At 43.8% G+C, this 42,202-nt stretch carries 41 protein-coding genes and 1 pseudogene; 14 read left to right on the top strand and 28 right to left on the bottom strand.

Going from position 1 to position 42,202, the window contains the following annotated elements:
• A pseudogene (locus H6F63_RS13655) lies at window positions 1–197 on the bottom strand (photosystem II q(b) protein); the annotation flags it as partial.
• A 126-nt stretch (window positions 198–323) separates the two neighbouring features.
• A complete protein-coding gene (locus tag H6F63_RS13650; protein WP_190440056.1) occupies window positions 324–674 on the bottom strand; it encodes a histidine triad nucleotide-binding protein in 351 nt (116 codons plus the stop codon).
• Window positions 675–778: 104 nt separating this feature from the next.
• On the opposite strand from H6F63_RS13650, the gene H6F63_RS13645 reads away from it, so the two are divergent.
• The gene (locus H6F63_RS13645; RefSeq protein ID WP_190419383.1) at window positions 779–2,311 is read left to right on the top strand and encodes a YifB family Mg chelatase-like AAA ATPase; all 1,533 of its coding nucleotides are present in this window, start codon (window positions 779–781) and stop codon (window positions 2,309–2,311) included.
• Window positions 2,312–2,691: 380 nt separating this feature from the next.
• Here the strand turns inward: H6F63_RS13645 and H6F63_RS13640 are convergent, their stop codons facing one another.
• Both H6F63_RS13640 and H6F63_RS13635 read right to left on the bottom strand, forming a co-directional pair.
• Window positions 2,692–3,033: a hypothetical protein gene (locus H6F63_RS13640; RefSeq protein WP_190638133.1), complete on the bottom strand. Its 342-nt coding sequence runs from the start codon at window positions 3,031–3,033 to the stop codon at window positions 2,692–2,694.
• 109 nt (window positions 3,034–3,142) lie between these two features.
• Window positions 3,143–3,433: a colicin E5-related ribonuclease gene (locus H6F63_RS13635; protein ID WP_190638128.1), complete on the bottom strand. Its 291-nt coding sequence runs from the start codon at window positions 3,431–3,433 to the stop codon at window positions 3,143–3,145.
• A 409-nt stretch (window positions 3,434–3,842) separates the two neighbouring features.
• On the opposite strand from H6F63_RS13635, the gene purB reads away from it, so the two are divergent.
• Complete coding sequence (purB, locus tag H6F63_RS13630; protein WP_190638126.1) at window positions 3,843–5,138, top strand: adenylosuccinate lyase; 1,296 nt, start codon at window positions 3,843–3,845, stop codon at window positions 5,136–5,138.
• Between the two features lie 142 nt (window positions 5,139–5,280).
• Here the strand turns inward: purB and era are convergent, their stop codons facing one another.
• The 5 genes from era to H6F63_RS13605 all read right to left on the bottom strand — a co-directional run bounded on the left by era (window position 5,281) and on the right by H6F63_RS13605 (window position 8,875).
• Window positions 5,281–6,270: a GTPase Era gene (gene era, locus H6F63_RS13625; protein ID WP_190638131.1), complete on the bottom strand. Its 990-nt coding sequence runs from the start codon at window positions 6,268–6,270 to the stop codon at window positions 5,281–5,283.
• Between the two features lie 24 nt (window positions 6,271–6,294).
• Window positions 6,295–7,422, bottom strand: a complete 1,128-nt coding sequence (locus H6F63_RS13620) for a succinylglutamate desuccinylase/aspartoacylase family protein (RefSeq protein ID WP_190638125.1) — start codon at window positions 7,420–7,422, stop codon at window positions 6,295–6,297.
• A gap of 180 nt (window positions 7,423–7,602) precedes the next feature.
• A complete protein-coding gene (locus H6F63_RS13615; RefSeq protein ID WP_190638123.1) occupies window positions 7,603–8,241 on the bottom strand; it encodes a histidine phosphatase family protein in 639 nt (212 codons plus the stop codon).
• Between the two features lie 96 nt (window positions 8,242–8,337).
• Window positions 8,338–8,730, bottom strand: a complete 393-nt coding sequence (locus H6F63_RS13610; RefSeq protein ID WP_190638121.1) for a hypothetical protein — start codon at window positions 8,728–8,730, stop codon at window positions 8,338–8,340.
• Window positions 8,708–8,875, bottom strand: a complete 168-nt coding sequence (locus H6F63_RS13605; protein ID WP_190638120.1) for a hypothetical protein — start codon at window positions 8,873–8,875, stop codon at window positions 8,708–8,710. The genes H6F63_RS13610 and H6F63_RS13605 overlap by 23 nt, the downstream gene beginning before the upstream one ends.
• Here H6F63_RS13605 and H6F63_RS13600 point away from each other — a divergent pair.
• Window positions 8,867–9,025, top strand: coding sequence for a hypothetical protein (locus H6F63_RS13600; RefSeq protein WP_190638118.1), 159 nt, complete (start codon window positions 8,867–8,869; stop codon window positions 9,023–9,025). The genes H6F63_RS13605 and H6F63_RS13600 overlap by 9 nt on opposite strands.
• A gap of 78 nt (window positions 9,026–9,103) precedes the next feature.
• The gene (locus tag H6F63_RS13595) at window positions 9,104–10,285 is read left to right on the top strand and encodes a hypothetical protein (RefSeq protein WP_190638117.1); all 1,182 of its coding nucleotides are present in this window, start codon (window positions 9,104–9,106) and stop codon (window positions 10,283–10,285) included.
• Window positions 10,286–10,352: 67 nt separating this feature from the next.
• Here H6F63_RS13595 and H6F63_RS13590 read toward each other — a convergent pair whose 3' ends face one another.
• From H6F63_RS13590 to sufR, 3 genes are read right to left on the bottom strand one after another with little or no spacing between them, the layout of a single operon-like run.
• Window positions 10,353–10,574: a type II toxin-antitoxin system HicB family antitoxin gene (locus tag H6F63_RS13590; protein WP_190638115.1), complete on the bottom strand. Its 222-nt coding sequence runs from the start codon at window positions 10,572–10,574 to the stop codon at window positions 10,353–10,355.
• A 10-nt stretch (window positions 10,575–10,584) separates the two neighbouring features.
• Window positions 10,585–10,842 (bottom strand): hypothetical protein, encoded by a 258-nt coding sequence (locus tag H6F63_RS13585; RefSeq protein ID WP_190638113.1) that lies wholly within the window; start codon window positions 10,840–10,842, stop codon window positions 10,585–10,587.
• 12 nt (window positions 10,843–10,854) lie between these two features.
• Window positions 10,855–11,493, bottom strand: a complete 639-nt coding sequence (gene sufR, locus H6F63_RS13580) for an iron-sulfur cluster biosynthesis transcriptional regulator SufR (RefSeq protein ID WP_190638129.1) — start codon at window positions 11,491–11,493, stop codon at window positions 10,855–10,857.
• A gap of 195 nt (window positions 11,494–11,688) precedes the next feature.
• On the opposite strand from sufR, the gene sufB reads away from it, so the two are divergent.
• The 5 genes from sufB to H6F63_RS13555 all read left to right on the top strand — a co-directional run bounded on the left by sufB (window position 11,689) and on the right by H6F63_RS13555 (window position 17,797).
• Window positions 11,689–13,128: a Fe-S cluster assembly protein SufB gene (gene sufB, locus H6F63_RS13575; protein ID WP_190419368.1), complete on the top strand. Its 1,440-nt coding sequence runs from the start codon at window positions 11,689–11,691 to the stop codon at window positions 13,126–13,128.
• A gap of 174 nt (window positions 13,129–13,302) precedes the next feature.
• Window positions 13,303–14,094: a Fe-S cluster assembly ATPase SufC gene (sufC, locus tag H6F63_RS13570; RefSeq protein ID WP_190638112.1), complete on the top strand. Its 792-nt coding sequence runs from the start codon at window positions 13,303–13,305 to the stop codon at window positions 14,092–14,094.
• Window positions 14,091–15,479, top strand: coding sequence for a Fe-S cluster assembly protein SufD (sufD, locus tag H6F63_RS13565; protein ID WP_190638110.1), 1,389 nt, complete (start codon window positions 14,091–14,093; stop codon window positions 15,477–15,479). Before sufC ends, sufD begins: the two co-directional genes overlap by 4 nt.
• A gap of 126 nt (window positions 15,480–15,605) precedes the next feature.
• On the top strand, window positions 15,606–16,868 hold the full coding sequence (locus H6F63_RS13560; RefSeq protein WP_190638098.1) for a SufS family cysteine desulfurase: 1,263 nt from the start codon (window positions 15,606–15,608) through the stop codon (window positions 16,866–16,868).
• A gap of 263 nt (window positions 16,869–17,131) precedes the next feature.
• Window positions 17,132–17,797, top strand: a complete 666-nt coding sequence (locus H6F63_RS13555; RefSeq protein WP_190638096.1) for a Uma2 family endonuclease — start codon at window positions 17,132–17,134, stop codon at window positions 17,795–17,797.
• A 364-nt stretch (window positions 17,798–18,161) separates the two neighbouring features.
• Here the strand turns inward: H6F63_RS13555 and H6F63_RS13550 are convergent, their stop codons facing one another.
• On the bottom strand, window positions 18,162–18,467 hold the full coding sequence (locus tag H6F63_RS13550) for a hypothetical protein (protein WP_190638094.1): 306 nt from the start codon (window positions 18,465–18,467) through the stop codon (window positions 18,162–18,164).
• Window positions 18,468–18,739: 272 nt separating this feature from the next.
• Between H6F63_RS13550 and H6F63_RS13545 the strand changes: the two genes are divergently transcribed.
• Complete coding sequence (locus tag H6F63_RS13545) at window positions 18,740–19,201, top strand: TspO/MBR family protein (RefSeq protein ID WP_190638092.1); 462 nt, start codon at window positions 18,740–18,742, stop codon at window positions 19,199–19,201.
• Here the strand turns inward: H6F63_RS13545 and H6F63_RS13540 are convergent.
• Window positions 19,182–20,612, bottom strand: coding sequence for a glycosyltransferase family 4 protein (locus tag H6F63_RS13540; RefSeq protein ID WP_190638090.1), 1,431 nt, complete (start codon window positions 20,610–20,612; stop codon window positions 19,182–19,184). The two genes, H6F63_RS13545 and H6F63_RS13540, sit on opposite strands and share 20 nt — an antisense overlap.
• A 445-nt stretch (window positions 20,613–21,057) precedes the next feature.
• Here H6F63_RS13540 and H6F63_RS13535 point away from each other — a divergent pair, with 445 nt between their 5' ends.
• From H6F63_RS13535 to H6F63_RS13525, 3 genes are all read left to right on the top strand, one after another.
• Window positions 21,058–23,349, top strand: a complete 2,292-nt coding sequence (locus H6F63_RS13535) for a polysaccharide biosynthesis tyrosine autokinase (protein WP_190638088.1) — start codon at window positions 21,058–21,060, stop codon at window positions 23,347–23,349.
• Window positions 23,350–23,702: 353 nt separating this feature from the next.
• Window positions 23,703–24,749, top strand: a complete 1,047-nt coding sequence (locus tag H6F63_RS13530) for a hypothetical protein (RefSeq protein ID WP_190638086.1) — start codon at window positions 23,703–23,705, stop codon at window positions 24,747–24,749.
• On the top strand, window positions 24,727–25,293 hold the full coding sequence (locus tag H6F63_RS13525; RefSeq protein WP_190638085.1) for a hypothetical protein: 567 nt from the start codon (window positions 24,727–24,729) through the stop codon (window positions 25,291–25,293). The genes H6F63_RS13530 and H6F63_RS13525 overlap by 23 nt, the downstream gene beginning before the upstream one ends.
• On the opposite strand, the gene H6F63_RS13520 is transcribed toward H6F63_RS13525, so the two are convergent.
• From H6F63_RS13520 to H6F63_RS13455, 14 genes are all read right to left on the bottom strand, one after another.
• Window positions 25,260–25,868, bottom strand: coding sequence for a YdcF family protein (locus H6F63_RS13520; RefSeq protein ID WP_190638083.1), 609 nt, complete (start codon window positions 25,866–25,868; stop codon window positions 25,260–25,262). The two genes, H6F63_RS13525 and H6F63_RS13520, sit on opposite strands and share 34 nt — an antisense overlap.
• A 15-nt stretch (window positions 25,869–25,883) precedes the next feature.
• Window positions 25,884–26,732: a glycosyltransferase family 2 protein gene (locus tag H6F63_RS13515; RefSeq protein ID WP_190638082.1), complete on the bottom strand. Its 849-nt coding sequence runs from the start codon at window positions 26,730–26,732 to the stop codon at window positions 25,884–25,886.
• A gap of 111 nt (window positions 26,733–26,843) precedes the next feature.
• On the bottom strand, window positions 26,844–27,647 hold the full coding sequence (locus tag H6F63_RS13510) for an FkbM family methyltransferase (RefSeq protein WP_190638080.1): 804 nt from the start codon (window positions 27,645–27,647) through the stop codon (window positions 26,844–26,846).
• 49 nt (window positions 27,648–27,696) lie between these two features.
• Window positions 27,697–28,800, bottom strand: coding sequence for a radical SAM protein (locus tag H6F63_RS13505; protein WP_190638078.1), 1,104 nt, complete (start codon window positions 28,798–28,800; stop codon window positions 27,697–27,699).
• Between the two features lie 11 nt (window positions 28,801–28,811).
• Window positions 28,812–29,987 (bottom strand): glycosyltransferase, encoded by a 1,176-nt coding sequence (locus H6F63_RS31015; protein WP_190638076.1) that lies wholly within the window; start codon window positions 29,985–29,987, stop codon window positions 28,812–28,814.
• Window positions 29,984–31,522 (bottom strand): hypothetical protein, encoded by a 1,539-nt coding sequence (locus H6F63_RS13495; RefSeq protein ID WP_190638074.1) that lies wholly within the window; start codon window positions 31,520–31,522, stop codon window positions 29,984–29,986. Before H6F63_RS13495 ends, H6F63_RS31015 begins: the two co-directional genes overlap by 4 nt.
• 119 nt (window positions 31,523–31,641) lie before the next feature.
• Entirely contained in the window at window positions 31,642–33,108 is a 1,467-nt protein-coding gene (locus tag H6F63_RS13490; protein WP_190638073.1) for an oligosaccharide flippase family protein, read from the bottom strand.
• Window positions 33,109–33,117: 9 nt separating this feature from the next.
• Window positions 33,118–34,272 carry a glycosyltransferase family 4 protein gene (locus tag H6F63_RS13485; RefSeq protein WP_190638071.1) on the bottom strand — a complete coding sequence of 385 codons (1,155 nt, stop codon included), beginning with the start codon at window positions 34,270–34,272 and terminating at the stop codon, window positions 33,118–33,120.
• Window positions 34,269–34,985: a class I SAM-dependent methyltransferase gene (locus H6F63_RS13480; protein WP_190638069.1), complete on the bottom strand. Its 717-nt coding sequence runs from the start codon at window positions 34,983–34,985 to the stop codon at window positions 34,269–34,271. Before H6F63_RS13480 ends, H6F63_RS13485 begins: the two co-directional genes overlap by 4 nt.
• 49 nt (window positions 34,986–35,034) lie before the next feature.
• Complete coding sequence (locus H6F63_RS13475) at window positions 35,035–35,742, bottom strand: class I SAM-dependent methyltransferase (protein WP_190638067.1); 708 nt, start codon at window positions 35,740–35,742, stop codon at window positions 35,035–35,037.
• Window positions 35,743–35,759: 17 nt separating this feature from the next.
• Window positions 35,760–36,698 carry a class I SAM-dependent methyltransferase gene (locus tag H6F63_RS13470; RefSeq protein WP_190638066.1) on the bottom strand — a complete coding sequence of 313 codons (939 nt, stop codon included), beginning with the start codon at window positions 36,696–36,698 and terminating at the stop codon, window positions 35,760–35,762.
• 11 nt (window positions 36,699–36,709) lie between these two features.
• Window positions 36,710–37,684, bottom strand: coding sequence for a glycosyltransferase family 2 protein (locus H6F63_RS13465; protein WP_190638064.1), 975 nt, complete (start codon window positions 37,682–37,684; stop codon window positions 36,710–36,712).
• Between the two features lie 83 nt (window positions 37,685–37,767).
• Window positions 37,768–38,319, bottom strand: a complete 552-nt coding sequence (locus H6F63_RS13460) for a hypothetical protein (protein WP_190638063.1) — start codon at window positions 38,317–38,319, stop codon at window positions 37,768–37,770.
• Window positions 38,320–38,401: 82 nt separating this feature from the next.
• Window positions 38,402–40,126: an S-layer homology domain-containing protein gene (locus H6F63_RS13455; protein WP_190638061.1), complete on the bottom strand. Its 1,725-nt coding sequence runs from the start codon at window positions 40,124–40,126 to the stop codon at window positions 38,402–38,404.
• A gap of 216 nt (window positions 40,127–40,342) precedes the next feature.
• Between H6F63_RS13455 and H6F63_RS13450 the strand changes: the two genes are divergently transcribed.
• Window positions 40,343–41,833 (top strand): SLBB domain-containing protein, encoded by a 1,491-nt coding sequence (locus tag H6F63_RS13450; RefSeq protein WP_190638059.1) that lies wholly within the window; start codon window positions 40,343–40,345, stop codon window positions 41,831–41,833.
• Window positions 41,834–42,202: the final 369 nt, after the last annotated feature.

Raw genomic sequence — 42,202 nt, 5'->3', positions numbered from 1 at the left:
GGTTCGCGGATACCGTCGATGTCCACTGGGGGAGCGGCGATGAAGGCGATGATGAAGCAGATGGTTGCGGATAGCAGGGTGGGGATCATCAGAACGCCGAACCAGCCTACATAAAGGCGGTTGTCGGTCGATGTAACCCACTCACAAAACCGCTGCCATACGTTGGCGCTTTCGCGACGTTGAATGGTTGTGGTCATTGGTTTATGATTGCGTGATTTAGTTTTGAAGGTTCAGAGGTAGTGTTTCCTCTACCTGTATTTAGATTAAACCTTCTATTTAGTTTTGTAAAGCTTTTCAACAAAAATTTTTTTTCCCTTCCTGATTCAACCTGGGGGCCATTTCATCTGGCGTTTGCCCAGGATGTGTAAATGCAGGTGGGGTACGGTTTGCCCACCATCGTCGCCATTGTTAATTACGACGCGATAGCCGTTGCTGAGTCCAGCTTGTTCGGCAACGCGCTTTACAGTCAATAACAAATGACCCATGAGGGCGTGGTCTTGTGATTCGGCATCGGCAAGCTGGGGTATGGGTTTTTTGGGAATGACGAGGATGTGAACGGGTGCTTGGGGCTGAATGTCTTTGAAGGCGAGGGCTAAGTCGTCCTCATAAACGATGTCGGCGGGAATTTCCCGACGGATAATCTTGCTAAAGATTGTGTCTGTGGATGGGGTCATGTTGGTGTAGTTAGCTATGCTTGCAGACATTTTACGCCCCGACGATAAACTTGAAGCGATCGCGGGAACTCTAATAAAAGATTCGGAGTTTCGCGGAGATTGCAATGCTTGCCAGAGTTTGGAGTGCATCTATCGTTGGTATCGATGCTGTAAAAGTGGGCGTGGAAGTCGATGTATCAACAGGAATGCCGGGGACTGTGCTGGTAGGATTGCCAGATACCGCAGTTCAAGAGTCAAAAGAGCGGGTGAAGGCGGCGCTGAAAAATGCTGGTTATGCCTTCCCGATGAAGAAAATTGTCATTAACCTGACACCAGCAGATTTGCGAAAGGAAGGCCCCAGTTTTGATTTACCAATCAGTGTAGGGATTATGGCTGCATCTGAGCAGGTGAGCGCTCAGATGTTGGGAGATTATTTGTTTCTGGGGGAAGTTTCCCTGGATGGCTCTTTGCGTCCCGTGGCTGGCGTGCTGCCAATTGCGGCGGCGGCTCAAAGGTTGGGAATTGCTGGTTTAGTGGTTCCAGACGGCAATGCGCGGGAAGCAGCAGTTGTGCAAGGGTTGGCGGTATATGGTTTCAAAAATTTATCGCAAGTAGCTGACTTTTTGAATTCTCCACAGCGTTACACGCCAATGCAGTTGGATGGTAGAAAGGAGTTGGCAAAAACGGTTTTGGGCGGTGCAGACTTGAAGGATGTGAAAGGACAAGTTCATGCCCGTCGTGCCTTAGAAATTGCGGCTGCTGGGGGACATAACTTAATATTTGTGGGGCCGCCTGGTAGTGGTAAGACGATGTTAGCGCGACGTTTGCCAGGAATTCTACCGCCGTTAAGTTTTGACGAGGCTCTAGAAGTTACTCAAATTCATTCTGTTGCGGGTTTACTTAAGAATAGAGGATCTTTGGTAAGCGATCGCCCTTACCGCAGTCCGCACCATTCTGCTTCTGGCCCTTCCCTTGTCGGCGGCGGCAGTTTTCCACGTCCAGGGGAAATTTCTCTGTCACACCGGGGCGTACTTTTTCTGGATGAATTAACGGAATTTAAGCGAGATGTGCTGGAATTCCTGCGTCAGCCTTTAGAAGATGGTTTTGTCACCATTTCCCGTACAAAACAATCTGTAACGTTTCCTGCTCAGTTTACCTTAGTTGCCAGTACAAATCCTTGTCCGTGCGGCTACTATGGCGATACGATTCAAGCTTGCACTTGTTCGCCTCGACAGCGAGAACAATACTGGGCGAAGCTTTCTGGCCCTTTAATGGATCGAATTGATTTACAAGTTGCAGTTAATCGCTTGAAGCCGGAAGAAATTACGCGACAACCGACTGGGGAGGATTCTGCACCAGTGCGTTCGAGAGTGCAAGTAGCACGTGATCGCGCTCATACTCGATTTAAAGAGGATACATCTAAAGTGGGTTGCAATGCTCAAATGCAAAGTCATCACCTTAGAGAATTTTGCAAATTAGATGATGCTTCTCGCAACTTATTAGAAGCAGCAATTCGGAAATTAGGTTTATCGGCAAGAGCAAGCGATCGCATTCTCAAAGTATCGCGGACAATTGCCGATTTAGCTGGTGATGATGACCTCAAAACCCATCACGTTGCGGAAGCAATTCAATACCGTACAATAGATAGAATGCAGTAAAGATAAGTTGTTAAAATTAGACCAGATTACATTTTATCCGCCCATTATGGCTGAAAAAGCCTGCATTCGAGAGATGGGAATTACTATCTCATAGATTTTGAATTTATTAGCACACGGCAAGACGGTGAAAAAAATTATGGAGGAGTGTAACAATCCTCGGCAGAGTTGTGTCAGATACCCGACTTCTTAAAAAAGTCGGGTATCTCGCATTCACGAATCATTTAGGACTGCTATATCCTTATTTTGAACCAGAAGCAGTGCCTAGAATATCCCGCTTAGTTAGCCAGGGAACAGGTGTATTTGATAAGCAGCGAGAAAGTTGAATGAAGCTTGTGGCAGATATGGGTATATCTCTACTTAAAGTTGCATAGTTCTAAGCTTTAGAGGAAGGTTTTATCTTCTTCCAAGACAAACGATACAAAGGCTATTCTTGAAGGCAAACGATTGGTAATAAATTCTCTTGCCAATCTTGCACTGATTTTTACATCTGTTATTTCGCTGAGATCCAATGCGCCTGGGTCTTCAGCAATCTTGTCACCGATGTAGTACCACAGATCAACACCAAGAATTAAAATTCCCCTCTGTTCTAATTCGTAAGCTAAAAGAACCGCGTGTTCAGGACGCAACAGAAGCTCTTCAGCTTTAATAATACCAAGGGGTTGATACTTATCTATTAGTTTCTCAAGTGTTGCTATCATCTCAGGGCTTTTTCCTGTTTCCAAATGTATCTGCGTTGCTCGGAGGTAATGATTTTAGGGAGGGGCAGTTACATCTCGCGTGCCCCGTTAAATTATCAGGGAAACTAAACAGGCATTGCCTCTACCTGATGATTTACTCCTTCTGGGATGTAAATGGATCTATCCATTCCGGGTCATTGGTATCGCTGACCTGCACGATATCGCCGCTCATATCATTACAAATGACATAATGATCATCGCTTCGATAATAGATAGTTGCAGCCTCGTTGTTTTTTGTCCCATCGGGATTGAATCGCTTATCTCGCGTCGCATAAGTATAGCATGGATTTTGAATCGTTGCTATAACCGCTTCTTTTGTCCAGCCACGTTTGCTCAGTTGTTGGAGAATTTTTGATCCGAATTGATAATCCGTGTAATTGGTCATGCAAATTATTCATAGTTGTAATAAATATATGTAGTCTCACCAGTTTTTAGATAACATTCAAAGGCATCACCCCTCTTGACAACAGCACTTCATCTTATTAAAATTATAGCGTTTTTGGTCGCGTGAAGTACGCCAAAACTCCCATTCAGCAAGCATTTCAGCCTGTCACTTTGTACCTCGTTAGATTGAGAACCGCTATATAAGGCTGAATCTTGTCTAATGTGATTATTTATACTGATGCTGACCACCAGCTTCCAATATCCAATTGTTATGAAGCTGAATGAAACCAGAAGCAATGAGTATAAGAACAGATGGGGATTGCAACTGTTGATTTTGGTACAATTCGTTTACCTGATCGCTATGTCAGTGACCCAATGTAAAATAAGACGGTTGTACTCTGTGGCGGACTGTGATTGAGCGTTATACGTTGCCTGAAATGGGCAATCTGTGGACTGATACCTATAAACTGAAGACGTGGCTCCAGGTTGAAATTGCAGTCTGTGAAGCCCAAGCTGAACTGGGTTATATTCCAACCCAGGCCGTGGAGGAAATTAAGGCTAAGGCTGATTTTGACCCGAAGCGGGTACTGGAAATTGAGGCTGAAGTCCGCCACGATATGATCGCCTTCTTGACAAATGTCAATGAATATGTCGGGGATGCGGGACGCTACATTCACCTGGGATTAACCAGTTCCGATGTGCTGGATACGGCATTGGCGCTGCAAATGGTAGCGAGTTTGGATGTGCTGCTGCAACGAACCGAGGATTTGATTGCAGCAATTCGCCAGCAGGCGCAGCAGCATAAAAATACGGTGATGATTGGACGTTCTCACGGCATTCATGCGGAACCGATTACGTTTGGCTTTAAGCTGGCGGGATGGTTAGCGGAAGTCATGCGATCGCGCGATCGCATCCTCCGGCTTCGCAAAGAAGTTGCAGTTGGGAAGATTTCCGGTGCGGTGGGAACCTACGCCAATATTGAGCCGAGAGTAGAAGCGATCGCTTGTCAGAAACTCGGACTCGAACCCGATACCGCATCAACTCAGGTAATTTCACGCGATCGCCATGCCGACTTTGTGCAAACCTTAGCGTTAGTGGCTGCAACAATTGAACGCTTCGCTGTCGAAATTCGCAACCTGCAACGCACAGACGTTCTGGAAGTTGAAGAATTCTTTTCCAAAGGACAGAAAGGCTCCTCAGCAATGCCTCACAAACGCAACCCAATTCGCTCAGAACGCCTAACCGGAATGGCGCGAGTTGTCCGGGGTCATGCTGTCGCCGCTTTGGAAAATGTTGCACTCTGGCACGAACGGGATATTTCTCACAGTTCCGTGGAACGGATGATTTTGCCAGATTCCTGCACCATAACTCACTTCATGTTAGTGGAAATCACCGACTTGGTGAAAAACCTGTTGGTTTATCCCGAAAACATGGAGCGAAATATGAATGTTTACGGCGGCGTTGTCTTCAGCCAACGGGTGATGCTAACTCTGGTAGAAAAAGGAGTCAGTCGCGAGGACGCTTATGCAATTGTGCAGTCTTGCGCTCATCAAGCTTGGAACAAACCAGAAGGTAATTTTCACGATTTGATTGCTAACGATAGTCGCGTTACACAGCATCTTTCGACTGAAGAAGTTGAGGCGTGTTTCGCTCCGCAGCACCATTTGCAGCATTTAGAGGAGATTTATCAACGTTTGGAGATTTAATAAACCGTGTTGGCGGAGCCTGCGCGTTAGCGCTTAGGCGCGTTGGCGTAGCCGGCGCGTTAGCGCTTAGGACAGGAAGGAAGAAACAAGAAGAAGAAAACCCTTCTGTTTCTTCCTTCGCACTATGCAGCGTCTTCGCGGTTCATTCCTGTTCTACTCTGTACCCCAACTCCAATAGATGTAGTCGAGATTGCCTCCATTTCGGCTGCACTTTGACAAACAACTCCAAATAAACTTTACCAGCAATTAACTTTTGGATTTGTTGACGAGCGTCGCTGCCAATGGCTTTGAGCATAGTACCCCCTTTGCCAATCAAAATCCCCTTTTGGGAGGGACGTTCAACGTAGATAGTGGCGAGAAGGCGGGTAATGGTAGGTTCTTCTTCTACTCTGTCAATTGTGACTGCTACTGAGTGGGGAACTTCTTCGCGAGTTAAGAGCAAAATTTGTTCGCGGATTAGTTCCCCCATGATGAAGCGTTCTGGCTGATCGGTGACTAAATCTGGAGGATAGTAATAAGGGCCAGTTTCTAAGCGATCGCATAATACTTGCTGCAACCCCTCCATTCCGTCGCCAGTCAGCGCCGAAAATTTCACAATCTCCCAGTTGTGAGGTTCTGCCAGTTTAGTGTAACTATCATCCAACCATTCAGAATCGCTCTGTTGCTGGTCAATTTTGTTCAATCCCAGAATAACCGGCGTTTCGGTTCGCTCTAGAAGATCGACAATGTAGCGATCGCCTCCTCCAGCTTCCTGCGAACCATCCACCACAAACAGCACCACATCAACTGAATTTATCGCAATTTGGGCATTTTTCACCAACACTTCCCCTAATTGGTGATGTGGTTTGTGAATCCCTGGCGTATCTACAAAGATTATCTGCGCTTCCGGTGTTGTCAGAATTCCCCGCAGTCGATTTCGCGTCGTCTGCGCCACTGGCGAGGTTATAGCAATTTTTTGTCCCACCAACTGATTCATCAGTGTCGATTTACCAACGTTGGGACGTCCGATAATGCCAATAAATCCTGACTTAAACCCGTCTGGTGCTTGGGGAATGCTAAATCCGGCAACCTCGCCTAGAATTTCACCCTGATTGGTATCGAATGTCGTTTCTGTCGTCGTGCCATCTTCCATGATGCGTGCGTTTCTTGAGAACACCTACATCACTGATAATACATATTCTCCTTCGTTAACCGCATGATTTGTCGAGACATCAAACACTAAACCAGCTTTTTCAGCACAGATATCAATCACTATCGGGAACTCGTTTTGTTTGTTAAAATTTATAACCTGGTAAAGTTTGTCTCCAGCCTTTACTGAAGTACCCAGCGCAACTCGTGCTTGAATCATGCCCCCTACTGGAGCATAGTATTTGATAATCCTACTTTTGGACACAAAAGTTATTTTCTCAGATGCAGTTTCAGACAACGGAAAGTCGGAAATTGCTAACATACCTTTTTGTGCCAAGTAATTTTTGATTCCTCGAACTCCTTTCGTTACCGACTCTGGATTCATTTGCATTCCCGAACCCAGTTCCAGTGTCCAAGAGTCTATATCAAATCTGATTTTGTTTCCCAGCTTTTCCAGCTGATCTTCCAGCGCTAACCACGGCTTGATAAATGCTTCATCAAAAGCATCTCCATCATATTCGTCTAGTAAAATCCCATAATCTAGAATAAAATATTTAGCACTTTCTTCTCTACGCCAGAAGCCATACAAATAATCTATAGCTTGATTAGAGGAACTGTGGATATCAATTACATAATCTGCATCGATACATAAAGATTGTAGTTGATAGCGGTATCGTTCATTAAATGGTACTCCACTGGGAGAGTTTATTTTTTCTAAAAGCTTGTCAAAACTTGTTTTAATACGTTTAAAATATTCCTTCCGTATAGCATCAATCTCAAGATGGATGTGAGATTTCGCAAATTCTTCTAAATCATCACATTCTTTTTCAAAGTCCCAAAAGATGCGATTCCAATCTTTGCCATCACTGGGATTGTACCGACCAGTGGAAAAATAATGAGTCCGCTGATTGGTGCTGACTGGGTTGCAGACGGGAACCAACCAAATTTCACCGTGCAACTGCGTGTCATCTATTGTTAGTAAAAATTCAATAATTTGCTGAATAACGGCATTTCCAACAATTTCTGCACCGTGCAGATTAGCTTGTAAATATGCCTTTTTACCAGGGTTAGCACCGATGAACTTATAAACTTGAATCGATAAGCGATCGCCTGAAGCAAGTTGCTGAATTGGAATTGTAAGAATTGTCGGATTCATGGAGAAAATATCTTACACTAATATGCCTTGGCGAAGGGAAATCGCGGCTACACAGACGAAACCTGCCTCCGCAGGTTTTAATGCTAAAATCTGCGGAGGCGTAGGGTGCGCGTAAGCACATAGGCAAACTTTGTTTGTATAGCCGCGATTACGAACATTGCTAGGTAATTTACAAACAAATCATGTACCTGGTAAGGTACGCAAACGCTCATCCAAATGAATGCGATCGCTTAAAGCATGAAGTAACGGCCCATGAGCGCCAAACTCTACTATACTGACCGAACCCACCGGACATCCCAAGCGAAAGCGAAAGCGTCCAACATCAATTCCCAGCAAACTACACAGCATAATCCGGATAGTAGCTTTGTGTGCAACAATCAAAACATTGCCGTTGTTAAACTGCTGCTTGATTTCTTCAATCACTTGTAAAGAACGGTGAGCGATCGCTACCGCTAATTCTCCCTCAGTCGGCGGATACCAAGCCGGATCGGCAGTCCAGCGAATATAATCATCGTGATACTCGCGGTTAACTGTTTCTACAGTTTTTCCTTCCCACTTGCCATAGTTAATCTCTTTCAAACCGTCCCGCAATTCCATCTGCATCCCCACAGCTTCACACAGCGGTTTTGCAGTTGCTACGGTACGCCGCATCGGACTACAAAAAATAGCACTCCAGGGTAGGGAACGATAAGCAGCAGCAAAAGCTTTTGCCATTTCTACACCATCTGCTGTCAAATCTGGATCTATGGAACCGCAGAAAACATTGTCTCGGCTGCGGTCTGTCTGTCCGTGGCGGAGGAAATAAAGCTTTAGACTCAAGGTAGTTTTCTCCGATTATCTGAGTTAAGGATACAACCACCTTTGGGATAATGATGTTTTTACGCGCACCCTTATCTAGCCTCAAAGAGTTTAGCGTCAACTATCAGAATCATAGGGAAACGGCTTACTTGTATCAAAAATATCAGCTAATTCGTCCTCAGTCATGCCAGTTTGAGCCAGTACCCGATCTACCGTCTCACGCAATTGCTTAACAGCGCGTTCGACTTCTTCCTGCTTTATGCGGTTCTTAAACTTACTTAGGTCAAAAAAGTCAGCAAATTCGTCTTCAGTCATGCCAGTTTCAGCCAAGGCTTTATTAACCAACTCACCCAAGCGATCTAGTTTGCAGTTGAGTTCTTCCTGCTTTGTCCGCTTCTTGGGGTAATAGTATCCTACGACTTCGCCATCATGTTCTATTGCCAAAGCTTCGCTACCCGTCAGGTAATTGGCTGCTTTCTCCTGTAATTCACTCACTGCTATTTGCTTCATATTCCACCCCTTGTGTTGCGATCGCGCAGTAGTCACATTCTAGGCTGGTTTTGATCTGGGTAAATTTGGGGAGAATGCGATCGCGCTGGGTTTGTAGAGGTACAATCACTTGCTTCTGGAATTCCCGCACTTGTGAGTGTTTCATACTATAGCCCACCTGCTGTGGTTAAATCTAACCCTAGTTTTGGAGTTTCAGGAGTATTTCAGAAGCGATCGCGTTGTTGAAAAAGTAGTGATCGCCTCCCCAGCCGCCATAAATACTGCTCACATCAACCCAGTGAATAGTAGAGCTTAAGACTTTCTGGGGTATTAAACAAAGAACTGTCAAGATTGAGTAAACGTTATACCCTACAGTAAATAGATCAAACAGCCTATGAAAATCAAATTAAGAAATCTAATTAGCCCACCAGTAGCGATTGTAATAGCAATAACTATAGTATCTTCTTTGGTACCTTTGCCTCTGGTGCGAGACCATCGCCTAAACGACCAAGCCGCAGCGATGGCTAAGGTTGCAGCCAAGTATGCGGAAGCGGGACAAAAGGATAAAGCTTCAGAGATATTAGCCCAAGCTTTTGATAGAGCCAAAAGCACAGACAATGAGGTTTCAAAACAAAATGCGTTGTCTGAGATTGTTAAACAATCTGTGCAAGCCCAACAATACGATCAAGCACTTCAAGCTGCCAAACTGATACCAAATAATAACAGTGTCAAAATTAGGTATTTAAGAGAGCTTGCAGTCATCTACCTATTACTAGGGCAAAAGAATAAAGCTTCAGAGATATTAGCCCAAGCCCGTGAAGTCACTCAAAAAGCTACAGATAGGTCATTCCAATACGGTATAGGCACCGAAGTAGCTCTGGATGAATCTGCTAAAGCCGTTTTCCTGTCTAAAATTAATCAAGATTATGCAGAAGCCCAACAATACGAGCAAGCACTTCAGGCTGCTAAAGTTATGCCCGATGGTGCAGGAAAAGCTAGGGCTTTGAGCGAGGTTGCAGTTAAATACATGAAATTAGATCTGAGATTAATAGTCCCAGAGGATAAAACCTTAGAGGTATTAGCTCAAGCCCGTGCAGCCGCTCAAGCAGAAAAGAATCAATCTGCTAAAGTTGCTGTGCTGTCCGATATCGATAGGCGATATACAGAAATCGATAGCTCCTTCCCCCCTGGATTTTCCTATTCAAACGCAGAAAAATACTATCTTGGTGACGATAAGTTTGCTCAGAACGCTGTCAAATATGCGGAAGCAAAGCAATACGACCAAGCCCTTAAGTCTGCCAAAAAGATAGACAGTGCATATTTAAAAGGAAATGCTTTGGATAAAATCATTGACCTGTCTACAGAACAAGCGGACAAGGAAAAAGTCTCAAAAATATTAGATGAAGCTGTTCGGGTCGCCAAAACAATCTATAGCGATACTGAAAAAGCCGAGGGTCTAGCTTCTGTTGCCGTCAAGTATGCCGCAATAGGACAGAAAGAGAAAGCCTCTGAGGTATTAGCCCAAGCCCGTTGGTACGCCGAAAATGCAGGTACCTGGATCGCTATACTGACTTAGCACGCTAGGCTCAGCGGTAGCGGCGATCGCGCTGGTTTTGTGGAGAGCGATCGCTCTCCACAACGTCCTAAACTCCTTCCTCAACCAAAACTCTTTGAACGCCAACGAATTCCAGCGGCTCTGCTGTGTCTTCTTCGACTTCTAAACAAATCTCGATGGCTTCTCGAATGCGCTCCATGAGTTCATCTAAAGATTTTGCTTGCGTATGGCAACCAGGAAGACTTGGCACGGAAGCAACAAAGTAACCCTCAAAATCACGCTCAATACTTACGTTAAATTGTCTGCTCATTTTTAGGATTTTACCACTTCAAAAATGCTGCTTCGCTTCCTTGTTCTTGCCTAATTTTTGCATCATTTTCAAACCAGGAAATTATTTGTTCAGGTGTTAATTCTTCAATAGCAACGCCGTACTCCTCGGCGATGTGCTTCAACACTCTTAAGGATGAAATTGTTAATCTCGTCAAAAACTTTTCATGGGTTTGAAGCAGTGCTGCGTCTACCTTAACCGCTTCTTCGTATGTCAAAAATTGTTCTGATGGTTGCTGTGATTGAGTCATAAGTATTATTAGTTACTGTTCCTTAATTAAATAACCGCACCGATGTTCTCCATTAACAATCCAGTGCGTTCGTTCTACTTTACAATTTTGCAGGGCAGCGGCAAACATTTCTAACTCGTGACCGCAAACGCTGGGGAAAGATGAGGCGACATGGGAAATCGCGCAGTTATGTTCTGTCAGGATAAACTGACAATCGCTTTCCTGTACGGGATACCACTCTGCCATGTAACCTTCAGCTTTGCGGAGTTCGACCAATTTGGCAACGCGATCGCGTAAATTTCCCTCACTCAGTCGTTCTCGGTATTCCTTCGCCTTGCGTTCCCAGTGCTTTCGCAAGACAGAGCTAGCTTGCTCATAACCCAGCGTTTCTGTCAAGGTGTCAAGAAAATCAACCGCAAACTCTCCGTAACGGCTGGGGAAGCGATCGCGTCCCTCTTGACTCAGCTGATAAACGTGCTGTGGTCGTCCCATCCCCGCTTGCACCTGTTGATGTATAATCAACCCTTCCGTCTCCAAATCCTTGAGATGGCGGCGGATCGCCTGTGGGCTGATCTCCAAAGCATCCGCTAACTCCTGCGCCGAGGCTTGACCTATTTTGAGTAAATGTTGCAAGATGTCCTGCTTAGTGGAAGGCTGCTTAGCGATCGCCATCGTCATTGTCAGAAAATCTCCTTAGGACTTTGACAACATCCTAGTTGCTAAAGTACCCTAAAATAGAAATAAAGCAACACAGATGTTGTTTTACTATTGTAAATGCAGTTTGACTGGGCGATCTACTCTGGACGCCCATGCCCCCCGCCTGCCAGCCACCAGAGTTTGTCCACAACACGAGAGAACACTTAATCAATGACTGCTAGCGTTAAAACCTTAGTCAATCAGCCCTATAAATACGGCTTTGTCACAGACATTGAAACAGATAGCATTCCTCGCGGACTTAGTGAGGACGTTGTTCGCCTGATCTCCGCCAAGAAAGAAGAACCGGAGTTCATGCTAGAGTTTCGCCTCAAAGCCTATCGGCAATGGCTGAAGATGACAGAACCAACTTGGCCTCATGTCAAGTATCCGGCTATTGACTACCAAGACATCATCTACTACTCCGCGCCGAAGCAAAAGCCCAAAAAGCTGGGTAGCCTCGATGAAGTCGATCCAACTTTGTTAGAAGCCTACGAGAAGCTAGGGATTTCGCTTTCAGAGCAGAAGAGGTTGTCTAACGTTGCCGTAGATGCCATCTTCGATAGTGTTTCAGTTGCCACAACATTTAAAGAGAAGCTAGCCAAAGACGGCGTGATCTTCTGTTCCATCTCCGAAGCTTTGCGGGAACACCCCGAACTGGTGCAGAAGTACCTCGGCAGCGTTGTGCCAGTAGCAGATAATTACTTCGCCGCCCTCAACTCAGCCGTATTCAGCGATGGTTCCTTCGTCTACATCCCCAAAGGCACCAAATGCCCGATGGAACTCTCCACCTACTTCCGCATCAACAGCGGAGATACGGGGCAGTTTGAGCGCACGCTGATTATTGCCGAAGAAGGCAGCTCTGTGTCATATCTGGAAGGCTGCACAGCACCCATGTTTGACACCAACCAGCTGCACGCGGCTGTAGTGGAACTGGTTGCCCTCGACAATGCTGAAATTAAATACTCCACGGTACAAAACTGGTACCCCGGCGACGAAAACGGCAAAGGTGGTATTTACAACTTTGTCACCAAGCGCGGGCTGTGTCAGGGAGTCAATTCTAAGATTTCTTGGACACAGGTAGAAACGGGTTCCGCGATTACTTGGAAGTATCCAAGTTGCGTGCTAGTTGGCGATAATTCCGTGGGTGAATTTTACTCCGTTGCGCTGACGAATCATATGCAGCAAGCCGACACCGGAACCAAGATGGTGCATATCGGCAAAAACACTCGCAGCACGATTATTTCCAAGGGGATTTCGGCAGGTAAGTCGTCAAATAGCTATCGCGGTTTGGTGAAAATTGGCCCCAAGGCAAAGGGCGCGAGAAACTATTCTCAGTGCGACTCGATGCTGATTGGCGATAATGCCCAAGCGAATACTTTCCCCTATATCCAGGTGCAGAATAACACCGGAAAAGTGGAGCATGAAGCTTCTACCTCGAAAATTGGGGAAGAACAGCTGTTCTTTTTCTCGCAGCGGGGCATTTCCGCAGAAGATGCTATTTCAATGATGATTAGCGGCTTCTGTAAGGATGTGTTTAATCAGCTGCCGATGGAATTTGCTGTTGAAGCTGATAGGTTGTTGAGCATGAAGTTAGAAGGCAGTGTGGGATAAAGGAAACTACAGATAAACACAGACAAACGCTGATAAATCATTCGGGTTTATCTGTGTTTATCTACGGTTGAATTTCTTTACTCAAAAAGGTAAAGCGGGCATTGCCTACTTTTAGGCTGAAATAGAATAAGAACCGCGAAGACGCTAAGGGCACAAAGGAAGAAGAGAGGAAAGATGATTATTGAAAATAGTGAGGTGATCCTATCAGTTCGGGATCTCACGGCAAATGTTGATGAAACTCCGATTCTTAAGGGTTTGAATCTGGAAGTGAAGGCGGGAGAAATCCATGCCATTATGGGACCAAACGGTTCTGGAAAAAGCACCTTTTCTAAGGTTTTGGCTGGACATCCGGCGTATGAGGTGACGGGTGGTGAGGTGATTTTCCGGGGGCAAAATCTTCTGGAAATGGAAGCTGAAGAACGTGCTAGGGCTGGCATATTTTTGGCTTTTCAATATCCTTTGGAAATTCCTGGGGTTAGTAATGTAGATTTCCTCAGAGTTGCCTATAATTCCCGTCGCAAGGCTGAGGGATTAGAGGAATTGGATGCTTTTGACTTTGATGAATTGGTGCATGAAAAGCTGGATGTCGTAAAGATGAATCCTGCTTTCCTTAGCCGCAGCGTGAATGAAGGGTTTTCTGGTGGTGAGAAGAAGCGGAACGAGATTCTGCAAATGGCACTGCTAGAACCAAAGTTAGCAATTTTGGATGAAACGGATTCAGGGTTAGATATTGACGCGCTGAAGATTGTGGCGGATGGTGTGAATCAGTTGGCAAATGCAGAGAATGCGATGCTGGTGATTACTCACTATCAGCGACTACTGAATTACATCGTGCCAGATTTCGTTCACGTCATGGAAGCCGGACGAATTATTACCAGTGGTGGTAAAGAATTGGCGTTGGAATTGGAATCTCGCGGTTATGAGTGGGTAAGGGAAGAAGAAGCAGCTGAGGTGAGTGCAAAATGACAATTCAAGTAACTTCTATCCCCAATCCAGAAGAAGTTGGGTTAAAATCTGCTGCAACTAATCGAGATGCCAAGCTGATTGAGTTGTTAAACGTGTCTCGCAGTCAAGAATTACAGGTACTCGATCCAGAGATGGTTGGCTGGTTGCAAGAATTACGCGATCGCGCTGCTTCCTGGCTACCTCATCTCAAGTTTCCCACTACCCGCGATGAAGAGTGGCGTGTCACTGATATCTCGCCTTTGTTAAAGTTGTCTTTCCAAGCTGCGAAATCTGCGGATGTACCCCAGTCAGCAATTGAAGGATTAACTTTAGCAGAAGCAGCCGAAAGTCGTCTAGTTTTCGTTAACGGTGTTTATGCACCCGGACTGTCATCTGTTGCCAATTTGCCAGAAGGGGTATTTGCCGGAAATTTAGCCCAACTTCCAATAACTTATCGCACTCGCATCGACAATTATTTCGCCCAACAAAAGGGTTTTGATGAGGTATTCACCGCCCTGAATACGGCAGGCTTAACTGATGCTGCTGTAGTGTGGGTGGCGAAGAATCTGGTACTTGAAACACCGATTCATTTGCTGTTTCTGTCTACTTTTAGCGATCGCCCTACTCTCTCTCAGCCACGGTGTTTGGTCGTCGCCGAACCTAACTCTCAAGTAACTCTGATAGAAGATTATCTGCCAGTCGGCGACTGGTGTGCAGATAAAACTCATCCGTACTTAATCAATACGGTTACAGAGATTTGGGTAGAAGAAAATGCTGAAGTTCGCCACAACCGGATTCAACGAGATAGTGGCGCAGCGTTTCATATTGGCAAGAGTGCGATCGCGCAATCCCGCAACAGCCGCTACACTTGCAATGCAGTGAGTTTGGGTGGCAAAATATCCCGCCACAACTTAGAAATTTATCAGTTGGGCGAACAAACTGAAACCACCCTTAATGGTTTAACCATGATTTCTGGGGAACAGATTGGCGATACTCATAGCGCAATCATTCTCAACCATCCCCACAGCACAACTCGTCAATTACAAAAGTGTATTGTGGCTGATAAGGCGCATTCCGTATTTAACGGGAAAGTCTTTGTTGCCAAAGCAGCACAATTGACGGATGCTGGACAATTAAATCGGAACTTGCTGTTGTCGCCTAAAGCGAGAGTCGATACTAAACCCCAACTGGAAATCATTGCCGATAACGTGAAATGTACTCACGGTGCAACAGTAAGTCAGTTAGATGATGATGAAGTCTTTTACCTGCAAAGTCGCGGTTTAGACAAAGCGAGTGCTAACAACTTGTTAGTTGACGCTTTTGCTATTGAAATAATCAACCAGATTCCCATCGCTTCTTTGCAAACAAGTCTCTCTCGATGTGTTGCTTGTAGAACAATCGAATAGTGTGGAATCGGTAATAGGTAATGGGTAATGGGATGTTGAAGAAATAACTTCTAACTTTTACCAATTACCAATTATCAATTACCAATTATCAATTACCAATTATCAATTACCCATTACTAATTACCAATGACTCTTACCAAAGACAGAACACTAGCCGATAAAGTCCGTGCAGATTTCCCAATTCTGCACCAAGAAGTCAACGGCAAACCCCTAGTTTATCTAGACAACGCCGCCACATCCCAAAAACCTCTGGCGGTGCTAAACGCCATTCGGGATTACTATGAGCAGTATAATTCAAACGTACACCGGGGCGTTCACACCCTTAGCGCCAAAGCCACAGATGCCTACGAAGGTGCTAGAGACAAAGTTGCCGCTTTCGTAAATGCTGCTTCGCGTCAGGAAATTATCTACACCCGCAACGCTAGCGAAGCGATTAACTTAATCGCTTACAGTTGGGGAATGAACAATTTGCAGAGAGGGGATGAAATTATCCTCTCCGTAATGGAACACCATAGCAATTTAATTCCTTGGCAGTTCGTGGCGCAAAAAACAGGTGCGGTGCTGAAGTTTGTAGAACTAACTTCAGACGGAATTTTTGATTTAGAACACTTCAAATCATTAATTTCCGACAAAACCAAACTGGTTAGCACTGTTTATGTCTCTAACACATTGGGATGTATTAATCCAGTTAAATCGATAACCGAAATCGCTCACAAATACGGTGCCAAAGTCTTAATTGATGCTTGCCAAGCTGCACCTCACATGGTGTTAGACGTGCAAGCCGTAGACTGCGATTGGCTAGTCGCCTCCGGTCACAAAATGTGCGCCCCGACTGGGATTGGCTTCCTCTACGGTAAGTTAGACTTACTGCGTTCCATGCCTCCCTTCTTAGGCGGTGGGGAGATGATTGCGGATGTATTTCTCGACCATGCTACTTATGCAGATTTACCGCATAAGTTTGAAGCGGGAACGCCATCAATTGGGGAAGCGATCGCGCTCGGTGCAGCAGTAGATTATCTTAGTGGCATTGGTATGCACAACATCCATACCTACGAAGCTGAATTAACAGCTTATCTCTTCCAACACTTGCAGCAAATCCCAGAAATCAAAACTTATGGGCCACAACCCACCAGCACCGGAGAAGGTAGAGCCGCACTCGCTGCATTCACGGCTGGAGATGTCCACCCTCACGACTTGTCCACTATTTTAGATCAAGCTGGCATCGCCATCCGCGCCGGACACCACTGCACCCAACCCTTACACCGTTACCTGAAAGTGCAATCTACTGCACGGGCGAGTTTGTATTTCTACAACACCCGCGAAGAGATTGATCTTTTCATCGCATCTTTGAAAGAAGCTGTCGAATTTTTTGGCAGTATCTTCGGCTAAGTCAACATAACCCCTGGCGAATGTAATTCGCGGCTATACAAACTAAGTCCGTGCAGGCGGACTTACAAAAACTCAAAGTAGCTGCGGTTTCAACCACCCTTAAGCCCTGGCGAATGTAATTCGCGGCTACACAAACTAAGTCCGCCTGCGCGGACTTACAAAACCTTAAACTTTTGAAACCTGCGTAGGCAGGTTTTGTCTGTGTAGCTGCGGTTTCAACCGCCCCTTCAAGTGTAATGCTAGAAAATTGAGTAATTCAAAGTATGATTACCACCTCTATTCCAGCAGAACAAAGAACCGTGCTACCCAACATCAGCTGGGAAACTTTAGAAGCCTTGCTGATAGAAACAGGTGAAGATAGAGGCTGGCGGTTTGCTTATGACGGAAGCACTCTAGAACTTATGACCCCGCTTTTTGAACATGAAAACCCCAAAAGTAATTTTGGTAATTTAATCATCTTCTTAGCTTTAGAACTAGACATTGAAATAAAGAGTGCTGGTTCTACTACTTTGAAGCGACAAATAGCCAATCGAGGCATAGAACCTGATAATTGTTACTATATCCAAAACGAACTAGCGGTAAGAGGTAAGCAAAAACTCAATTTAGAAACAGATCCGCCGCCTGACTTAGCTATTGAAATCGATATTACCAGCAGTTCTGTTAACAAGTTTGAGATTTACTCAGCGCTGGGAGTGACTGAACTCTGGAGATATGACGGACGAAATTTAAAATTCTATCAGCTAGCAGAAGGAAAATATATTGAGTGTGAATTTAGTATTGCCTTTCCCATCGTATCGGTAACTGAAATAAGCCGATTTATTGAGCAAAGTAAAAGTATCGGTGAAATTGCACTGTTAAAATCATTTCGAGCTTGGGTGAGAGATAAAATAGGAATTAGGGAAACAAATCAGTCAAATGGCATACAGTGACTTTACTTTAGATAGGGTGAAGAAAACCTTTGACTTAAGCATTTCTGACAAAATTGATATATTCTCCTCTGTACCTAAGTTAGAATGTCGCTCATTTTTAGCAGGAACACTCCGAGAAAATGTACCTTTAGCCCTTGCAAGTAATACGGAAAAAGCTCGTTCGGAAATGATTATTGCACCGATTTTAATTTCGGTGAGGAAACATTTGAATGCTCAAATAAGTTTATTCTCAGGCATTGATTTTACGGTTGATGGACAAAAGGGATTAAACGGAAGTTGCGATTTTATTATTAGTCGTTCGCCAGAGCTGCTAAATCACAGAAGAGATCGCACTCTCCACCACAACATCACAGAAGCGATCGCACTAATCGCGTCCTCGTCCGAGTTCTTCAATCAAATCACGAATAGCATTTTGATTATTTTCAGCCACAATCGCCGCCGCCTCAGCAGCTTGAGCCGCACGCTGTGAAGCCAAGACAGCTTCCCTAGCAGTTTGGCTAAGTTCTGTAATTGCTCTGGCTTGTTCAGCCAAAACATTGACAAACTGCTGAATGGTCTGCTGTTGACGTTCAGCTGTCTGAGCTTGACGTTCAGCTGTCTGAGCTTGTTGCTCAATGACTGTTACCAGTCGCTCTAAGCGAATTTCAATTCGGTCTAGTTGGACGGTCATAGTGTTTTTTGTAGCTACTTTGACTGTAGCACCCAAAGGCTTGTGTCAAAAGTAGTTCTAGCGCTTTAGCATAGCGGCGCGGATGCACTAGAGCCGTAGCGTTGGAACTATGCTCCCTAAAGGAAGCAAAAACAGCAGATTGGCCTTGCGTAGCTGCGACAACAGTCATCAGCAAGCTTAGATTCTGACTAGCGGGTGATTACAATTAGCTTCTCAACTTGACAAAATCGCTACAGATGGCTAGCAGGTTTGGTGTTGCGAAGGGTAGGGGCATGATTAAATCTTGGATGGTGATTGGAGGCGTAACTTTTTTAGTTGCTGGCTTGAGCAACTTAATTACGCCCAATGATGTTAAGTGGTTCAAACGGCTGCAAAGACCGAGATGGTTAACTTTTGAGGCGGCTATTCCTTTGATTTGGATAGTAGTTTTTATTTGTGGTGCTTGGTCAGCTTATGTTGTCTGGGAACGCACCAAAAATTGGTGGCTAATGGGCTTCTACGTGTTACTAGAATTAGTTACAGTTGCCTACAACCCCCTGATGTTAAGGCTCCGCAGTCTCAAAGTCGGCACCATCGTAGGCGGAATTGGTTTCATATTAAGTTTGATTTTGGCACTGACTGTATTACAAATCTCGGCTGTTGCATCTGTGTTGTTAATTCCCTATTTACTCTGGAGTCCGATAGGAACTTACACTACTTGGGTATTGGCTAAACTCAATCCTGATGATGCTTAGAAACTTTTACAACCCCTCCTGACTGGTTCTTGACAAAGTGAGATGAATTGTATCGGCGCAGCCATTTAAAACTAGGTGAACTGAGTGGTTCCATTGGTTCCTTGACTGCCTCTTGCAAGATTTTTGAGTATTGCTGGGCAATAATCTCAGGCGTAAAGTTTGACTCCAGATATTGACGCCCAGCCTGTCCCATCCGAGTCTGCAATTGCGGGGAAGTTGCTAAACAACGAATAAACTTAGCTAGACCACTAGCATCCCCATTGTTGAAGGCAGCACCACAATTAGCTTCAGTCATCAACTGGCGGAGATAGGAGTGTTGTTCGCTAATTACAGCAATGGGACGCCCAGCTGCTAAAGCAGCGTAGAACTTACTGGGTACTACTAATCCTTCCATGCCTGGGCTAATGCTAACTAAGGATAAGTCGCAAGCGGTGAGGGAGTAGGGTAAATTCTGCTTGCTTTGGTATGGCAAGAAGCGACAATTGCTTAAGCCGAGAGTGCTAATTTTATTGATGCAAGTTTGGCGCTTGGCACCGTTGCCAATGAAAACAAACTGAATGGGTTCATTTTCCAGCAGGCTAGCTGCTTCTAAAATTGTCTCCATGTCGTGACAGCGCCCCATGTTACCGGAGTAGAGGACGGTGAAAGTGTCAACTAGATTAAATTCTTGGGCGAACCAATTATCTTGCTTGGCAATAGGTACAATCCAGCCTGGATCTGCCCAGTTATGAATTACGGAAATCTTATTAGTAACTTCTGGGCATTTGGCGACTACTCGCTCTTTCATTGAAGGGCTGAGGACGATAATTCTTTTAGCATTTTTCCAAACACAACAGTTGAGAAAATTCCAAAATCGAACTAATAGGTTTTGGGCAGGAACGACATTGAGTTCGACAGCAACATCGGGATATAAGTCGTAGAGGAGACAAACGTAGGGTAAACCAAAGCATAAGTTAGCTAAATAGCCGAGAATTGGCAAGAAGGGGGGGGCTGTGGTGAGGAGCAAAATATCGCCGCGACTGCCAGTTTTTATCAGGTGGAGTCCGGATCGCAAGCAGAATAAGAGTCCATTGACGGCTTTGCCGCGAATTCGCTGGGGCCATATCTGAGCAGTGCGCGATCGCTTAACTAAAAGTCGCTCCGATCGCTCAATTGGTGGTGCCGTTTGCTTTCGGAAGGCATACCCCGGCTGTCCGGTAAAGATTTGCACTGGCAAACCTAAGGAACCCAAGTTAACTGCTAGTTCTTCAATCAGCTGCCCTGTCGCTGCGTAGTCTGGCGGATAATATTGGGTAATGATAGACAGTCTTACGGGCAGGTTAGAAGGAATTAGCGCTTCTGGCTTCAAAGACTGGGTTTCTGGGAACCCGCCCCTACTAATATGCTGTTTTGGAATCTTCCCGTTGCTCATGCAGCCTCGCTGACTTGATAGGGATAATGTGTAATTGATGTTACTACCGTGTAGAGTTTACCGATAAATTCGGTAGCTGGATAAACAGGTGAAACCCACTGATAACAAAGAATTTTCTGATTTTTTAAATTTACCAACCGTGTAGGGACTAAAAAAACTACAGATTTGCCTATAATTATCCGGATCGCATCCAGAAGAATCTGGTAAAGACTGATTAGAGACTTCCTGGGTGAGCAGTGTCGCCCATCTAAGGGAGTAACTTCGTCACTTTTTTACAGCTGATCCCAAAAATATAATCCCAGCAATCTAGTCATGGATTTTATCCTGATAGGCTAGCACAGTGCTGTATCTAGAATTCAGGAGTCACAAGGGAGCCACAATTGGGGAATTGGGCTGGCATTAGGCACTCCTGACTCCTGAATTCTTTACTCGGCATTGTTAAGCTATGGGTTCCGATGGAGATTTTCAGCCGTTGCTGCCACAAAGTACAGGGAACCACAGGAGCGCCATAAAACCGCCCTACGGCGGCGGCCTTCCCCGTTCTACTGGGTTTAACGAGGCTGACGAAGATAAACTGGATCTTCGTCAGCTATTGGCTGTTGTCAGGCGTCGGGCGATCGTGATTACGGGGGTAGCGATCGCTGTAACTTCTGGAGCTGTATCTTGGGTTTTGAGCCGCGCTCCCAAGTACGAAGGCAGGTTTCAGCTGTTAGTAGGCTCTGTAACTGGTGAAGATAAGTTTGATGAATTCAACCAAAGCTTAGGTAAAAATGCCAGCATTCAAACTCCCAGCATAGATTACGCTACTCAAATTCAGGTTTTATGGAGTCCCCAAGTAATTTCTCCAATCGTTGAGAAAATTAAAGAGCGATATCCAGAGATTGATTACAGTACGCTGGTGCAAAAACTGGCGATTAATCGGCTGTCTGAAACAAAAATTTTAGAAGTTAGCTACCAGGATTCAGACCCTCAAAAAATTCAATTTATTCTAGAAAAAGTTGCTGATGGATATGTTGACTACAGTCTCTCTCAGCAGCAAAATAGCCTGCAACAAGGTATTAAATTTGTTGAAAAGCAGTTAGAAAAACAATATGAGCGAGTAGACAAACTTCAGGAAAGACTCCAGGAGTTTCGCCAAAAATACAACCTCATCGATCCGGAAACTCAGGGACAACTCCTAACTAATCGCGTTAGCGGCATTGTGCAGCAGCGACAGGAAACCCAAAGCAGACTCGGCGAAACGCGATCGCTTTACTCAACTTTGCAAAAACAATTAGGGTTAGAACCGAATCAGGCGTTGGCGATGGCGGCGCTTTCGGAAGCACCCCGCTATCAGCAGTTACTCAATCAACTTTCTGAGGTAGAAAGTAAAATTGCTGCTGAGTCAGCGCGGTTCACGCAAGAAAGCCCTAACATTCAGAAACTGCTAGAACAACGGGAAAATTTGCTGCCTTTGTTACGACAAGAAGCGGTAGGGGTATTGGGAAGCAATTCTTCTGGTGTGGTTTTAGATGCCGAGAGTGCATCCCCAAATTCGATTCGCCTGTCTCTAACTAAGGAGATGGTGGAGGCGGCTAATCAGATTCGAGTGTTGGAAAGGCGTCAGCAAGCGATCGCTCTTGCCGAAAATCAGATGAGTCAACAGCTAAAACAACTAGCTGTCACTGCTCGTTATTACACAGATTTACAGCGAGAGCTACAGGTCGCAACAGAAAGCTTGAACCGCTTTCTCGGTGTCCGGGAAACCCTACAGATTGAGGCGGCGCGAAAAAATCTCCCTTGGCAAAAGCTTTCTGAACCTAAACAGCCTCAAGAGCCGATTTCACCTAATGCGCCACGCAGTATTTTGCTAGGTGCGGTTGCGGGGTTACTAGCAGGAATGGGAGCGGCGTTGTTAATCGAAAAGTTGGACAACGTGTTTCACTCTCCCGATGAGTTGAAAGATAGCACTGGATTACCGATTTTGGGGCTGATTCCTTTCAATAAACAACTCGCTAATAGTCAGGAGTCAGTTGTTAGTGGTCAGTCGTCAGTCGTGAAGGGACAAGCACACTACAATGCTTCTGCGTTTTTGGAAGCGTTTCGCTCTCTTCATGCGAATATTTATTTTCTCAGTCCGGATAAGCCACTGCGATCGCTAGTTATTAGTTCCTCGGTTCCGTCAGAAGGAAAATCAACTCTTTCAACGCACCTGGCGCAAGCCGCAGCTGCTATGGGTCAGCGGGTTTTACTGGTGGATGCGGATCTCAGGCTACCGCAAGTTCATAAATTGACGGATTTGCCTAATGTCTGGGGACTCAGCCATGTCATTTCTACAGACATGAATGTGGATGATATTATCCAGCGATCGCCCTTAGAAGACAATCTCTTTGTGTTAACTGCTGGTCAAATTCCCCCAGACCCCACCAGGCTGCTTTCATCCAAAAAAATGCAGAATTTAATCCAGCGTTTTGAAGAAGCTTTTGACCTGGTTATTTACGACACACCACCACTTTTAGGACTTGCAGACACCAAACTTTTATCTCCTCATACAGATGGTATTGTCCTGGTTGTGGGATTGGGCCGCACAGACCGAGCGGTGCTAAGGCAAGTTTTAGATGGATTAAAAACTTCTCATGCTCCTGTTTTGGGTTTGGTAGCGAATGGAGTTAAAGGCTATACGACTAGCTCCTATGATTACTATCACCGTTACTACACTAAAGTTCCTGGGAAACAGCAGCCTGTGAACAATAGCTGATACTAATTCATTGTGTTTATTTCTGGTTCCCAGTCAGAGACTGGGAATATTTTTTTGTTACCGAAGCGGCGCTTAGCTAACATATACCCTTTGGAATTCCTACCCTATGGGGGAGGCAGAGGCTCCCAAGCAGCGTTTCTAGTTTTAGGTTAAAAACGAGGATATACTAATTTTCCCGTTCCATCTGTAGGTTGGGTGAGGTTCCAAGGGCCCAACCTACACAAGTTTTGGACTTTTAACTCTAACTAATTCCATTTTTTACAATTTATTGCTGAAACGGTATGATATAGGCGCACTCTACCTGCATTGGGGCGGTACTTCGCCCACTATCAAGACCTGTAGGCTTTTAAAATATGAACTTAGTAATTTTCATACTTACTAGCTTTATTGTCATTTCCATACCTTTTGGATTATGGATTTTCAAACGATTATCCAATTGGAAATTGTTAGATAGATGTGTTGCGGCTTTTACTCCAATATTATTCACCATACTTGGGGGCTTAATTCTCAACTCCATACTGTCACAGCCTTTTTGGGATTGGAATGCTAGCCGTCTCACCCCAAGCTTTGCAATAATTCACGGATACAAATTATATTATGAAGCCGACAATGGCCCTGTACTAAGTACGGTATATAATCCTTTAACAGCCTTTGCCTACTTACCTGCTACCCTGGCAAATTCTCCAACTTGGGCAGTTATTTCAGCAGTATTTATTAGTAGTTGTTTTTTCTTCTTGCCTATACTTTGGCTACATCTGGGCGAAAATATTAAAACTCCTAAAAGTTTAGTTTACTCACTTTGCTGTTTTATTATTTTTTGTTTCTTTACCTTCGCATTGCCATCCTTGAGTTACTCAGCTTTCACAGTCCATGCAGATGCGCCTGCACTAGGTCTTAGCGCTGCGGCTTGTGCCGTTCTCTACTATCGCCAGCCCAAAAATAGTAATCTAAGTTTGCTGCTATCTTCTCTATTGGCAGTTTTAGCAGTTGGCACAAAACAGACTGTTGTCCCGCTTCCATTTGCCTTGGCAACTTATATTTTGCTTGTTGATGGTCGTCATAGTTTCAAACTTTATGTTATTTATCTAGGTGTTTTTGGGGCATTGTTAGCAACAATATTCTTGGTTATTTTTCAACCAAAGCCTTTATTGTTCAATATAATTACAATCCCTAAAAAATATTCTTGGAAAGAAAATATTATAGTTGCTATATCAAGATTGCGGTTTGGACTAATAAAGGAGTGGATATTACCTGGAGCTGTAATATTAGTTTTAACCTACAATCAAAAAATATTGCAAATAAACAATTTTAGTGATATTAAACGTTACTTAAGTGATAATCGCTGGTCAATGTTACTGATTGTCTGCTTATACATGAATGCCACTTTCGGTGCTACATAGAGCTAAGTTGGGGGGAGATGTTAATGCTTATAGCCTTACAACTTACTTTCTCTGTGCTGCTAGTAGCTTGATGTTACTGAAGTCAGTTGTAGGTGCAGATACTAAAAAGTTGCAACAATTTTCAAAATTATTAGTTGCAGCACTATGCCTAGCATTTATTTTCACTAAATCTTTTAATATTAAAAATCTTGATTATCAATTTAGTAATTTATTAAATAATCCGCAAGAAGTAGCATATAATTTTTCAAAAAAACACCCAGGAGAAGGTTATTTTCCCTGGAACCCATTATCAACTCTGATGGCAGAGGGGAAGCTTTATCATTTCGCGTTTGGATTGTTGGATAGAGAACGAGCTGGATTTAAAGTAAACGAGGAACATTTTCGGCGTTATATTCCTGATCAAATTAAGTTAATAGCTTTTCCAAAAAGTGCACAGGATAAAGATACGTTGAAGTATTTACCTGAATTTTCGCAGCAAATTATTGTTGACGAATTGCCTGGATGGAATGTTTATACTAGAGAGCGATCGCTTGCCAATAAATGAATTAAAGTTCTCGCGCTAGCACCAGTGCGACCTGTAAACAGCCAAAGAATAGCACGACCAAAATCCCGGAGGATGTGCAACCAAGTTTCGGGGGGATTTTTGGTGGGAATAGAGACAGGTGTGAACGCAATACCTTGACTACCAAAAACGATGGTAGCGATCGCAATGGCGCGACGCATATGAAAATCGGAAGTAACCAGATAAACGTGTTGAATATTTCGACTTTTGAAATCAGCAACTAAAGAGGTAAAGTTAGTCACAGTATCAACTGCACGGCGGTCGAGATTTACGCGCTCATCGGAAATTCCGGCTTCTCGAAAAATTTTGCTAGCTATATCTGGACGAGTGCCGGAACTCACCCAGATTTCCAGTGTAGGATGGTTTTGGGCAAATTGAGCGGTGAATTTTTCTCGATTTGGCCCGCCGCCGAGGGTAAAGATAGCTTGAGGTATGGGTGTTTGAGAGAAAGCGATCGCTATTCGCACCGGAATAATCCCAATTAGCAGTACGATAAAAGCAGAAATTGCTAAATACAAAAACCGATATTTTTTGCGCTTGTGATGAAAAACATTCATCAATATACTCAAGAGTTAGGCGCTGGACACTTCTTTTTTTTGTAACTCATAAATTTTGGCATCGACTAGGAAGCGATACCAAAAACCTTGTAAAAAATGAAAGATCAAACCTTCCAAACCGTCTAGAAAACCTAAGCCAATAATGTAGCGCATTAGAAAGTAGAGGAAGGCACGCAAGAAAAGTGGCGATCGCGTGTAGAGGTTTTTCTTGATCCAGCGCCGCCCAATAGCTTGAGAATATTGACTGCTTTTTAACAAATCGTCTTCTGTTTCTGTTACCAAGCTCACCATATCTTTCACTTCTCGATCTGCATAGCGGTTGTGCTTGTCTATCCAGAAGCTCAAGCCTTTTTTGTTTTCGTCAATGATATCGTGCTGAAATTTGGCAATTTTTCCCTGTTTAAGAACAATATGTTCATCCATCCATCGCTGTTCGCAAATGCCAAAATCTGTGCGCCAAATTCGCAGCAGCCAAGTTGGATAATAACCACCATGACGTATCCAACGCCCCATGAAAAACACGCGGCGTTTCACTTGATATCCGGTGATTTTCTCATCTGTATAAGGTAAGATTTGTTTTAATTCTTCAACTAATTCTGGTGTTAGGCGCTCATCAGCATCAAGGCGCATAATCCAGGGAGTTTTAATGGGTAGATTCTGTAAAGCCCAGTTGATTTGAGCTGCATGATTCTCGAAAGGATGCTCGAAGACTTGACAACCGGATTGTTTAGCGATTTCCACTGTGCGATCGCTACTTCCAGAATCAACCACAAAAACTTCTGCACCGAGCTTTTCTAAACTAGCTAAACAATGTGGTAGATTTGCCTGTTCATTTTTCGTGAGAACAATTAACGAAAGCAACATTACCCTGGTTACTGAATTGGTAGATGAAAACAGAAAAAAATAGAATTTTATTATCTTTCTAGGCATTCTCCGGGCTTACGCTAGGGAACGAGAAACTGGAGAGAATTTAATTCATTTGTAAGCAACCAGATGAGAATAATCTAACCAAAATGTACGAGTAAACCCACATTCTTGAAGATAACGTTCAATTCTAGCGGGAGCTTCAGGCATTCCCCGCGATTCCAGCACAGAAAAATGAATTTCACAAACTACAGTTTTACAATCTGGATGCCGTAAAGTTTCATGTAATCCCGCTAAAACTTCCTCTTCTGCACCCTCCACATCTACTTTAATAGCTGTGGGTACATTAATTTGTTCTTGTTTGCGAAGTTCATCGCCAGGAATTACATCTACATCTACGGTTGTAGTTGTGCTAACTTCATTTTCAGGGATGACAAGACTATGGGTACCGGAACTGGCGTGCTGAGAAACGCTTAATTTTAGACGAGCGCGATCGCGTCCTAATGCTATCGGAAAAATTCGCACATTTGATAGATTATTAACAGTTACATTTTGCTGCAATCTATTGCCAGCTCTCTCCTCTGGTTCAAAGGCAAAAACTCTCCCACTTTCACCCACAGCTTTTGCTAAGAGTACGCTGTACAAGCCAATATTAGCTCCTACATCCCAGTAAGAATCGCCACTGGTAACGCGGTTTAACAGAGTTTCGATAATGCGATAATCCTCCTGAAATGAGAGGACACGAGAATATTCTATCATATCAGCAACCAGCAAATTGGCTGTATGTTTTCCTACTTTAACTTCTACTTTTTCTGGCTGTTTTCTTTGATATTCAACGTTACGCAACTGGCTTTTTATCGTTCGCGGCAAAACAAGCAACTTTGTTAAACCTAGATGACGCAGCCAAGAACGCATTGGACTTAGATAAAGTATTTTCAAAACCCTAATCTCCCTACAACTGTAATCAATAATGAAGACGTTCGTGATAACTAGAGTCAAGTTTTTCTCCTTTGACTCTAGCTTCATTTTCAGAACCAAACCGTCTTCCTTTGGAACTGCGATAAAAATCTAAATTTCGGTAAGCTGTGCAAGCAGAACAGGTGGGATTAAGATTACCATCTTTTTCAAACTGGTCAATTAATTTCTGGCGTTGGTATCCTGTCCAGATTTCTCTTAAAGATTCATTCATAATGTTACCAATACTTAAATCTTCAATAGCATCCATCGCAGCTGCACAGTAGCAAGCCATCACCACGCCTTCAGGCAAAACTATAGGGCCGTCATACAGATTTTTGCACGGTTGTGTTTTTTTGTCGGCCGCAACTTGCCGCATTTTCATAGTGCCAAGCAAGTCGGATTCTTTGATTTTGCCGCCAAAATCGTAGAAAGACCAGGTAAAGTCAATTTCGGGTTTATACTTTAAGATAGGTTGAAAGTCAGGATCTTTCATCACTTCTACTAAAGGGCGATCGCTTCTGAGTCCGATGGTAATATCTAGTGGTATCCCTAGTCTTTCACGAGTCTCCAGCAAAGCTAGAACGTTGTCTCGCATTCGCTGATAACTATTATTACGATATACCCGTTGATACATTTCCTCTTGAAAGCCAGCGGTACTAATAAAAATTCCATTGATGCCGCTTCGTACTACTTCTTCTATGCCAAATCTATCTAGTAAAATTCCGTTGGTAATCAGGCGAACATCCCTGATTTTCGGTTCTTTTCTAAATGTATATACTCGGTTTAGGAAGTTGGGATCTAGTAGGGAATCTCCCACAATAGGCGTGAGGAAAATATCACCACCTCCTAGATCAATATAATCTGCAAGTGCTTTATTAAAGACTTGCTCTGACATAATTGATTTAGCCCTTTCTTGGTACTGATACCCACAAAAAACGCATTTAGCATTACAGATATTTGTGAGTTCAAAGTTTAAGGATGGAGGACGGGTGTCAAGTTGTAACAGGGTTTTTTCTAAATCATAGAAATGACCGATAAATTCATCAATTTTATAATTAATGATTTTTGATATTTTTTTTAATTGAATTAGATTAAAGGGATTCATTTTCATAAATTTAGCTGTTATTTAGGTAGAATAATGTCAGTATAAATTTCAACCATTTTCGTAGCGATACGTTCCCAAGTATACTGCTCGGCAATCAATTTACGAGCGCGATCGCCCATTTTTTTAGCTTGTTGAGGGCAATTGAGGAAATCTTGCACAAACAGCGCGATCGCTTCCACATCCAGTTCTGCTACATAACCAAGTTGATACTGTTTTACTACAGAAGCGAGAGCCACGCCAGAGGTTGCGAGAACTGGCTTCCCCGCCGCCATTGCTTCTAAAACCGCAATGCCAAAGTTTTCCGAGTAGGAAGTCAGGGCAAATAAATCCGCGCCTTGCAGCAACAAGTCTTTCATTTCACCAGACACGAAGCCAGCGCGATAAGTGCGATCGCGAATTCCCGCCGAAACTAAAAGGGTATCAATTGTATCCTCGTACTCAGGAGAACCACTCCCCGCTACTACGAAAGTAAAGCGACGATTTGCCACTTTTCCCAATGCAGGAATTAGATAATCCAAACCTTTTTTCGGATGCAAGCGAGATAAAAATAAGATGACTGGTTCATCTTCCGGAACCTTCAGCAGTTGCCGCAATTTATAACCAGCTTCCGGTATTGGAGGAGGTACAAATAAGCCATTTCTTAAAACAAAACTGGGTGACTTAAGATTTAGTTTAGAGGTTTCTTCTTGCTCTTGTTCAGATGTAAAGTGAACAGCCCGGCTACAGTTTAAATTAGCACGTTGAATTAATGTTATATAAATTTGTTTTTTAAAAGTCCTTTGTTGTAAAGCCCATTCACCGAGTTGTCCCTGTGGTCGTATAATATAAGGAATGTTTTTGATTCGTGCGATCTCCATCGCTAACGTAGACACATAAGAAAACATTCCATAGACGTGTATAATATTGTACTCAGCTATATGTCGCCATAGCCAAGTTGTTAGTTGACTGGAAAAAACGAAGCCTCGCACTGAATCAATGGGTGGCGAAAAGCGAGGAAAAAACCAAACAGGAACTTGCTCGTATTCTATACACTTCTGCAATGGGACATCCAGCAAATCGGAGCCATTGTCGTTAGTCGTAACAATCTCAGCCTTTACACCTTGCTCTTGTAAGGCTTTTGTCATTTCTAAGATTGCCCGACTTGCTCCACCATGCACGGGAGCAATTGAAGGTATAACGTGGAGAACTTTCACTGTGTTTTTTTCTGAGTTATGGAAAGTAAAAAGTAAAAGATAGCGCCTATAATTGTATACCGAATACCATTTGCCAAACTTGTAAATAATGGGAGATCGAGAAATAGAAACTGCGTAGCAATTGGTAAATAGATGACCAAGCCGAAGAAGAACAAATTATTCTTTTTGCCTTCCTCGGGAGAGCCATATATTGCTCCTAGTATAAAACCTATAGACAGAGCAAAAACTGCACAGGCAATTAATCCCCCATAATATCCAAAGTTATAGTACCATTCGGCAGCTTGACTGATGGCAATTCCTATGTATGCATCTTCACCTGTCCTATCAAAAAATACAGTAGTAAAATGAACTACATTTCTAGTAAGTTCGTTTCTTTCAGGCCAAAGAAAGGAAGGAACTAAATTATAAAAACCAGCCATTACTGTTGCTCCTCCCGCTGGTTGTAGGTGATTCATCGCAATATCTATTGAGCGAGCAGCTGTGCGAAAACCATCTGTTCTTTTAGACAAAGAGGTAATCGACAAAGCCAAATAGTCTCCTATAGAAAAATAGTTGCTTTTAATAGTATCAACCATAGTTTTTCCCACAAAAGATAATGCATCAAAAAGATTTAGTGAACGTAGGTAACGCACATCCATATAGCGAACAATTAATGTTAGAGGTGCAAATACCAGAGCAGTTCCGGTCGTCAGCAAAATGATTTGAAAGAAAGATATTGCTTGGCTTATCCGTAAAACTAATAATAGGTTGAGAGTTACTAAAAGCAGTGATTGCTTGGATGATGATAAAAAGGCAACTAAATACTGTTCGCTAAACATTAATAGTGCTATGCTAAGACGAGCAAAGGTACGGTAACGAGGTGAGTAAGCTAGGATTAAGCAGTACATTTCTGCGACAAAAGTTATAAGAATCGCTGGATAATTAAGCAATGCCCACCAAGCTGGAATTTTATTAAATACACCTGTCTCAAAAATATAAGCCCCACTAAATACTTGAAAGGAACGAATAGGAATTACTAGGAATAGGTATAGAGAAAATAACCATTTAAAGTAAGAAGAAGAAATATTTAAAGGCCACCCTATCTTCCCCAAACTTTTTTGGCTTATTTTTACTCCTATATCAAACGCAACTAAAGTTACCAGGGTAAATAAAAATAGGTAAGTTGCAGTATATTTAGCTATTTCTGCATTTCTAACAAATATTAGAGTAAATTTTTTGTCTGGTCCATAACTTCCACTAGATGCAAATAAAATCGTAGGCAAGCCATAATAAACAAAAATGATTGCTCTATAAAGTAATTGGGGTTTAAAAATATCTATTGATTGCAGAGGAGAACGCAGAAAAGCCCAACTACAGAGAATACATATTCCCAGCCCATCGGCAAAAATTAACCAGCGATCGCCACTGGGAATAGAGCTAGGAAAGAAAACTATACAGAGCAGAGTTATTGCTACCAATACAAACGGCAATATCAATAGATGATATTTTTTTGCCTGCCGAGAAAGTAGAAGTGAGCGAGAGGATTGAAGTGGCATATAAAATCGCTTGAGTTTAAACTAAATTGCAACTAGCTTTATGGCAAACCAAGCACCAATAGGATTTGGCTGTTTCGTTCAATGCAAAATTATAGACTTCTGGTTGGCTTGAGCATCGCTTATTTACAAACTCTACCCCACACCTGTTGCTTTTCGTTTGAGCTAAAAATTGACCAGGTACCTAAACCGGCAATTGTCAACGATAGCAACAATGCCACTAACCAGCTAACCAAAATTGGTAAATTAAACTGTTCCACCTCATAAGTTGATCCAACACTCGCTAGACTCCACAAGCACAGCATACCAATTTGCTGCTTTAATGGTGCTTCGAGTTGTGACCACAGGGTAGTAACCATCACAATTAGTTGTAGGATACTACCTAAGAGCAAACCAAAAATAAAAGCCATGCCTTTCCACTGCGGTAGCAACCAAAATGTGAGGCTGATGAAGACGATTTTTTGGAGTAATGCTCCTACAGCGATCGCTCTCGTGTGACCGGCACTCAGGCTATAAAGATTAAAGCTTTCTACAACTACAGTCAGTGCTGCCCACCAACTCAAACCGATTACGAGCGGTAAAGCAGCTTCATAGGCACTACCAAACAACAGGTTAATTACGCTTGCACTCGTGACACTCAAGAACGTAACTAGCGACAAAGCAAGTATCCAGCTACTCCGCAAATGAATTGAACGCAACCGTTGAAAATCTTCTCCTTCACTGCTGTAGGCTTCCGAAAGAACGGAGATGGCAACAGGGGCGATCGCTCCCGGCAAAAAGCTCACGATTTGGCTCAGAGACTGTCCGATCCTGATCTGCCCCAGGGTTTCCAATCCCGCTACTCGCCCGACTTCCCCCATCATCGGCAGAAATACTAACCCAATTAAAGCGTTTCCAGCATAGAAGGGAATGCCAAATTGCATAATCTGATAACTTTCTTGCCAGAACCCCTCTAACCTCAGCAAAATATGATGTCGCTGGGTACTGCGGCGAAAGTAGACAAATGCGACTCCGGCTTGCAACAAAGATGCTACAATTAGCCCCAGAAATGCACCCGATAAACCATAGCACCATGCCAACAACGGTGACAACAGCAATCGCCCCAAACTGCCAGTAGATGTTGCTAGCGAATGGGCTTTAAAGTTGTGGAGACTCAACAGCCCAGTCATCGCTACACAACTAATTCCTTCTATAAACAGATTAACGGCAGCATAACTAAACCAGGCTACTGCCTCTGGATTACCTAGCCAATATGTTGCCAAAGGTTCGCGTGCTATCCAGACCACCGCTGTTAAAGCTGCAAAACTTAGCCCAATCAAGGTGCTACCTACTCCAAGTAGACGTCCAGTTGCAGCTGGATCGGTACTGTAGAGGTGCGCTCCATTGCGGTGCATAGCGGCATCAATTCCCAAGCGTCCTAATATATTGCCGCTTTGGACTAGAGAGAACACCAAGCTGTAGATTCCTAGATGTTTAGGCCCCAGCAGTCGAGCTATCGGAACTAGCACCAGCACACCCGATAGGCGCATTACTATGCTGGCAACACTGAGGAGTAAACCTCCTTTGAGGAATTTAGTAACGCTTGACAAGAACCTTACCTATTTTGCAGCCAAGGCAGTAGAGTAAGCAGCAATCATTTTTTCACCGTAGTCATTCCAAGATAAAGAGTTTCGGGCTTGTTTTAAGGCATTATCGCCCATATGCGATCGCCGAGCGGGATTTTCATAAAAAAACAAAATTTTCTCCTTGAGCGCTTCTACATCCCGAATCGGTATGCAAAAACCATCTACACCGTCTCTAACTATATCCTCACCGCCTGTATTAGTCGTATGAATTACAGGCAAACCACAAGCCATCGCTTGAGCAATCACCATCCCAAATCCATCTTCAATTGAAGCCAAACAAAACACGGAGCATTGAGAGTAAAACCAGTGTAATTGACTTTGAGGATATTTGCCTTTGAGGATAATGCGCTGGTTCTCATACTTAGCTAAAATTGGCTTCATTTCTGGAGCCAGCGAACCCACCAGCCACAACTCTGCATCTGGTAACTTCAATTCACAAAAAGCTTTCACCAAATACTGCACGCCTTTACGCAGTATAATCCCACCGCAGTGTATTACTCGAAATATATTATCTAGCTTTGGCACTGGATAAAACTCTGTCAATGAAGTACCGTAAGGAACATAAATTAGCTTTTTTTCGGATATGCCTCGCTTTACAAATGTGCGCTTGGAAAATAAGCTAGGAACTGCAATCCGATCTGCCTCCGCGTATTCTTGTAACTCACGCTCGTACATCTCGGCATAGGGAAGATTAAAATTTAGTCCCCAGCGTTCATATTCTTCTTGCAGAATTTGCGTTTGGTACTGCCTGTGACTACTACCGTGATCGACTACAGTTAAGGCTCCTAATTCCTTGGCTTTGCGTAAAGAGTAAAGACACAAACTTGACCATCCCACAAATACATCAGAACCAGATGATATATAATCTTGGGCAGCTCGATCAAAGCGATCGCGGAACAAAAACGGCAGATTATTAGTACCCCTCAGCCAGATAGGTACTCGCCGCCAAGCCCGAATTAATGCTTCCAGATGCCAGATAGAACGAATTAGCTCATGCTCAATACCATACCTGTTAATTATAAAAGTTGGATAGGTAGAAATTAGCGCCTTTAGACATTGCTTTTGCTGCAATTGCTGCGCCAAGTTAAAAGCATGAAAACGCCCAAATACAGAGATAGTGACTTTCATTGCTTAAAGCCACAAAGTAATATTTGAGGAGCAAAAAGCAATGGCGATACTGCTGAACCATAACTTGCTCGTGTAGGTATAGCAAAAACATTTGAACAGGCTGTTTCTACCTGTTTTAAATTATCAAAAACACTATAGGAATAGTAAACTCCATCTCCTTCTGAATAATTCCATCTTTTCCCTCCATTTGCTACCCACCGAAACAGCCACCAAAGTCCTGTTTTATAGAGCATTAACTTGAATAAGCGAGACAACAAGCTACCTTGTCCAAAACGATTGCTATCGCTGATAAAAATCGCCTTACGCGCTACTCGTAACATTTCCGCCACAACACAATCTGGCTTGGCGACGTGGTGTAGCATAGCAAACTCTGTCACGATATCAAATGAGTTATCAGCAAATGGTAGTTTATAGCTGCTACAACAAACTAAATCTTCCGGCGGTATACAATGTTTATCAGTAGCCACTTGCAATAAATCAGCAGAAACATCATTACCCATCACTTTCGCTTGTGGAAAATAAGATTTCAGATAGGCAACATTTCTCCCTGTACCACAGCCAGTATCTAAAATGCTAGTTACTTCTAGTTCAGAGCAAAACAAGCTAATAAACTTGCAGGCAATAAGATGTTCATCTTCCTCTTGGAAGTGTATTTTCTCATAATCAGAAGCAATATTTTGATAGTATTGCCTTTGTAATTCCTGAGCATCCATAAGAATAATCTTTGTATATTACGTCAAAAATAAATGAGCTTTATTCTTTTTATCCAGCTACTTTCTGACACAAAATTTGTAAATCACTGCACAATAACCCTGGCAATAGACGCTTCAATTTCCCTAATTTACCACTTCCTTGCACCTGTAAGACTTGATAATTTCCAAACTCACTTAGTAACCAAGTTAGACGATCCAAGGTGAAGTAGTGAATGTGTCCGCCATCCCATTCTCGCATTTCCCAACATTTGACTGTAGATGTAACTGGCAATTTACCGAGCAGCAGTCCTATGCGATGTTTAATAAAAGCAATATTGGGAACATTAATTACTAAATATCCTTTTGCTTTCGTTACTCTAGCAATTTCCTCGATTACAGTAAAAGGATCGAATACGTGTTCTAGAACCATTAAGATAGTTACAGCATCAAACATTTCATCCGGAAAGGGGAGAGATGCGGAATTGAGATTGTGCTGATAGGTGCTAAATTTCTCTTGCAAAAGTTTCCAGGTTGGATAAGCTACGATATCTATTCCAAAACCTTTGTTAAATAGATTTTGCAAAGTTACTAAATTGCTCAGATTCCCACAACCAACATCAAAGAAACTATCAAAAGGTGCATAAGGTGCCAGCATTTCATAAGCTAGTTGAATCCTGGTTTTGCTCCCCCATGTTCCTGAAAAAGCTATCGGCTCAGGTATCGAAGCATTTTCACCATACTCAATTGCATACTTTTCGTAAAATTTGATCGGCTCCATACAGTTTTGTGTTAATTTTAATGTTTTCCTAAAATAATCAGATGTCCTCTAATTAAAAAATCATCGGCTGTTAAATGGGGAAACTTAAAAATTAGTTGTTTAAATAGAGGGGTAGAACGCAAGGAATTAGCTTTAACATGAAAGTCAACTATAACTGATTTGCTCCGGAAACCTACTTGATTATAAAGGTCAAAATATTCACGGCTCGAAAGTTTACTAAATAAATCTAACTCTATATATCGACCTCCATTTTGCAATTCAAAATCAGCATCTCGCAAATGGGTATAGTAATAATCTTTGTAGGCAACGGGATCGAGTAACAAATGGTTATATCCCTCCTCAATGTGATCGCGTCCCGAAAAGTGGTCTCCATTCCAACAGTACCACAGTGGTCCATAACTGGCATACATAACGCCTTGGCGACGCAGAAGGTTATACAGAGTTTTCAGTACATTTTCTAAGTCTCGGCAATGTTCAAACACCGCATCGCTGCAAATAATGTCAAACTCTCCCATATTTTTGGGATTGGGTTCCGCAATATCTGCTTGATGAAAACTTACTTTAGTTGGCAACCCAGCTTTATTAACATACGCTTGAACTTTTTGCCAGCAGCCCTCAAAATTATATAAATCTATCCCGACAATTTCTTTAGGTTTGAAGCGTAGATAAGAGCCAAAATCCCAAGCAGTTCCACAACCAATCACAAGTAGACGGGAATTTTGAATCTTAAGATATCGATCCACCCAATGACGCTTTGCTAATGTGGACATCCCTTTGGCGGGAAGTACCAAATTAATAGGATAAGGTTGTTGGGCAAATTTTTTTTTATACAGTATTTTATAAAAAGGGCGGCGAATTAGATTGTCAGCAGCATCTCGAATGCGATCACGTACAGATGTTCCCAGATTCGGATCGAAGCGAAAATCAACTGGTGAAAGATCGGTAGCATCGAGCATAATTCTTAAAATTATTGACTTATTTTCAGCAGTTGAGAAGGTCGCTTGAGCAGAATATCACGTAAGTTATACCCCTTGTCTCTATATATGCTTACAAAGTTTGCCAGATCCAACCATTCTTGATGCGATCGCAACCACTTGTCATACAGTTCATACTTAGCATAATTTCCTAAATCTTTCCATCCTTGATTAAAATGCAGCCATAACCGGATTATCTGGTAACAAAATGGTAGAACTGTGGCTACAACAACTAGCCGCCGAATCTGCTTAAGAATGCAACGAGGTATTAATTCTCCCAACGATTTGTCATAAACAAAGTGTAAGGTACGTAGAGAGGCTCGACCTCGCAATTGACTTTCAATAGTTTCTGCATCTTCTGGCATCACTGTGCTAACTTTATACTCAAAGTCAAAACAGATATTGGCTCCTATTCGCTGTAAATCAAAAACGAACTCAGTATCTTCCCCTGCGAGGATAGCCAGAGGATACCCAGTCGGAAAACCCTGCGTTTTGAAGAAAATTGAACGCCGGACAGAAAAGCCTTCTGTCCAAACTTTTCTTCGATAAACATGGGTTAAATAGAGAGCATAGCGATAACAGGGGTATGGATGCTGAGTGTTGGTAATTGTTAGACCAACTCCGAAGGCATCACAATCTTCGTCCTTGTATTTTTTTTGTAAATATTCACAAAAATTAGGTGGCAAGCTGACATCAGCATTTAAAATTACCACTACATCAGATGTGGAACGCTGTACGCCTACATTACGTGCAGAAGATCGCCCTAAAGCGCGATCGCGATGAATTAATTTTACCCGATCCCCAAAAGTATCAGCAACTAAGCGATCGGTTCCATCGGATGAGTCATCTACAACGATAACTTCCGCAAACGGAGAACTTTGATTAAAAATGGTTTTGAGCGTATTGACCAAATCTTGCCCTTCATTATAGGAGGGAATTACTATGCCAATACTTAGCTCTTGCGACATGATTAATTACGTGTCCAAGATGGGCTGAAAACTAATTAAGTTAATAGTTAAGAGTTACTAACTCCCAACTATTAACTCGCTTGTTAGGTACCTGAAGCATTAACTAAAGCTTCTAAAACTGCTCGGATAGTCAGCAATTCGTCTGGACGACCGTTCAAAAACTCGCCCCCACTGCCATTTATCAAAGCATTATAAGCGGCAATTGCTGCCCTCAACTCACCCGCATTGACCGTACCATTTGATGTTAGTCCTTGCAAGCTGGCAAGCAGATTTCTCACCAGTGCTGGATTGCTGCCTCCGGAAGCATTACCTAGAGTGGTTATAATCTGGTTAGCGTTAGTTGAAACATTTCCACTACCAGTCAATACACTCCCTAAGCTACTATTTGCTAGCTGAGAATTAATTGAGTCAGCTGCCCGATTAACAGCGTCGGAATTTCTAAATGATATTCTGCCAGATGCTCCGCCTCCACTGGGGATGAAAGCGCCGTTAACAATGTCGCTAGTCGTGGGAATTGGCCCAGTAATATCGGAAGCGTTGCCCACTTGAGCATGAGCTTTTGTGTTTGCCAACAAAAGAGAAAAGCCTACAGCCAAACTCAGACCAAGATGTAAAGAAAAACGTTTGAGAACCATACAATTTTTCCCAATTCTATAAATGAAATACCTACTACACATTGGCTAAGGAAAAACTTTTTTGCCTTTTGCCTTTTACCTTTTAGAAGGTGATGCCATAACCTACACCCAGAATAAACCTTCCTCCACCGCTACCAGCATTACCCGTCACATCGGCAACACCTGGGGTGATGATTAGGGGTATATTCGGGAATGGAGCGATAGAAGCACCCAAATTCAAATCTTGACCACTCCATTCTGCAATAAGAGAGATGGGTTGAGCCACCCGCACGCCGACGCTACCAAACGGATTCACAGAATCTCTGCCAGCCCTGATATCAGCCAGAGAACGGAAGCGACCGCCGCCCAAGCCCACAGAAGCGGTGACAGAAGGGGTAAAGCCGGATGTTGTCCGAGATGCTAGTGGGAAAACTTTACTGACGACACCATAAACGGTGCTGTAGCCGGGGTCGGGATTTCCAAAGGTATCGAAATTTTCAACTCCTACAGCAACTGCTAAGTCCTCGCCAAACAGACGGTGAACTTTGAAGCTAATGCCGCCATCCTCGAAGCTATCATCGCCGAACAGGTCATAAATTGAGACTGTGCCTTCTACACCAACGGCTTTTCTGGCATCACCAAGACCAATACCAGCTGCAATCACCCCATCATCTTTATATGTTCCACGGGTTCTTTCTTGGTAGCCTGCGCCGATATATGCCTGTCCCCGGTCAGCGCCGAAACCTGTGGGTGTACCAATACTGGAGTTACCGCCAATTAAGCGCCGTAGTTCTTCTACTATAGATGGTTCGGGAAGTCGATACTGCTGTCTGAGGGCTGCAACTTGTTCGGCGGTAAGTGGGGGTGTTGATGCTACTGGTGGTTCGTAGCCGACAATGTAACGAGTAGCTACGTTGGTTGCGGGTAGCGGCTGCAATTGCCCCGCGTTAACTAACGCCTGGTAGATAAATGCTGCTACGTCGGCACGAGTTGCTACCTGATTAGGATTAAGCAGAGCAACGTTGGGAAAATTGACAACAAGTTGATTTTCGGTGGCAGCTGCGATCGCAATCCGCGCATAGTCAGGTATGCTGGCAGCATCCTGATAAAAGGTGTTTAAAGCTACGTTTTCCGTCGGTTGCAGGTTAAGCCCACTCACCAATGAAACTAAAACTTGGACGCGAGGGATACTTTGATTGGGAAGGAAAACTCGATTAGGATACCCTTCCAAAAATCCAGTCCGGTATGCTTCCTGAATTGCCGTATAAGCCCAGAAATTCGGAGGTACATCCACAAAATCCACTGCTTGGCGAGTGGCAGTTGTTTGGAACGCCTTCCGGATCATGGCGGCGAACTGAGCGCGGGTAACGGGTTCATTCGGGCGGAAGGTGCCATCGGGAAAGCCGACGATAACTTCTCTGGCTGCCAGTTCTTCAATGAAAGCTTGCGCCCAGTTTCCCTGAACATCAGGGAAGCTGCTTACTGCTTGTGCCACTCGCGCTGGCGCTTTAATCACCGGGCGTTGCTGTACGCTCTTTCTCTGTCGCGCCGAATTGGATCTGGTGGCGGTTCCTCCAGCAGGCGGGTTCGTTGGTGGACGCAGAGCATCAGCCCCCATAATGGTTTCCATGAGTGCTTCCCCAGTGGCTCCGCTCCCTCTGCTTTGTGGGTTTGATGCCACTATCCTAGAATTGGCTGCCGGGGAAGCCCAACTGTTTACCGCGTAGATTCCCCCACTGCCCACAAAGAAACTCATTAAGATGGGTACTCTGTACCACAGCTTCCTGTTTATTTGATTTAAACGACCCCTACCCTTTGCTGGTGTCATGACCTTACCACTCCTCTACTTGCCGCAATTTCTATTGTCACCTCAAAGTTACACGACTTTGAGAAAATTACGGTTGTGATTCAACTATATATTGCAACTTTTTTGGGATTTTATCCGTCATAGGCGTGACTTTGTGTAACGAAACTCAATAGTTTTTGAATACATAGTGCTAACGTAAGCGCAAAAAAACAATCTGACACAAGCGGTAATTTTTCTATGACTGGTGCTAGTTTTCGTCGATTTCTGGTTCGACCGATTGCGGGTTTCTCTGTGGTAGCGATCGCTTCCACGAACGCTTCCCTTCCGGTAATGGCTCAACTTCCTAATTTCCAGCCGCCTCCCGCTCCGCGTACACAAAATGTTCCAAATGTCAATCGAGCGCCGACAGAAACAGCTTACACATTGGGAGGGGGCGATCGCATTCGTCTGGATATTTTTGACGTTCCCGAATACAGCGGCGAATATCAGGTTTTAGTCGATGGCACCCTCAACCTGCCAATCGTCGGCAGCGTAGAAGTTGAGGGACTGACAATCAGACAAGCAAGCGATAGAATTTCTAACCTTTATGCTCGCTTTGTCAGACGCCCCGTACTCACCGTGAGTCTGCTCTTGCCCCGTCCCGTCAAACTCAGCGTCGCCGGAGAAGTCACTCGTCCCGGTTCCTACACCGTTCCCCTAACTGAAGGTAGAACATTTCCCACAGTTACTCAGGCACTTCAGCTGGCTGGAGGCATTACCCAAGTAGCAAACGTCCGCTCAGTGCAGATCCGCCGCCGGGGCGCCCCTGGAAGGCAGCAACAGTTCAGCGTCGATCTTTTTGATTTACTCAGGAACGGCGACCTGAGTCAAGACATCTCTCTGCGAGATGGCGATACAATTTTTATCCCCACAACCACAACTCTCAATAGCGCCGAAAACCGTCTACTAGCTGATGCCACCTTTGCATCCCAGCCAAACGTACCGCTGAAAATTATTGTTGTCGGTGAAGTATTGCGTCCCGGCCCTTATACGGTTACGTCAGGAAACGTCGTTCAGAATCCCGCCGGAGTCACTGGCCCCAGCGCCCTTCCCGGTGGAGCTGGAAATGTTGTAGGCGATCGCCCCACAGTCACGCGGGCAATTCAACTCGCTGGCGGGATTACACCCTCAGCTGACATTCGCCGCGTCGAAATCCGCCGCCCTACCAGAACAGGTGCCGAACAGTTGATCGCCGTAGACCTCTGGCAACTATTACAAGGCGGGGATCTGGCTCAAGATGCAATTTTGCAAGAGGGAGATACTATTGCAATTCCCACAGCCACTAACATAGACCCAGCGGAAGCACCCCAAATAGCAGCAGCTAGTTTTTCTCCTAATCTCATTAGAGTGAATGTGGTTGGGGAAGTCGCCAGGCCTGGGTCTGTGGAGGTGCCACCCAACACCCCTTTAAATCAAGCGCTGCTGGCAGCTGGCGGGTTCAACAATCGCGCCCGCAAGAGCCGGGTTGATCTGATTCGCCTCAACCCCAACGGCACCGTCTCTAAACGGACGGTGGATATAAATTTGGCTCAGGGGATCAACGATCAAAGCAATCCCATTCTGCGGAATAACGATGTAGTTGTTGTAAACCGCTCCGGTCTTGCTAGTGTCTCAGATACTCTAGGCACGATTTTAAGTCCGGTTGGGAGTATTTTCACTTTCTTTAACTTTTTCAGGATCTTTCAGTAAAAACGTGAATTTACCCGAATTCACTTTTTTGATGCAATACATTTGATCCCCCCAATCCCCCTTAAAAAGGGCAGGGTGGTTTCATACAACCCTTAGAAAATATCGGAAATTGCGAGATTTTGTAGGGTCATGGCAATACCATGCCCCTACCACTAAACAAAATCAACGTTACAGAATTTTCTTTTAATAAATGAAACCACCCTGCAATCCCCCTTTTTAAGCGCAGGGCTGATTCATTGGTGAGAGAAAAAAGAGCATGAAGAAAATGGAGAGGTAGTCGTTGTCTACGTTAGTGTAATGAGCTTGATAGCGCATCTGCAACAAATTCGAGATTTCCGCACCCAACCCCGTTATCCGTTGTGGGTAGTA

Source organism: Trichocoleus sp. FACHB-40 (assembly GCF_014695915.1).
Lineage (GTDB): Bacteria > Cyanobacteriota > Cyanobacteriia > Cyanobacteriales > FACHB-T130 > Funiculus > Funiculus sociatus.
This window is presented reverse-complemented; position numbering and strand designations above follow the sequence as displayed.

Excerpts from the sequence above, each read along its gene's own strand:
- H6F63_RS13650 (WP_190440056.1), bottom strand. The coding sequence starts at position 674 with ATGACCCCATCCACAGACACAATCTTTAGCAAGATTATCCGTCGGGAA.
- H6F63_RS13645 (WP_190419383.1), top strand. The coding sequence starts at position 779 with ATGCTTGCCAGAGTTTGGAGTGCATCTATCGTTGGTATCGATGCTGTA.
- H6F63_RS13635 (WP_190638128.1), bottom strand. The coding sequence starts at position 3,433 with ATGACCAATTACACGGATTATCAATTCGGATCAAAAATTCTCCAACAA.
- era (WP_190638131.1), bottom strand. The coding sequence starts at position 6,270 with ATGGAAGATGGCACGACGACAGAAACGACATTCGATACCAATCAGGGT.
- H6F63_RS13620 (WP_190638125.1), bottom strand. The coding sequence starts at position 7,422 with ATGAATCCGACAATTCTTACAATTCCAATTCAGCAACTTGCTTCAGGC.
- H6F63_RS13610 (WP_190638121.1), bottom strand. The coding sequence starts at position 8,730 with ATGAAGCAAATAGCAGTGAGTGAATTACAGGAGAAAGCAGCCAATTAC.
- H6F63_RS13605 (WP_190638120.1), bottom strand. The coding sequence starts at position 8,875 with ATGAAACACTCACAAGTGCGGGAATTCCAGAAGCAAGTGATTGTACCT.
- H6F63_RS13595 (WP_190638117.1), top strand. The coding sequence starts at position 9,104 with ATGAAAATCAAATTAAGAAATCTAATTAGCCCACCAGTAGCGATTGTA.
- H6F63_RS13590 (WP_190638115.1), bottom strand. The coding sequence starts at position 10,574 with ATGAGCAGACAATTTAACGTAAGTATTGAGCGTGATTTTGAGGGTTAC.
- H6F63_RS13585 (WP_190638113.1), bottom strand. The coding sequence starts at position 10,842 with ATGACTCAATCACAGCAACCATCAGAACAATTTTTGACATACGAAGAA.
- sufR (WP_190638129.1), bottom strand. The coding sequence starts at position 11,493 with ATGGCGATCGCTAAGCAGCCTTCCACTAAGCAGGACATCTTGCAACAT.
- sufB (WP_190419368.1), top strand. The coding sequence starts at position 11,689 with ATGACTGCTAGCGTTAAAACCTTAGTCAATCAGCCCTATAAATACGGC.
- sufC (WP_190638112.1), top strand. The coding sequence starts at position 13,303 with ATGATTATTGAAAATAGTGAGGTGATCCTATCAGTTCGGGATCTCACG.
- sufD (WP_190638110.1), top strand. The coding sequence starts at position 14,091 with ATGACAATTCAAGTAACTTCTATCCCCAATCCAGAAGAAGTTGGGTTA.
- H6F63_RS13560 (WP_190638098.1), top strand. The coding sequence starts at position 15,606 with ATGACTCTTACCAAAGACAGAACACTAGCCGATAAAGTCCGTGCAGAT.
- H6F63_RS13555 (WP_190638096.1), top strand. The coding sequence starts at position 17,132 with ATGATTACCACCTCTATTCCAGCAGAACAAAGAACCGTGCTACCCAAC.
- H6F63_RS13550 (WP_190638094.1), bottom strand. The coding sequence starts at position 18,467 with ATGACCGTCCAACTAGACCGAATTGAAATTCGCTTAGAGCGACTGGTA.
- H6F63_RS13545 (WP_190638092.1), top strand. The coding sequence starts at position 18,740 with ATGATTAAATCTTGGATGGTGATTGGAGGCGTAACTTTTTTAGTTGCT.
- H6F63_RS13540 (WP_190638090.1), bottom strand. The coding sequence starts at position 20,612 with ATGAGCAACGGGAAGATTCCAAAACAGCATATTAGTAGGGGCGGGTTC.
- H6F63_RS13535 (WP_190638088.1), top strand. The coding sequence starts at position 21,058 with ATGGGTTCCGATGGAGATTTTCAGCCGTTGCTGCCACAAAGTACAGGG.
- H6F63_RS13530 (WP_190638086.1), top strand. The coding sequence starts at position 23,703 with ATGAACTTAGTAATTTTCATACTTACTAGCTTTATTGTCATTTCCATA.
- H6F63_RS13525 (WP_190638085.1), top strand. The coding sequence starts at position 24,727 with ATGCCACTTTCGGTGCTACATAGAGCTAAGTTGGGGGGAGATGTTAAT.
- H6F63_RS13520 (WP_190638083.1), bottom strand. The coding sequence starts at position 25,868 with ATGAATGTTTTTCATCACAAGCGCAAAAAATATCGGTTTTTGTATTTA.
- H6F63_RS13515 (WP_190638082.1), bottom strand. The coding sequence starts at position 26,732 with ATGTTGCTTTCGTTAATTGTTCTCACGAAAAATGAACAGGCAAATCTA.
- H6F63_RS13510 (WP_190638080.1), bottom strand. The coding sequence starts at position 27,647 with ATGCGTTCTTGGCTGCGTCATCTAGGTTTAACAAAGTTGCTTGTTTTG.
- H6F63_RS13505 (WP_190638078.1), bottom strand. The coding sequence starts at position 28,800 with ATGAAAATGAATCCCTTTAATCTAATTCAATTAAAAAAAATATCAAAA.
- H6F63_RS13495 (WP_190638074.1), bottom strand. The coding sequence starts at position 31,522 with ATGCCACTTCAATCCTCTCGCTCACTTCTACTTTCTCGGCAGGCAAAA.
- H6F63_RS13485 (WP_190638071.1), bottom strand. The coding sequence starts at position 34,272 with ATGAAAGTCACTATCTCTGTATTTGGGCGTTTTCATGCTTTTAACTTG.
- H6F63_RS13480 (WP_190638069.1), bottom strand. The coding sequence starts at position 34,985 with ATGGATGCTCAGGAATTACAAAGGCAATACTATCAAAATATTGCTTCT.
- H6F63_RS13475 (WP_190638067.1), bottom strand. The coding sequence starts at position 35,742 with ATGGAGCCGATCAAATTTTACGAAAAGTATGCAATTGAGTATGGTGAA.
- H6F63_RS13470 (WP_190638066.1), bottom strand. The coding sequence starts at position 36,698 with ATGCTCGATGCTACCGATCTTTCACCAGTTGATTTTCGCTTCGATCCG.
- H6F63_RS13465 (WP_190638064.1), bottom strand. The coding sequence starts at position 37,684 with ATGTCGCAAGAGCTAAGTATTGGCATAGTAATTCCCTCCTATAATGAA.
- H6F63_RS13460 (WP_190638063.1), bottom strand. The coding sequence starts at position 38,319 with ATGGTTCTCAAACGTTTTTCTTTACATCTTGGTCTGAGTTTGGCTGTA.
- H6F63_RS13455 (WP_190638061.1), bottom strand. The coding sequence starts at position 40,126 with ATGACACCAGCAAAGGGTAGGGGTCGTTTAAATCAAATAAACAGGAAG.
- H6F63_RS13450 (WP_190638059.1), top strand. The coding sequence starts at position 40,343 with ATGACTGGTGCTAGTTTTCGTCGATTTCTGGTTCGACCGATTGCGGGT.